Annotated in this window: 50 protein-coding genes (2 of these 50 running past the window's edge); 23 read left to right on the top strand and 27 right to left on the bottom strand. The window is 59.4% G+C overall.

Annotation, left to right across the window (positions count from 1 at the left end):
* Positions 1-1,173 carry the end of an HD domain-containing phosphohydrolase gene (locus tag F451_RS0105355; RefSeq protein ID WP_020680324.1) on the top strand. The gene continues 1,743 nt to the left of window position 1, outside the view, so the window shows 1,173 of its 2,916 coding nt (coding positions 1,744-2,916); the start codon falls outside the window, past its left edge; the stop codon is at positions 1,171-1,173.
* Between the two features lie 47 nt (positions 1,174-1,220).
* Here the strand turns inward: F451_RS0105355 and F451_RS0105350 are convergent, their stop codons facing one another.
* Positions 1,221-1,511, bottom strand: a complete 291-nt coding sequence (locus F451_RS0105350; RefSeq protein ID WP_020680323.1) for an acylphosphatase — start codon at positions 1,509-1,511, stop codon at positions 1,221-1,223.
* Positions 1,489-2,763, bottom strand: coding sequence for a YihY family inner membrane protein (locus tag F451_RS0105345; RefSeq protein WP_051103910.1), 1,275 nt, complete (start codon positions 2,761-2,763; stop codon positions 1,489-1,491). The genes F451_RS0105350 and F451_RS0105345 overlap by 23 nt, the downstream gene beginning before the upstream one ends.
* 189 nt (positions 2,764-2,952) lie before the next feature.
* Between F451_RS0105345 and arsC the strand changes: the two genes are divergently transcribed.
* From arsC to F451_RS0105285, 12 genes are all read left to right on the top strand, one after another.
* Positions 2,953-3,303, top strand: a complete 351-nt coding sequence (gene arsC / locus F451_RS0105340) for an arsenate reductase (glutaredoxin) (protein WP_020680321.1) — start codon at positions 2,953-2,955, stop codon at positions 3,301-3,303.
* A 1-nt stretch (position 3,304) separates the two neighbouring features.
* Entirely contained in the window at positions 3,305-3,925 is a 621-nt protein-coding gene (wrbA, locus tag F451_RS0105335) for an NAD(P)H:quinone oxidoreductase (RefSeq protein WP_020680320.1), read from the top strand.
* Positions 3,925-4,317, top strand: a complete 393-nt coding sequence (locus F451_RS0105330; protein WP_020680319.1) for a DUF2069 domain-containing protein — start codon at positions 3,925-3,927, stop codon at positions 4,315-4,317. Before wrbA ends, F451_RS0105330 begins: the two co-directional genes overlap by 1 nt.
* Positions 4,317-6,011, top strand: a complete 1,695-nt coding sequence (locus tag F451_RS0105325; RefSeq protein ID WP_020680318.1) for a SufS family cysteine desulfurase — start codon at positions 4,317-4,319, stop codon at positions 6,009-6,011. Before F451_RS0105330 ends, F451_RS0105325 begins: the two co-directional genes overlap by 1 nt.
* A 236-nt stretch (positions 6,012-6,247) precedes the next feature.
* Positions 6,248-7,174 carry a LysR family transcriptional regulator gene (locus F451_RS0105320; RefSeq protein ID WP_020680317.1) on the top strand — a complete coding sequence of 309 codons (927 nt, stop codon included), beginning with the start codon at positions 6,248-6,250 and terminating at the stop codon, positions 7,172-7,174.
* Positions 7,175-7,368: 194 nt separating this feature from the next.
* A complete protein-coding gene (locus F451_RS0105315; RefSeq protein WP_020680316.1) occupies positions 7,369-9,972 on the top strand; it encodes an ABC transporter transmembrane domain-containing protein in 2,604 nt (867 codons plus the stop codon).
* Positions 9,973-10,098: 126 nt separating this feature from the next.
* Positions 10,099-10,641 carry a hypothetical protein gene (locus F451_RS24890; RefSeq protein ID WP_020680315.1) on the top strand — a complete coding sequence of 181 codons (543 nt, stop codon included), beginning with the start codon at positions 10,099-10,101 and terminating at the stop codon, positions 10,639-10,641.
* A 31-nt stretch (positions 10,642-10,672) separates the two neighbouring features.
* Positions 10,673-11,401 carry a response regulator gene (locus tag F451_RS0105305; RefSeq protein WP_020680314.1) on the top strand — a complete coding sequence of 243 codons (729 nt, stop codon included), beginning with the start codon at positions 10,673-10,675 and terminating at the stop codon, positions 11,399-11,401.
* A 111-nt stretch (positions 11,402-11,512) separates the two neighbouring features.
* Positions 11,513-13,573 carry a hybrid sensor histidine kinase/response regulator gene (locus F451_RS0105300; RefSeq protein ID WP_169434453.1) on the top strand — a complete coding sequence of 687 codons (2,061 nt, stop codon included), beginning with the start codon at positions 11,513-11,515 and terminating at the stop codon, positions 13,571-13,573.
* Positions 13,574-13,703: 130 nt separating this feature from the next.
* Positions 13,704-14,651 carry a hypothetical protein gene (locus tag F451_RS0105295; RefSeq protein WP_020680312.1) on the top strand — a complete coding sequence of 316 codons (948 nt, stop codon included), beginning with the start codon at positions 13,704-13,706 and terminating at the stop codon, positions 14,649-14,651.
* A 174-nt stretch (positions 14,652-14,825) separates the two neighbouring features.
* Positions 14,826-15,002 carry a hypothetical protein gene (locus F451_RS27590; RefSeq protein WP_020680311.1) on the top strand — a complete coding sequence of 59 codons (177 nt, stop codon included), beginning with the start codon at positions 14,826-14,828 and terminating at the stop codon, positions 15,000-15,002.
* Between the two features lie 473 nt (positions 15,003-15,475).
* Complete coding sequence (locus F451_RS0105285) at positions 15,476-15,712, top strand: hypothetical protein (protein WP_156826380.1); 237 nt, start codon at positions 15,476-15,478, stop codon at positions 15,710-15,712.
* 190 nt (positions 15,713-15,902) lie between these two features.
* Here F451_RS0105285 and F451_RS0105280 read toward each other — a convergent pair whose 3' ends face one another.
* Both F451_RS0105280 and F451_RS0105275 read right to left on the bottom strand, forming a co-directional pair.
* Positions 15,903-16,667 (bottom strand): TSUP family transporter, encoded by a 765-nt coding sequence (locus F451_RS0105280; protein WP_020680309.1) that lies wholly within the window; start codon positions 16,665-16,667, stop codon positions 15,903-15,905.
* A 124-nt stretch (positions 16,668-16,791) separates the two neighbouring features.
* Complete coding sequence (locus F451_RS0105275; RefSeq protein ID WP_020680308.1) at positions 16,792-18,792, bottom strand: DNA topoisomerase III; 2,001 nt, start codon at positions 18,790-18,792, stop codon at positions 16,792-16,794.
* A gap of 288 nt (positions 18,793-19,080) precedes the next feature.
* Between F451_RS0105275 and F451_RS0105270 the strand changes: the two genes are divergently transcribed.
* The gene (locus tag F451_RS0105270; RefSeq protein WP_020680307.1) at positions 19,081-20,400 is read left to right on the top strand and encodes a Na+/H+ antiporter NhaC family protein; all 1,320 of its coding nucleotides are present in this window, start codon (positions 19,081-19,083) and stop codon (positions 20,398-20,400) included.
* A gap of 16 nt (positions 20,401-20,416) precedes the next feature.
* Here the strand turns inward: F451_RS0105270 and F451_RS0105265 are convergent, their stop codons facing one another.
* The 8 genes from F451_RS0105265 to F451_RS0105230 all read right to left on the bottom strand — a co-directional run bounded on the left by F451_RS0105265 (position 20,417) and on the right by F451_RS0105230 (position 28,237).
* A complete protein-coding gene (locus tag F451_RS0105265; protein WP_020680306.1) occupies positions 20,417-21,028 on the bottom strand; it encodes an acyl carrier protein phosphodiesterase in 612 nt (203 codons plus the stop codon).
* 6 nt (positions 21,029-21,034) lie between these two features.
* Complete coding sequence (locus tag F451_RS0105260; protein WP_020680305.1) at positions 21,035-21,508, bottom strand: hypothetical protein; 474 nt, start codon at positions 21,506-21,508, stop codon at positions 21,035-21,037.
* A 100-nt stretch (positions 21,509-21,608) separates the two neighbouring features.
* Positions 21,609-22,256: a flavin reductase family protein gene (locus tag F451_RS24885; protein WP_205623970.1), complete on the bottom strand. Its 648-nt coding sequence runs from the start codon at positions 22,254-22,256 to the stop codon at positions 21,609-21,611.
* Between the two features lie 175 nt (positions 22,257-22,431).
* Positions 22,432-23,475 (bottom strand): ABC transporter ATP-binding protein, encoded by a 1,044-nt coding sequence (locus tag F451_RS0105250; RefSeq protein WP_156826379.1) that lies wholly within the window; start codon positions 23,473-23,475, stop codon positions 22,432-22,434.
* A 2-nt stretch (positions 23,476-23,477) separates the two neighbouring features.
* The gene (locus F451_RS0105245; protein WP_020680302.1) at positions 23,478-24,599 is read right to left on the bottom strand and encodes an ABC transporter ATP-binding protein; all 1,122 of its coding nucleotides are present in this window, start codon (positions 24,597-24,599) and stop codon (positions 23,478-23,480) included.
* Between the two features lie 12 nt (positions 24,600-24,611).
* The gene (locus tag F451_RS0105240; RefSeq protein ID WP_205623969.1) at positions 24,612-25,544 is read right to left on the bottom strand and encodes an ABC transporter permease; all 933 of its coding nucleotides are present in this window, start codon (positions 25,542-25,544) and stop codon (positions 24,612-24,614) included.
* 60 nt (positions 25,545-25,604) lie between these two features.
* Positions 25,605-26,591, bottom strand: coding sequence for an ABC transporter permease (locus F451_RS0105235; RefSeq protein ID WP_020680300.1), 987 nt, complete (start codon positions 26,589-26,591; stop codon positions 25,605-25,607).
* 68 nt (positions 26,592-26,659) lie between these two features.
* Positions 26,660-28,237: an ABC transporter substrate-binding protein gene (locus F451_RS0105230; protein WP_026291521.1), complete on the bottom strand. Its 1,578-nt coding sequence runs from the start codon at positions 28,235-28,237 to the stop codon at positions 26,660-26,662.
* Positions 28,238-28,709: 472 nt separating this feature from the next.
* On the opposite strand from F451_RS0105230, the gene F451_RS0105225 reads away from it, so the two are divergent.
* The 3 genes from F451_RS0105225 (at position 28,710) to F451_RS0105215 (ending at position 32,214) form a co-directional block, all read left to right on the top strand.
* Positions 28,710-29,414 carry a GntR family transcriptional regulator gene (locus F451_RS0105225; protein ID WP_020680298.1) on the top strand — a complete coding sequence of 235 codons (705 nt, stop codon included), beginning with the start codon at positions 28,710-28,712 and terminating at the stop codon, positions 29,412-29,414.
* Positions 29,415-29,529: 115 nt separating this feature from the next.
* The gene (locus F451_RS0105220) at positions 29,530-30,720 is read left to right on the top strand and encodes an amidohydrolase family protein (protein ID WP_020680297.1); all 1,191 of its coding nucleotides are present in this window, start codon (positions 29,530-29,532) and stop codon (positions 30,718-30,720) included.
* Between the two features lie 15 nt (positions 30,721-30,735).
* Positions 30,736-32,214, top strand: coding sequence for an amidohydrolase family protein (locus tag F451_RS0105215; RefSeq protein WP_020680296.1), 1,479 nt, complete (start codon positions 30,736-30,738; stop codon positions 32,212-32,214).
* A gap of 63 nt (positions 32,215-32,277) precedes the next feature.
* Here F451_RS0105215 and F451_RS0105210 read toward each other — a convergent pair whose 3' ends face one another.
* On the bottom strand, positions 32,278-34,035 hold the full coding sequence (locus F451_RS0105210; protein ID WP_020680295.1) for a DEAD/DEAH box helicase family protein: 1,758 nt from the start codon (positions 34,033-34,035) through the stop codon (positions 32,278-32,280).
* Between the two features lie 203 nt (positions 34,036-34,238).
* A complete protein-coding gene (locus F451_RS0105205) occupies positions 34,239-34,544 on the bottom strand; it encodes a putative quinol monooxygenase (RefSeq protein ID WP_020680294.1) in 306 nt (101 codons plus the stop codon).
* A 126-nt stretch (positions 34,545-34,670) separates the two neighbouring features.
* On the opposite strand from F451_RS0105205, the gene F451_RS0105200 reads away from it, so the two are divergent.
* Positions 34,671-35,093 carry a VOC family protein gene (locus F451_RS0105200; protein ID WP_020680293.1) on the top strand — a complete coding sequence of 141 codons (423 nt, stop codon included), beginning with the start codon at positions 34,671-34,673 and terminating at the stop codon, positions 35,091-35,093.
* Positions 35,094-35,228: 135 nt separating this feature from the next.
* Here F451_RS0105200 and F451_RS0105195 read toward each other — a convergent pair whose 3' ends face one another.
* A complete protein-coding gene (locus F451_RS0105195) occupies positions 35,229-36,572 on the bottom strand; it encodes a DEAD/DEAH box helicase (RefSeq protein WP_020680292.1) in 1,344 nt (447 codons plus the stop codon).
* 235 nt (positions 36,573-36,807) lie between these two features.
* On the opposite strand from F451_RS0105195, the gene F451_RS0105190 reads away from it, so the two are divergent.
* A complete protein-coding gene (locus tag F451_RS0105190; protein WP_020680291.1) occupies positions 36,808-37,095 on the top strand; it encodes a helix-turn-helix domain-containing protein in 288 nt (95 codons plus the stop codon).
* An 81-nt stretch (positions 37,096-37,176) separates the two neighbouring features.
* Here the strand turns inward: F451_RS0105190 and F451_RS0105185 are convergent, their stop codons facing one another.
* The 5 genes from F451_RS0105185 to F451_RS24880 all read right to left on the bottom strand — a co-directional run bounded on the left by F451_RS0105185 (position 37,177) and on the right by F451_RS24880 (position 48,716).
* The gene (locus F451_RS0105185) at positions 37,177-40,875 is read right to left on the bottom strand and encodes an AAA family ATPase (RefSeq protein ID WP_020680290.1); all 3,699 of its coding nucleotides are present in this window, start codon (positions 40,873-40,875) and stop codon (positions 37,177-37,179) included.
* Complete coding sequence (gene sbcD / locus F451_RS0105180; protein ID WP_020680289.1) at positions 40,863-42,164, bottom strand: exonuclease subunit SbcD; 1,302 nt, start codon at positions 42,162-42,164, stop codon at positions 40,863-40,865. The genes F451_RS0105185 and sbcD overlap by 13 nt, the downstream gene beginning before the upstream one ends.
* A 170-nt stretch (positions 42,165-42,334) precedes the next feature.
* Entirely contained in the window at positions 42,335-43,048 is a 714-nt protein-coding gene (mtgA, locus tag F451_RS0105175; protein ID WP_020680288.1) for a monofunctional biosynthetic peptidoglycan transglycosylase, read from the bottom strand.
* 161 nt (positions 43,049-43,209) lie between these two features.
* The gene (locus F451_RS0105170; protein WP_020680287.1) at positions 43,210-48,048 is read right to left on the bottom strand and encodes an NAD-glutamate dehydrogenase; all 4,839 of its coding nucleotides are present in this window, start codon (positions 48,046-48,048) and stop codon (positions 43,210-43,212) included.
* 197 nt (positions 48,049-48,245) lie between these two features.
* On the bottom strand, positions 48,246-48,716 hold the full coding sequence (locus F451_RS24880) for a 3D domain-containing protein (RefSeq protein ID WP_240476439.1): 471 nt from the start codon (positions 48,714-48,716) through the stop codon (positions 48,246-48,248).
* 307 nt (positions 48,717-49,023) lie between these two features.
* Here F451_RS24880 and F451_RS0105160 point away from each other — a divergent pair, with 307 nt between their 5' ends.
* From F451_RS0105160 to F451_RS0105150, 3 genes are read left to right on the top strand one after another with little or no spacing between them, the layout of a single operon-like run.
* Positions 49,024-49,524 (top strand): paraquat-inducible protein A, encoded by a 501-nt coding sequence (locus F451_RS0105160; RefSeq protein WP_083928350.1) that lies wholly within the window; start codon positions 49,024-49,026, stop codon positions 49,522-49,524.
* A gap of 33 nt (positions 49,525-49,557) precedes the next feature.
* Positions 49,558-52,113, top strand: a complete 2,556-nt coding sequence (hrpB, locus tag F451_RS0105155) for an ATP-dependent helicase HrpB (RefSeq protein WP_020680284.1) — start codon at positions 49,558-49,560, stop codon at positions 52,111-52,113.
* Positions 52,110-52,592: a DUF6942 family protein gene (locus F451_RS0105150; RefSeq protein WP_020680283.1), complete on the top strand. Its 483-nt coding sequence runs from the start codon at positions 52,110-52,112 to the stop codon at positions 52,590-52,592. The genes hrpB and F451_RS0105150 overlap by 4 nt, the downstream gene beginning before the upstream one ends.
* A gap of 201 nt (positions 52,593-52,793) precedes the next feature.
* Here the strand turns inward: F451_RS0105150 and minE are convergent, their stop codons facing one another.
* The 4 genes from minE to F451_RS0105130 all read right to left on the bottom strand — a co-directional run bounded on the left by minE (position 52,794) and on the right by F451_RS0105130 (position 54,964).
* Positions 52,794-53,048 (bottom strand): cell division topological specificity factor MinE, encoded by a 255-nt coding sequence (gene minE / locus F451_RS0105145; protein WP_020680282.1) that lies wholly within the window; start codon positions 53,046-53,048, stop codon positions 52,794-52,796.
* Entirely contained in the window at positions 53,048-53,860 is an 813-nt protein-coding gene (minD, locus tag F451_RS0105140; protein WP_020680281.1) for a septum site-determining protein MinD, read from the bottom strand. Before minD ends, minE begins: the two co-directional genes overlap by 1 nt.
* Positions 53,861-53,907: 47 nt before the next feature.
* Positions 53,908-54,648 (bottom strand): septum site-determining protein MinC, encoded by a 741-nt coding sequence (gene minC, locus F451_RS0105135; RefSeq protein ID WP_020680280.1) that lies wholly within the window; start codon positions 54,646-54,648, stop codon positions 53,908-53,910.
* An 82-nt stretch (positions 54,649-54,730) separates the two neighbouring features.
* Positions 54,731-54,964, bottom strand: coding sequence for a hypothetical protein (locus tag F451_RS0105130; protein ID WP_020680279.1), 234 nt, complete (start codon positions 54,962-54,964; stop codon positions 54,731-54,733).
* Between the two features lie 247 nt (positions 54,965-55,211).
* Here F451_RS0105130 and F451_RS0105125 point away from each other — a divergent pair, with 247 nt between their 5' ends.
* Positions 55,212-56,141, top strand: coding sequence for a ChaN family lipoprotein (locus tag F451_RS0105125; protein ID WP_020680278.1), 930 nt, complete (start codon positions 55,212-55,214; stop codon positions 56,139-56,141).
* A gap of 217 nt (positions 56,142-56,358) precedes the next feature.
* Here F451_RS0105125 and F451_RS0105120 read toward each other — a convergent pair whose 3' ends face one another.
* From F451_RS0105120 to F451_RS0105110, 3 genes are all read right to left on the bottom strand, one after another.
* The gene (locus tag F451_RS0105120) at positions 56,359-56,640 is read right to left on the bottom strand and encodes a peptidylprolyl isomerase (RefSeq protein WP_020680277.1); all 282 of its coding nucleotides are present in this window, start codon (positions 56,638-56,640) and stop codon (positions 56,359-56,361) included.
* Positions 56,641-56,729: 89 nt separating this feature from the next.
* Positions 56,730-57,212: an FKBP-type peptidyl-prolyl cis-trans isomerase gene (locus tag F451_RS0105115; RefSeq protein ID WP_020680276.1), complete on the bottom strand. Its 483-nt coding sequence runs from the start codon at positions 57,210-57,212 to the stop codon at positions 56,730-56,732.
* A 103-nt stretch (positions 57,213-57,315) separates the two neighbouring features.
* Positions 57,316-57,671, bottom strand: the 3' end of a protein-coding gene (locus F451_RS0105110) for a DEAD/DEAH box helicase (RefSeq protein ID WP_020680275.1). Its footprint extends 997 nt past the window's final position; only the last 356 of its 1,353 coding nucleotides appear in the window; the start codon falls outside the window, past its right edge; it ends in the stop codon at positions 57,316-57,318.

Raw genomic sequence — 57,671 nt, 5'->3', positions numbered from 1 at the left:
GAAAAGGCCCTGCTTGAAGCCTTTATCGAGCTGATTGCCGGCGCTATCGATGCCAAATCCCCCCATACAGGCGGACACTGCGCCCGTGTACCCGCGCTCACTGAAATGCTGGCCCGGGCCGCCTGCGACAGCACCGACCCCGCCTTTCGGGATTTCAGCCTCAGTGCCGATCAATGGGAAGAACTGCATATCGCCAGCTGGCTGCACGACTGCGGCAAGGTCACCACACCGGAATATGTGGTTGAAAAGGCCACCAAGCTGGAAACCTTTTATGACCGTATCCATGAAATCCGCACCCGCTTCGAAGTACTCAAGCGCGACGCACAACTGCGTTTCTGGCAACAGCTGGACGCCGCCGGTGCCGGCACGCCATCGCGGACCGAGCTCGAGTCACAGCTAAAGACAGAACTTGCTCAGCTGGATGCCGACTTTTCCTTTGTCGCCCACTGCAACCTGGGCCGGGAACAGATGGCGGCGGCCGATCAGCAGCGCCTGCGTCAAATTGCCACCCGTGAGTGGCAACGCACGCTGGATGATCGCCTGGGCATTTCCTGGGAAGAGCGGCAGCGACGGCCCGACAACCCCGAAACCCTGCCGGTGCGCGAAACACTGCTGGCCGACAAGGATTTCCATATCATTCCGCGCACCGAGGCCGACCGCATCCCCGCCGACAACCCCTGGGGCTTTCGCCTGCAACAGCCGGAACATCTTTACAATCACGGGGAACTGTACAACCTGCTGATCACGGCGGGCACTCTGACAGCGGAAGAGCGTTACAAGATAAACGACCACATCGTGCAGACCATTATCATGCTGGAAAAACTGCCCTATCCGCGGCACCTGCGGGGCATACCGGAAATTGCCGGCGGTCACCACGAACGTATGAACGGTCAGGGCTATCCACGGGGGCTGACGGGAGACCAGATGTCACTGCCGGCCCGCATGATGGCGATTGCGGATATCTTTGAGGCACTCACCGCCGCGGACAGGCCGTACAAGCACCCCAAACGCCTGAGCGAAGCCTTAAGTATCATGGGCCAGATGCGCGACCGCGGGCATATAGACCCGCAGCTGTTCCGGCTGTTTCTGCACAGCGGCGTCTGTGAACAGTACGCTGCACGCTACCTGTCGACGGAGCAGAATGAGCAGATCGACATCGAAGACTACCTGTAGCGCTGCTCTGCACGCGCTCCAATAAAGCTCACTGAATCTCGAACGGCTCAGCGGCGTATTTCGAACCCCCGCAAGCCCGCATCCACGTCACAGGGCTCGACTTCCAGCCGGTCAACCCGGGCCAGGGCCGGCCCGTGCTGCAACCACTGCAACATGCGCTCCAGTGCCTGCGGCTCTCCCTGCAGCCAGCCTGTTACAGCGCCGTCGGGCTCATTCTGCACCCAGCCCTGCAAGCCCTCCCGGCGGGCCTGTTCACAGGTGAAATAGCGAAAGCTAACGCCCTGTACCCGCCCTGTCACACGCACCTGCCGGGCTTCAATCCTGGCTGCGGTTGGCATTATTCCCCCCCTGGCGCGCACTGCTCTCTTCGCCCTTCTGATCCGGCGCGAACAGGTCCAGCATCGCCACATCCAGCTGCTGGCTGCGCTGATGTGCCAGTGCCTGCAGACGCAGATTCAGACGCCGCTCCCACGGATTGATGGACTCATGGGCAAAGGGCGCCGGCATGGGCCAGGGCAAAACCTCCGTCAGTTCCTGCAGGCGATAATGGGACAGATCCCGACTCAGCAGATAGGCACCCTGCTCATTGCGCTGCAACACCCCGGCATCCATCAACAATACCTGGTATTCGTCCCAGCGCCCCTGATCCAGCCCCGCCACCTCCTGCAGCAACACCCGGTCAGGCAACGCCACGCCCTCCTGCTGCGCCTGCCACAGCCGGTACAGCACCGCCACGACGGTTTGCAGATGAGACGCCTCGACCTGGCGCCGAACCGGCTGATACACGGTCAGCGCCCGGGTCAGCTCGGCGCCGAGCAGGATAATCATCCAGGAAATATAGATCCACAGCAGAAACAGGGGCACCGCCGCGAAGGCGCCATAAATCAGCTGATAGGACGGTGACTGGGTAACGAAAAAAGCGAAGCCGCGCTTGGCCGTTTCAAACAGCACCGCCACCACCACGGCACCAATAAAGGCACTGCGCAGCGGCACGCGGCAATTGGGCACCGCGGCGTAGAGCAAAGTGAACGCCGCCGCAGACAGCACCATCGGTAACAGACTGAGCAAACGGGCACGCCCCACCAATGAAGCGGCATCACTGACGATCGACAGGCCCGCCACATAGGAACTCAGTACCAGGCCCAAACCGATAAGCACAGGGCCCAGACTCAGAATGGCCCAGTACAGCAGAAAGCTCGACATGCCACGCCGGGGCTTCGATACACGCCAGATACGGTTGAAGGCCGCTTCGATGCTTTTCATCATCATGATGGACGTCGCGGCCAGAAAGGCCACACCGATGGCCGTCAGGTTGCGCGCCTGTGAGGTAAAGCTCTTCAGATAATCCTGTACCACTTCACCGGTGGCCGGCACAAAGTTCTCGAACACCCAGCCTTGCACGCTTTCACCAACGCCGTGAAATGACGGTACCGCTGCCAGCATCGAGTAGGTCACCGTCATCAGCGGTACCACGGCAAACAGCGTCGTATAGGTGAGTGCGGCGGCATTAAGCACCCCCTGGTTGTCAACAAAATGGCTCAGCAGGTAGCGCACAAAGCGTACTCCGCGGGTGTCCAGCAAGGCATTCATGCAGGCAACCTCCCCCATTGCAGACAGGACGCTGCATTCAAACAGCCTCTGTTAGAGACGGGCTTAATAATACAGTCGTCAAATGACACGCCGCACGGGCGCAAGCTAACAGCACTCATGGTGAAGTCCTTTTGCGTTAAAGCTTTGGCAGTTACAATAGGCGCCGCCCAAATTCGATACGGAAGCGCCATGAGTCAAGTTACCCTCTATCATAACCCACGCTGCTCCAAGTCCCGAGAAACCTATCAGCTGCTGCGGGACAACGGCATCGAACCCCGGGTGCGTGAATACCTGAAGGATATACCCACCGCAGATGAACTGCGCGCGGTGCTGGCGGCCCTTGGCATTGGCGCGCGCGAACTGCTGCGCACCAAGGAAGCGGAATACAAGGAGCTGGGGCTGAGCGATACGAGCCTCGGCGACGAGCAGATCATTGCCGCCATGGTGCAATGCCCCAAACTGATCGAGCGCCCCATTGTCATTCGCGACGGCCAGGCCCGTATCGGCCGCCCGCCCGAGTCCGTGCTGGAGATTCTTTGAGGTGACGAACCCCGGCCAGGATCGCCCCTACGTACTGGTACTTTATTACAGCCGCCACGGCGCCACCCGTACGATGGCGCAACGAATCGCGCGGGGCATTGAACAGTCCGGCATTGAGGCACGCCTGCGCACCGTGGCCGAGGTATCCAGCGTCTGTGAAGCCACGGCGGACTCGATTCCGGCCGAGGGCGACCTGTTCTGCAGCGAGCAGGATCTGGCCGGCTGCGCGGGCCTGGCGCTTGGCAGCCCGACGCGTTTCGGCAACATGGCCGCCGCGCTGAAGCACTTTATCGACGGCACCAGTGCGCTCTGGCTCTCCGGAGCCCTGATCGGCAAGCCCGCTGCGGTATTCAGCGCATCATCCAGCTTGCATGGCGGCCAGGAAAGCACCCTGCTGAGCATGATGCTGCCACTGCTGCACCACGGCATGCTGATCACCGGCCTGCCCTACAGTGAGCAGGAACTGCTGACCACACAGACCGGCGGCACACCCTACGGGCCCACCCATGTGGCCGGTTCCAAGGCCGGGCGCACGGTCGATGCCACCGAACTCAAGCTGTGCCAGGCTCAGGGCAGACGCCTGGGTGAGCTGGCGGTAAAACTGTTTTCCCGGAGAGCCTGATGAAAACGACCCTCGACAAGAACCTCGATGCCAAGGTACGCGCCGCTCGCCTGCTGACGCTGGGCAGCTACGCCGCGTTGCTGGGCCTGCTCAGCGCCTGGTACCTGTGGCTGCAACCGGCGCCGGGCGGTCGCCCCTGGGTTGTCTGGCTCTGGCATCTGGTGCCGCTGCTGTGCTTTGCACCCTCGGTGCTGCAGGGCAAGCCTCGGGCTCACGCCTGGCTATGCTTCATGCTGCTGCTGTTCTTTATTGAAGCGGTGCTGGCCGCCACCCACCCAGCCACCTTTGGCCTGGGCCTGAGCTATGCCATAGTGGTGAGCGTGCTCTTTGGTGCTGCCATGTATTACGCCCGCTGGAAGAGTCAGCTGCTGCGCAGCGCTGACCCGCACTGATGCTCGATATAGCACACCTGCGCGCCGACTTCCCCATTCTGGGGGAGCAGGTGCATAACCAGCCGCTGATCTACTTCGATAACGCCGCCACCACCCAGAAGCCCCAGGTGGTGATCGACGCGCAGTCGCAGTACTACTGCCACAGCAATGCCAATGTGCATCGCGCCTCCCACAGTCTGAGCAGCCGGGCCACCCGGGCCTTTGAACGGGCCCGGGAGAACGTGGCACGCTTTATCGGTGCTGCCAGCCCGCGCGAAATCATCTGGACCCGCGGTGCGACCGAGGCCATCAACCTGGTGGCACACAGCTATGGACGCTCACAGCTGAGCGCCGGCGACCTGATTCTGGTCTCTGCGCTGGAGCACCATGCCAATATCGTCCCCTGGCAGCTGCTGGCCCAGCAGCTGGGCGCACGCCTCAAGGCCATACCATTGCTGGACGATGGCAGCCTGGATCAGGCCGCCTATCTGCGCCTGTTAGAAGAACGACCGCGCCTGGTGGCGCTCACCCATGCCTCCAATGCCCTGGGCACACTGAACCCGGTGGCTGAAATGACCCGGGCCGCCCAGGCCGCCGGGGCACGGGTGCTGATTGATGGCGCCCAGTCCACCCCGCACCTGCCCATTGATGTACAGGCAATAGGCTGCGACTTCTTTGTCTTTTCCGGCCACAAGCTGTTCGGACCCACCGGTATCGGCGCCCTTTGGGCGCGCGAGTCGCTGCTGGAGGCCATGCCGCCCTGGCAGGCCGGCGGAGAAATGATTGAGCATGTCAGTTTTGAGGCCACTCGCTTTGCCGGACTGCCTTTCAAGTTTGAAGCCGGTACGCCCAATATTGCCGGTGTTATCGGGCTGGACGCCGCCATCGGCTACCTGCAGCAGTTTGACCGCGAGGCACTGGAAGCCCACGAGATGCAGCTTCTCCACCGGGCACTTGAACTCTGTAGCGACATTCCGGGTTTTCGCCCCGTCGGTCAGGCCGCCCAGCGGGTCAGTGTCATGTCCTTCTGCGTCGATGGCCTGCACCAGCAGGATCTTGGCCTGATGCTGGACCAGTACGGCATCGCGGTACGTGCCGGCCACCACTGCGCCATGCCCCTGATGCAGCGCCTGGGCCTGCCTGGCACCCTGCGCGCCTCCTTTGCGTTTTACAACAGCCAGGCGGAAGTCGAGCGCTTTGCCTGCGTGCTCAGAGAGATCGTGCAGGAGCACAACCGGCAGCCTCCACAGGACAACAGCACACCCCTACAGAGTGAGACCCAGAGCACGCCACCTGTGGCTGCAGATACGCTCCTGCAACGACTCGAGAACTGCCGCGGCTGGCAGGCCCGCTATCGGGAAATCATGCTGCTGGGCAAGAACCTGCCAGCCATGAGCGCGGCACTGCGCACCGACAGCAACCGCCTGCATGGCTGCGAAAGCCATGTTTGGCTGTGTGTCGAACGCCGCGATGGCAAACTCTGGCTGCAGATGGACTCGGATGCCCGCGTTATTCGCGGCCTCATCGCCCTGCTGCTGGCGGCATTCAATGGCAAAACGGCCAACGATATCCTCAGCTTTGACCTGCAGGGACAGTTTGAACGCCTCAAGCTCATTCAGCACCTGAGCCCGTCCAGGGGCAATGGCCTGAAAGCCATCGTGGATGCAATCTATCAACACGCCAGGCAACAGCAGGACAACGATCAGGCCTGGTGAGCGCAGATTGCGATCAAAACAACACCTTACCTGAGCCCACACTGCCGACTCACCCAACGCCTCTCTGCACAAAAGAAAATACGTTCGGCCCTTCGGGCCTGCGCGTGATTTGCTTCCCGCATGCATCGCTGCGGCCGCGCCGTGGCGAGACGGTTGATGATGTACTCGCGCGCAGTGCTTGGCCATTGTTGCAAATAACATGATAATACTGCACCAATCGTTGCCTGGGCCCCCTCATGAATCTCGATAATCTGCGCTATTTCGTTCGCGTGGTGGAAGCCAACAGCTTTACCGCCGCTGCCGAGCGCCTGGGAACACAGAAATCCACCCTGAGCCGGCGCATTTCGCAGCTCGAGGACGAACTCGGTATTCGCCTGCTGCAACGCACGACCCGCAAGCTGCACCTCACCCCCGACGGTGAGGAACTGTTTGAGCGCTGTCGCCCACTGATTTGCAAACTGGAAGACGCTCGCCATGGCTTAAGTGTCAATCAGCCAGAGCCTCAGGGTCGCCTTAAGCTCACCATGCCCACGGAACTGGCACTGGCCATGCTCGATGACGCTCTGTCCAGCTTTATGCAGCAATACCCCAAGATCCAAATGGAGGTGGAACTGACCTCCAGGGTCATCGACATGGTGGAAGAAGGCGTCGACATCGCCATTCGGGTCGGGGCGCTGGAAGATTCAAGCCTTATCGCACAGCCCGTGGCTCAGGTTGCGCGCGGACTTTACGCCGCGCCCGACTACCTCAGCCAGCATCCAGCACTGGTCAGCCCGCACGACCTGCAACATCATCGCTATATCGGTCTGCTGCACCGTTCCGATCCGCTCCATTTTGGCAACTGGGACCAAAGCCATAGCCTGCAGATGGAAACCCCCCTTCGCACCAACAGCCTGACGTTCATGCGCTACATGGCCCAGCGCGGCTTTGGAATCGCCAGGCTGCCCTGTTTTTTCGCCCAGCCCCAGGTTGATGCGGGGAACCTGGTGCCGGTTCTGCAGCACTACCCTGTCCCCAGTATCGGACTCACTGCGCTTTACCCCAGCCGACAGCACCTTAATCCCAAAACACGCCTGTTCCTTGATCATTTGCACACCGAACTGCAGCAGCATCCCTGGGCCAGTCATGCCCTGATCCAATTGCCAGGCCAAGACGTAACCTGAACTTTGCACACGCAGGTTCGTTAAAAAATGTTCCGGCTGAGGACAGAATACTTTCCCTGCACGAGGCTACACTATTAAGATATGTTTGTTGCATAGCAGCAAAATTAACCTGCGCGCCGCTGCGTGTAGCTTTTCTGTACCGCTGGACGATGGGTCGTGCCAGGGGACATTTGTTCAGGCTCGGAGATCAACCTATGGACAAGTCCATTGTCCGATTTATTCTGCGCTACAGCCTGCCACAGCAGATCCGTCTGCTCTTGATGACTTTTTGTTCCTTTCCATTGCTTTACGTCTCGCTGGAACTGCCCAAAATCATCATCAACGATGCGATCGGTGATGCTGCCAACCTGAAGCAGTTCTTCGATATCACCCTTGAACCGATGTACTACCTGCTGGGCCTGTGCGCATTGCTGCTGACATTGATCCTGATCAACGGTCTGGTGAAAATGTATATCAACACCTACAAGGGCATTGTGGGTGAGCGCCTGGTGCGGCGCCTGCGCTACCAGCTGGTAGAGCGCATTCTGCGCTTTCAGCCACGGCGCTTCCAGATGGTCAGCCAGGGCGAACTGATCTCGACCGTAACAGCCGAAACCGAACCGCTGGCGGGTTTCATCGGCGACAGCATTGCACTGCCGGCCTTTCAGGGTGGCACCATGCTGACCATCCTGCTGTTCATGTTCATGCAGGACCCGATCCTGGGCTTCGCCTCCATCCTTCTGATTCCATTGCAGATCGTCATCATCCCGAGACTACAGCGCAAAATTAATCTGCTTAAAAAGGAACGGGTAAGGACGGTGCGTCATTTTTCCCAGCGCATTGGCGAAAGTGTCGACGGCATGATGGAGATACGCCTTCATGGCACCCGCCCCTATCATCTGGCCGAATTTTCCAAGATTCTGGGCGAACTGTTTCGCATACGGCTCGACATCTACAAGAAAAAGTTTTTCATGAAGTTCATCAATAACCTCATTAACCAACTGACCCCGTTGATGTTCTATTCCATCGGCGGTGTATTGGCCATTCGCGGCGACCTGACTATAGGGGCGCTGGTCGCCGCAGTTGCGGCTCACAAGGACCTTGCCGCTCCCTGGAAGGAACTGCTGGATTACTACCAGCAGTACCAGGATTCCCTGATCAAATACGAGCAGATTCTGGAGCAGTTCCAGTCCCAGGATCTCATGCCCATTGTGCCCACCAGTGACAACAGCCCGACCCATCTGGATAACAACATCCGCCTGGAAAAAGTGTCGGTGGGCAGCGATATTGGCAATCGCCTGGTACGCAACATCAACCTTCAGCTGCCTGCCGGCAGCAGCGTGGCCATACGCTGCCAGGACCCTTCCCGCCTGCGCGCACTGGCGCGGACCCTGATCCGGATCAATCCACCACTCACCGGCCATCTGATGTTTGGCAAAGTCGACTTGCAGGACCTGCCCTCCGATCTGCTGGCACGTGAGCTGACCTATGTCGGCCCCGACGCCTTCCTGTTTTCGGGCAACATGCTGCAGAACATCAACTACAGCATGCGGCTCAAGCCACCGATAGAGTCACCCGAGCAGATCGACAGCCAGCGGCGCTGGGAAATCTACGAAGCTAAGGCCTCAGGCAACAGTACCGACCGCTTCGACGGCATCTGGACCGACTTTGCCCTGGCCCACGCGGAAAACTGGGAAGACATGCGGCACTGGCTTTATGAAGGCCTGAAAGTCGTGGGAGCGGACGAACTCATCTACGACGTCGGCATGAACCAGAAATACAACCCCGCGGAACGCCCCAAGGAACTGTCGGACGGACTGCTCCGGGTTCGCCAACAGTTACTGCAACAGGTACCCGAATCCGGCCTCGAGCACCTTATCGAGCGATTTGATCCACAGCATTACAACTGCGGCCTGTCAGTCGCGCAGAACCTGGGCTTCGGCATCCCCCGCCCGCCCATCAGCGATCCGGCATCAATGGCTGCACACCCCCTGATGGAACCCCTGCTCGAACAGTTCGAACTGACCAGCCAGGCGCTGGAGTGCGGCCGTCGCATGGCCAACCGACTGGGTGAAGTGATGGTGGAGGCCGGCCCGCTTGATCCACTGCCGGACACCTTCAGCGAGTTCGACACAGCGGACTTTCGCCGCCGGATCAGTGAACTGGAGCGTGGGGATCCCGCGCGCAGTGCCGAGGACCGTGTCTTGCTACTGGAGCTGTTTCTGCGCATCGTGCCGCTTCAGCACGGCGCCGACTTGCTGGACGAGGCGCTGACCGAAAAGCTGCTCGCCGCACGACAGGTCGTCATGGCGCGGACCGACTGTCCGTTGTGCAGCAGTTTTGATCACTTTAGCGAGGATCGCATCAGTGCGGGCCTGACCGTGCGAGAAAATGTCCTGTTCGGCAAGGTGGTCGGCACTGATCCTGCTGAGCTGCACCAGCTGCAGCAGCTTATTGATACCGCCATGCAGGATCAAGACGCCGAGTCCATGGTTATGGTACTGGCAGGTTTCACCCAGGTCGGCATCCGAGGTGGCAGCTTGCCCCTGATCGCACGCCAGCGCATCCAGTTGCTGCGCGCTATCGTCAAACACCCAAGGGTACTGGTCATGCACGAAGCCCTCACCGCCATGAGCCTTGAAGAACGATCAACTGTACTCGGTCGCATTCAGGCACGCCTGCCGGAACTGACCCTTATCTACCTCGATCAGGAAATTCCGCCGGGCGGGCTTTTCGATGCCGAGTACGAAATTGTCCTGGACGAGTTACGCAATATCGAAAACGATACCGTGCCTAGCCTGACCAGCAGTAATCTGTAATTTTTCTACAGAACGCTATACTTGCCAAATTAAAGACACTGCAACAGGATTCATGGGGGCAGCGCTCATAGACAAACACCGTCTGCTACCCTGCATAAAAGAACACTACACTGAATGGAACACCGTATGCGCCAACTAATTTCTCTGCTGACCTTGTCACTGTTGTTCCTGGCAGGCCCGCTGTATGCCGAGGATCTGGAAATAGAGGCATTTTACGGTCATTACGCCGGTACTGCGGATGCTCAGGTCAGTGGCGAAGCCGACCTCAGACAGCTGACGGTCGGGATAGAACCCAAAGACGATAACTTCGAAGTGTCTTGGGGCACGCGGGTAAAACGGGACGACCTGACGCTCAAGGAACACACCTACCGCATCCTGTTTCGAAAGACGCGCCGTGGCGCCGTCTACGCCTCGGCCATGCGCATGAATGTTTTTGGCAAGCATATTCCCCTGGATCCACTGGCCGGGGATCCCTTCGTCTGGGCCCGCATTCACAACAAGACACTCACTGTATATGCCTTGATGATTACCAATGAGGGCTCTTACGACATGCAAACCTACGACCGCACACTGCGCGACGATGGCGATATGGATCTGGCCTACACACGAATACTGGATGGAAAGATCAGCAAGGAAGTCACCGCCCGGTTACATCGCCTACCCGAGTAAAGGCGTCGCAAGCATCTCTGGGGAGCTTTACATGATCACAGAGAGCGAACACTCGGTACTAGTGATCGACGATGATGCCGCGATTCGCGAAATGATCAGCGATTACCTCAAGCTGCAGGGGTACGGAATACTTGAGGCCGAGAATGCGGCCGCTGCTCGCACATTGCTGGCGCAACAGAAGCCCTCGGTAGTCCTGCTCGATATCAGCATGCCGGGAGAAGACGGGCTTTCGCTGGCCCGTTACATTCGCGAACACCTGGATATCGGCATCATCATCATTTCAGCCGCCGGCGAAGCCGTGGACCGTATCGTCGGCCTTGAAATCGGTGCCGACGACTACCTAGCCAAACCTTTTGATCCGCGCGAATTACTGGCCCGGGTTCGAAGCGTGGCGCGCCGCTATGAGAAACTTCCAGTCACGACCCCGAATACCGGCGCCGAGCCGTCACAGAGGGTCCGGGTGGGCCGCTGTACGCTGGACCTGTTGTCACAGCAGTTGTTCGGGCCGGGTGATGAGGAACTGGCACTGACACAGATGGAGTTCGAACTGCTCCAGATTCTGATCGACCGGCCCAATCGCGTTCTGAGCCGAGACCAGATTCTCAATCTCACCCAGAATCGCGACTGGGATCCGAACGATCGCAGCATCGACATTCGCATAGCCCGGTTACGGCGCAAGATAGAATCCGACCCGGAACGCCCCCGCTGCATTCGTACCGTGCGCGGCAGCGGCTACATGTTCATACCCACCACTGAATAAAGCCTTTGTTTCTATCTTGTATCAATTGTTGCAATCGGTCTCATAACGCCATCTCTCCGCCGACCGGCTGATACACTGCAGCCTATGGAAACGCCGAATGCGGATGCCGTCATGAAACACTCCATTGAAGAACAGCGCCTGCGCGAGGCTTTGTTTCAGGCGGCCGAAGCCGTCACCTGCCAGGCAGGCGGCGATATCTTCAAGCAACTGGTGCGACGCATGACGCTCGCACTCGGTGTGCAGCATGCCCTCATCGGCACCTTGCTGCCTGGCGATACCCGTCGTGTCCAGGTCATCGCTGCATACAGCCTTGGCCGGTTCGTCGACAGCTATGAGTATGACCTGGTCGGTACCCCCTGCGAACAAGTCATCGGCCTGCAATATCGCTACTTCCCCCGCAACATGCGCCAACTTTTTCCCGACCCCCACCTGGTCGAACTTGGCATCGAAAGCTATGCCGCCATTCCCCTGTTCGATTCACAGGGCAACACCCTCGGGCTAATGGCCGTCATGAATGACAGGCCACTGCAGGACGAGGATATGATTCAGCCGGTGTTGCGTATTTTCTCCACTCGCGCGGCACTGGAACTGGAACGCCAGCAGTACACCAGCGCGCACAAGCGGTCTGAAATTCGTTATCGAACCATATTCGAAGCCGCGCTCGACTCGATCATCAGCATGGACAGCAACGGTAACATTATCGATCTAAACCCTTCCGCAGAGGCCTGTTTTGGCTATAGGAAGAGCGCGGTGATTGGCAAGCCCCTGGCTGATATGCTGATCCCAGCACGCTTTCGGGACGGACACAAAGCCGGTTTGGCCCGCTTTCTTTCCTGCGGGAAAGGCGACTATCTCGGACGCCGGGTGGAGGTACCCGCACTTGCCGCCAACGGCGAGGAAATCCCTGTCGAACTCACCATAGAGGTCGCCCGTGACGAAGGCGACGAAACGATTTTTATCGGTTACCTGCGTGATATTCGGGACCGCGTACAGGCCGTTGCAACGGAAAAACGACTGCAGTCGCAGTTACGCCAGGCGCAAAAGATGCAGGCCATCGGCCAACTCACCGGCGGAATCGCCCATGATTTCAATAACATTCTCACCACCGTGATGGGCTATATCGTACTCGCCCAGGAACAGGCCGCGGGTTACAAGGATCCCGTCATGCTCCGCTACCTGGATCGAATCCATGCGGCCAATCAGCGGGCAAGTCACCAGATTCAGCAATTGCTCACCTTCAGCCGAGGACAGCAGGGACAACGACGCCCAATCCAGCTGTCCGACCCGGTTTATGACGGCCTGCGCATGATGGACGCCATTCTGCCGCCAGGCATTCAGCTCACCGAACAGCTGGGCGCGCGCCTGCCTGCCGTACTCGCGGACCCGATGCAGATCGAACAAATCCTGATGAACCTGTGTATCAACGCCCGTGATGCCCTTAACGGCTGCGGCGAAATCCATGTATCACTGGGCAGCCTGCAGGTTCAGGATCAGATCTGCGCTTCCTGCCATGCCACGCTGGCGGGTGACTATATTGAGCTGCAGGTCGCCGATACGGGCTCCGGAATGGATGCCCAAACCCTGGAGCGCATTTTTGAGCCCTTTTATTCAACCAAGACTGCAGGCCAGGGAAGTGGCATGGGATTGGCCATGATACATGGCATTGTGCACGAGCATCACGGCCACATACTGGTCAATACAGCCCCCCAGGCAGGCGCAAATTTCCATATTCTGCTGCCGCCCTGCCAGTACCGCCTGCCGGATGACACTGCCAATGTCGAAAAAGCGCAACAGAAAACCAAAATGCGCGGGCATGTGCTGCTGGTGGATGACGAAGCCACGGTGGCCGAATTCATGGCAGACCTGCTCAGCACCTGGGGTCTGCAGGTCAGTATCTGCTATAGCGGTCCGGACGCGCTGACGCTGATGAACAGCCGTGCCGAAGAGTTCGATATAGTCATTACAGACCAGACCATGCCGGACATGACGGGTATCGACCTGGCCCGTGAAATACGGGCCCTGCGGCCCGATCTGCCAATGATTCTCTATAGTGGATTCGCCAAAGATACCGATGATGCAGCCCTGCGCCAGGCCGGCATACACGCGTTCTTTCGCAAGCCGGTCGACACAGACCGCCTGCGCCAGACCCTGAGCGAGCTTTTAGCGCCCTGATCCACCAGAAACACTTCCATCCCCGCCACTACAAAACAGTTACAAAGATAAACACTACAGACATCGTCTGAATACCTCCGCCCGTTAGTCTGGATACCGTCAGTAAAACAACAAGACGAGGACCGCTAACATGAACACCCGTACCGAACAGTATGCCCGCTGCATTGATGCTTCGAAACGCATGCGCTGGGAGATCGAGCAGGATCTGATCCGGGGCCGCGTGCTCGATGCCGACCGCAAATTTCTGCCTGATGGCCTCTCCTGCATACAGGATCTGGACTTTCTGACTGATGACGATAAACGGCTGTTAAGTCAGATCCAGGGACGCACCTACGCCAACGTGTTCGGTCTGGTCGAGCGCTTCATCTGCGCCAAGGTCATCGAACTGAGCCACGACTACCTGCTGAATGACCAGGTTGCCCTCGAAGGCCTGGTTCGCTTTAGCGACGAAGAACTCAAGCACCAGGAACTCTTCCGCCGCATTGAGCAGATGGCCGCCGCTGCACTGCCTGCGGGCTACTGCTTCGCACCCGAACCCAACGCGGTTGCAGAGGCGGTACTCAGCAAATCAACCTGGGCTGTACTGGCATTGACCTGCCATATCGAGTTGTTCACCCAGCTGCATTACAAACAAAGCATCGCACCGGACATGCAGATGTCGCCACTTTTCAAGGACGTATTCCTATACCACTGGCGAGAGGAATCACAGCACGCGATCATGGATGAGATCGAATGGCGACGCGAAGACGCACGGCTTTGTGAAGCAGAGCGGGACCAGGCCGTCGATGACCTGATCGACCTGGTGGCCGCTGTCGACAATATTGTCTGTGCCCAGGCCGACAGCGATGCCGACTATTTCTGCCGCAATACCGCTCAAACCTGCAGCGCCACCGAACAGGCGTGCATTCGGGCAACCCTGCAAAAAGCCTACCGGTGGCAATTTATCGTTTCGGGTGTGCAGCATCCCCGCTTTTCCAGGGTACTTGCAGAGCTAACCTGCGACAGCCAGCTGAACAGAATCCAACAGGCCCTGAAACCCATTCTGGCCGCCTTTGACAGCGTCCAGCAGGCGGCCTAGGCACGGGCCAGACAAGGTGCCACCGGGTCCGTCGCCTTGAGCGAATGGATGAACTGCCTTAAGACGAGTGATGATTCTCAGTATCGCTCAACGACTCGACACTTCGCCCGGCATTGCAAGGGCAAGGATTAGCCCCGGACCCTGTATTACGCCCCAGCGCTGGAGGAACAACAGATGAGCATTATCAAGCAGCTGATCCGGAAAATGGGAGAACTGCAGCAACGCAAGACGCCTGCCGATCACCCAAGACTGCAACAGCTAGATCACCATACTCTGCGAGACATTGGCGTCAATCGAATGGCCGCTGAGTACCAGAATGATGAAAAATTGTGGCAGGAGCTGGCATCCTAGCTCCTGTCGGGTTAACCGCAGCGGGAGTATCAACACCACAACGTCGAGGTCAGGTCCGATAACCGGCCTCGGCGCTGTTGTCACTAACGGGTGCATTATGAGCCGCAACAGTCTGCGCTTTCTTCTCGCCTCTTCAGCACGACTGCGTACCCTCGGCGAACTGCCTAGCGGACTTTTATCAATGAAAATTGTTCGCCAGTCATATTTCTCAATCGTCTTATTTTCTTAACAAAGATACTTAATAAATCTTAAGTAACTGTTATTTAATAAGTTTTTCACTAAAACGAGAAAAGAGAATGACTACTCGGCCGACTTACAAAAACAATAGATGACTATATCTCATCATTTGACAAAAAAAGGATCATTTGTTGCACATGCGTAAAAACAGTAATCTACACCCAGTCAGATAGCGCTAACAGTCTGACAGGGAAACTCCCTTAAACAGCGCAAACCTTAACTTGGAGAACATCAACATGCACAACGATTTCACTTACTACAACTGGCACATGAACTCGCCCGTCAGCAACCCGAACAGCCGTCGCGAAACTGAAATCGAGTACATTTTCCGTATTGCCCGCGAAGAAGCTGCTGCTGAAAAGGCCGAAAAACGCAGGCTGCAGAAGGCACGTTTCATGGCCGCATTGCGTACAGTTTTTTCCCGTGTCGGGTTCAGCCGTACCGTCAATCAAAATTCACTTTTCGGGCACTAATTTTGCGCGCCCATAGCCGTCGCCGGGGCAAATTCCATTCCTGAGAATTGCCCCGGTGCCGCCGCTTTTCAAGCATCCCTGTTGTAATCACACCGCTTCATAACGCCCTGTGCGTCAGCCATTCAAACAAACGCAACGTCCTTTGCCCTGAAGGGCAACCTAGTCCGCACGGCTTCTCCTCATCCGCGCCTTACACAAGATTTTTCCACAGATAACTCGCCGCCATTAACAGGCACATGCCCACCACCAACGGACGAATGATCCGACTGCCGTGGCGAATCATGGTGTGACTGCCAATCAGTGCGCCCAGAATCTGCCCGCCTATCATGGCCGCACCCAGACTCCAGATCACCTTTCCACCCGCCACAAAAACCACCAGTGAAGCAATATTGCTGGCGCAATTCATGACCTTGGCCGCCCCGGTGGCACCCAGCAGATTACGCCCCCTGAACCAGATTTTGCTGAAAGCGAAAAAGGATCCTGTGCCCGGCCCCAGGAAGCCGTCGTAAAACCCGATCAACGGCGCCAGGGTAAAGCAGTATTTGCGCCGACTCATGCGGGCTGTGGTTTCTTCAAGGCCCGCCGTCGGCACCAGTGTAAAATACAGCGCGATCAGCACCAGAATGAGCGGAATCAACAGTACCAGAATGCCCGGGTCCACAAACTGCACGAGCACCGTCCCAAACACAGACCCGACCAGGCTTGAGAATACGAGACCGCGAATATCATCCACCTTGACGATTCCCCGGCGTAGCATCGTCAGTGCAGCGGTTAAACTGCCGAAAGAGCTTTGCAGCTTGTTGGTCGCCAACGCCGACACCGGCGGCACCTGGGCGAGTAACAGCGCCGGCAGTGTCAGCAGGCCGCCTCCACCGGCGATGGTATCGATAAACCCCGCCAGCAGCGCAACACCAAACAGTGCCGCCAGCAGTCCCGGTGACAAAACCAGATCCATGTGGTCATTCTCTCAGATTGATAAAACCCGGAATTGAAGGCCTTGGCGTGGAGCCGCTGCGCGGCAGCACAGGGTACACCCCGCCCGTGCGGCAAGACAGCCCGTCGAGGACTGTTTAACCCGTTCAGGTGGTGGATTTTGGCCTTGCGCGGCGCCGTGCTGGCGTCTTGCGGGCAGGTGCTGCAGATGATGCGTCGCCCGGCCTGGCTTTGGCCTTTCGGCCCGTTGCAGCGGTGCGCCGCTTGCTCCGTCCCGGCGTGCTGCTTCGAACACCCTGCAACCCCTGGGGCAAGGTATTGCTGGCGGTCTGAACCAGCTCGCCCAGCGCAGTCAGCAGCGCCTCCATAAACTGGGCATAGCTTCCCTCGCGCTGGCAGATCGCCTCAAGTCGTGCCTCCCACTGGGCCGTCATGTCCGGCAGCGTGGTTTGCCGTGGCAGGCTGTCGATCAGGCCGCATCCGGCGGGCGTGGCATGAATCGACTTGCCGCGGCGCTCCAGAAAACCACGCCGGAACAGTAATTCGATGATGCCGGCACGGGTCGCCTCGGTTCCCAATCCATCGGTATCCTTCAATATCTGGCGGATGGATCGATCTTCTACAAAGCGGGCAATGCCGGTCATGGCTGCCAGCAGCGTCGCATCGGTGAAGTGTTTTGGCGGCTGGGTCATTTTCTCCACCAGTTCACCGCGTTCGCACTGCAGCACCTGACCTACGCTGAGCGGGGGCAGCAACTGTGCCGCATCATCGTCCGCACGCTCCTGGCGCTGAAAAAACGGTTTCCAGCCAGGCACGATCACTTCCCGCGCCTGGGTCCGAAAGCGCCCGCCGGCAATGTCGATTTCGACCCGGGTTTCAAAGTATTCGAAATCTGGCAGAAACTGCCCCACATACTGGCGTGCAATCAGTTCGTACAGCTGCCGCTCCCGTGCCTGCAGAGCACTGCTGCCCTGCTTTTTCTCGGTGGGAATGATGGCATGGTGCGCGTCCACCTTCTTGTCGTTCCAGGCCTGACTTTTTCTGCGGCTGTCCGTTGCGGCCAGTGCGTCTTTCAGCGCCTCGCAATTGTGGCCGATGGCACCCAGCACCTGTGGTGCGCGGGCCAGATGCTCCAGCGGTAGATGGCGACTGTCGGAACGGGGATAGGTGATCAGCTTGTGCTTCTCGTACAGACTCTGACAAAGATCCAGGGTTTCCTTGGCGCTGAGCCCAAAGCGCTTGGCCGCATCGATCTGCAGGCTCGACAGGCTATAGGGCAGCGGTGCAGCCTGACGGCGACGTTTCTTCTCGACCTCGAGTACCGTACCGGGTTGTCCCGAAATGCGTCGTACCACGTTTTCGGCCAGGGGTTTGGACAGCACCCGCCCCTCTTCATCCTGGTAGGGTGCACAGGCATCGCTGGGTTGCCACTTGGCATGAAAGGCCTGCTGCGCATCCGTCAGTAAATGCGCCAGTACCTCGTAGAATGGTTTGGGTACAAAGGCGGCAATGGCCTGATCCCGGCGTACCACCAGCCCCAGCAATGGCGTTTGGACCCGCCCGACGGAGAGCACACCGTCGTAGCCCACCTTGCGCCCCTGGATGGTATAGGCACGCGTGAGGTTGAGCCCGTACAGCCAGTCGGCACGCGAACGGGCCAGCGCAGAGATCGACAACGGGACAAACTCGGGGTTTGGACGCAAACGTTGCAGCGCACGTCGCACGGCATCCGGATTCAGATCGCTGATCAGGCAACGCTGCACCGCCGCGCGCTTGGCATCCTTGACCCCCAGATACTCAATCACTTCATCGACCAGCAGCTGGCCTTCGCGATCCGGATCACCGGCATGCACCAGCTGATCCGCCTCCTTCACAAGCTTGCGCAACACCGTTAGCTGCTTGCGCGTCTTGGGCTTGGGCGTCAGCTGCCATTGCTGCGGCACAATCGGCAAATGCTCCAGACGCCATTGCTTGAAGGCCGGGTCGTAAGCGTCGGGCTCGGCCTGCTCCAGCAGATGACCGATGCACCAGCTCACCGTATCGCCGTTGCCAGCCCGAATGAAGCCATCGCCTTTTTGGTGTGGCCGCGGCAGGACATCGGCGATAGCCCGGCCGAGGCTCGGTTTTTCTGCGATATAAAGTATCATGCAATCGATAGCTGTATAAATAAACAGGTACTTTAGCCGTAAGTGACGCCCGGTGCCAGCGTTACGAATACAGCTGTGGTTATATAAAAACAATTATTAATAATTTAATAGAATATAGCCATACGGAAACAGTCTTTAGTCACGGCGTTCGCAATCCGTATAATGCCGCGCTAGCCGTCAGAATCATCACCGCAGCCACACTGCAGCGAACCCTGACCACAACGGCGAATTACCCAACGCCCTGTTTTTTCCGTCGCCTACAAGGCGGCCATACTCTTGGAGACTGCGATGCAACCCAGAGCGATCGCCCTGCTACCCCTGCTGCTGTTCCTGGCGCTGTTTATCGGCAGCGGCCTGTACTACCAGGCCCAGGACACGGACTTCGCCTTTTATCAGATCTCCGCACCGGTGGCGATTCTGCCCGCCATTGTACTGGCGCTGCTACTTGAACGCGGCGCGCTCAACAGCCGCATTGAGACGTTTATCAAGGGTGTGGGCGACAACACCATCATTACCATGTGCATCATCTACCTGCTGGCCGGCGCCTTTGCCAGTGTCGCAAAGGCCGTGGGCGGCGTTGACGCCACCGTGAACTTCGGTCTCAGCGTGGTGCCCGAGTCACTGGTACTGCCAGGCCTCTTTGTGATTACCGCCTTTGTCGCCACCTCCATGGGCACCTCCATGGGCACCATCGCCGCCATTGCGCCGGTGGCCGTTGGCCTGTCCGAGGCAACCGATCTGCCCCTGACGCTGACGGTCGGCACTGTGATTGGCGGTGCCATGTTCGGCGACAACCTGTCGATCATTTCTGACACCACCATCGCGGCCACCCGTTCCCAAGGCTGCGAGATGCGCGACAAGTTTCGGGTCAACTTCATGATTGCCGTTCCGGCAGCACTCCTGACCCTGGTGGTACTGTACCTGCAAAGCAGCGGCGGCAGCATCGTTGCACCCGGGGACTACGACCTGATCAAGGTACTGCCCTACGTTGCGGTGCTGGTACTGGCCATTTCGGGACTGAACGTGATGCTGGTGCTGTTTAGCGGCATTGTGCTGGCAGGCCTGGTGGGCCTGCTGCAGGTTGCCGACTACAGCCTGGCGAGCCTCTCGGCGGATATCTACGCCGGCTACACCAGCATGCAGGAAATCCTGATTCTGTCGCTACTGATCGGCGGCCTCGGTGCGCTGATGAAACATCAGGGCGGCCTGGAGTTTCTGGCCCGCATGATCGATCGCCTGGCCCGGGGCAGCAAGCGCCGCAGCGGCGAAATCAGCATTGCCGCCAGCGTCGTGCTGGCCAACCTCTGTACCGCCAACAACACCGTGGCCATCATTCTGAGCGGTTCGCTGGCGCGGGACATTGCCCTGCGCCACGACGTGGATCCCAGGCGCAGCGCCAGCCTGATGGACATATTCTCCTGTGTGATACAGGGCATGCTGCCCTATGGTGCCCAGGTGCTGCTGGCTGGCTCCATTGCCGCGCTGTCGCCACTGGAACTCATTGGCAGCATCTATTACTGCTGGCTGCTGGGACTGGCGGCCCTGATTGCCATCGTTGCAGGTTTCCCCCGCCTGCAGGCAATCACTGTGGCCCTGCGCCAGGCCTGAGGCCCGCATTGAACCACTAACCGCCGGGGCTCAGCCCTCGGCGGTCCTGCCCGGCATCGCGCTGCTGCACCCAGTGCAGCAGTTGCGGATAAAAACACAGAAACGACGCTTCCAGTGCGCCATAGTGGCGTTCAATGTCCTCTACCGCGCCAAAAAGCGCGGTACGCCGGCTCAGGCGGCCGGCGATGGCATCCAGCGCCCGATCAATCACCTCGATACGCTGATAGTTCAGCAACCAGTCATGGTCGCGCATACGCTCGAAACGCAGACGTGCAACGCTGGGCATCAGGGGCGCATTCTGCGCCAACTCTGCGTAAACGGTACGGCTAAATTGTGTCAGGGGGGTACGGTGAAAAGATGACCAGTGCAGGGCCAGGAAATGGTCGAACGCCATATCCAGAATAATACCGGCGAAACGACGCCGTGGCGGCTCAAAAAGGGCGAGAGTGCGCACGACATCGGGGTGGTGGTCGGTAAAGGCATCGATACTGCGGTGCAGGCGGATGCCCTCCTCTATCACCGCAGGCCAGGCTTCCAGGGCAGACCCCTTGACCGTATCGCCGAGATAATTACCGGTCAGCGAACTGCCCGCACAGGCGGCAAGGTGGAAGTGGGCCAGGTAGTTCATGCCGCTTCAGCGACTCTGGCGCCGTGCCAGCACGCGTGCGGCGGCATGCAGGACCACACCGGCAAAAAGGGCCGCAACCGCCGGTAACGCATAGGGCAGCTCAGGGCCGGCCGAGACGGGCTCGTCAAAGATCGCCAGCAGCAACAGCACGGGAGCGATCATCAACAGTATCGATCCCAGCCATTGCAGGCCCCGTGCGAAGCGCAAGTTCAGCACACTGAGGTAACACCCCAGCTGCACATTGAGCAGTACTGCGCACAATAGATAGATATGGTTGGCGCGGTTCATGATGTTGTGAACCTGAACGGTCTGGGTACGATCGGGCAGTTCGAGATACAGATAGAGTCCCGCCGCCAGAAATGCCAACAGGCCCAGCAAGCCGACGGCCAGGTGCAGGCACCTCAGCAGAATTTTGGTGCGATCCGCCTGCCCTGCCCGGGCGTACGGTTTGGTATCAATGGCAGATCGGGATACGGACATGATTTGAATGTAGCACGCATGGCCAGGTTACGGCAGCCCCCAGCGCGATCCCGCCCGTCCAGTGCTGCCTTACCTTTTTCATAAAGCCGGACCAGGCGTGTCAGACATGATCAAGCTTGAGCTCGCGGCTGGACAGCCACTCCTCGTAACTGACCCTGGGCAACTGGAACTGGTCTTGCGTCGAGGTATAGGTATCGGCGTGCATGCGCGAAATCGGGCAGTAGGCAGGCGAGCGCACACGCAGACATTCGGCATCAATATACTGGTCCTGCACGTGCATGTTCACCACCTCCCCAAAGATGATGGAACGGTTGGGGTACTCCACACTGCGCTCCAGACGGCATTCAAATGCCACCGGTGCCTCCAGAATGCGCCCCGGTATTACCTGGCTGCTATCGGCACAGGTCAGATCCGAGGCGTCCATTTCGTCCACCTCAGGCGGGAAGTCAATCGACGAGACAATCATCTGACGCGCGATACCCTCGTCCACCATGTTGACGACAAACTCCCCGGTGGCGCGGATGTTGCGCGTCGTATCCTTGGGCGTCCCGTCGGGTTTGTGCTGAATGCCGAGAATCAGTAGTGGCGGCTCGTCGCTGAACACATTGAAAAAGCTGATGGGCGCAGCATTGTTAATGCCATCAGGGCAGCGGCTGGTCACCAGCGCGATTGGACGCGGCACCACAAAGCTCACCAACAGCTTGTATTTTTCCTGTTTGCTCAGGCGGGTGAAATCAAATTCCATCATGGGTCTCCAGGCGGGAACAGGCCCGCTCGCTCAACATGACGGGCGCCCTGTCGAGGCAGCCCTCATGTACTCGATGTGATTAATACGGGCCAATAAAGGTCCCGCCCGTTCGAAGTGACCGGCGGGCCAATGAGACACCGAAGGCACAACCTTTTGAAAAACGTTACAGCAACCTTTAGATACGCCCCTCTTCCACGGCGTGGCAGGCCACCTGCCCGCCACCATCGGTGACGATGGTGGCGGGGCGTTGGACGGAACAGCGTGCATTGGCATGAGGGCAGCGCGGATGGAAGGTGCAGCCGCTGGGCGGTGAAATGGGGCTTGGCACCTCGCCACTGACCGGCGTGCGGGCCCGACCGCTCATATCGAGATCCGGAATCGCATCCAGCAGCATCCGCGTATAGGGATGGCGCGGATTACGCAGCAACTCGGCCGCAGGTGCCTGCTCCACCATGGCCCCCAGGTACATGACCCCGACGCGATCGGAGATATGAAACACCACCGCCAGATCATGGCTGATAAACAGAAATGTCAGACGGTACTGGCGCTGCAGGTCCCGCATCAGGTTGAGAATCTGCGCCTGTACTGACACATCCAGCGCCGAGGTCGGCTCATCGCAGACGATAAAGTCAGGATTGCTGGCCAGCGCCCGGGCAATGGAGATGCGCTGGCGCTGGCCGCCACTGAATTCGTGGGGATACTTGTCACCATCCGCGGGCATCAGGCCCACCTGGGTGAGCAGTTCGGCCACCCGGGCATCGACCTCTGCCGCGGTTTTCAGAAGCCCGAACACGCGGATGGGCTCAGCGATAATCTTGCTTACCCGCCAGCGCGGATTGAAGCTGGCATACGGGTCCTGGAAGATCATCTGCATGCGACTGCGCAGCGGCGCCATCTGTTTGCGGCTAAGGGGCCCGATATCCACCCCCTCGAATTCGATACTGCCGCTACTGGGCGCATAGAGACCCACCGCCAGGCGCGCCGCCGTCGATTTTCCACAACCGGACTCGCCCACCAGACCGAACGTTTCGCCCTTGCGAATTTCAAAGTCGATACCATCCACTGCCCGCAGGAACTGGCGCGGCCTGCGTTCCAGCACCCGGTTAAGCCAGGGTGGCGATACATCGAAGTGACGCTTAAGGCCACGTACCCGCAGGATTGGTGCTGCGGTTTCTTCGGCCCCTGCGACCATGGAGTCTTGAGCTACAATCGCGTTCATCATCACACCTCCTGCCCGCAGTTCTGCACGGACGTTTTTGGCGCCGGCCTGACTGCATTCATCTGTTTTTTGGCGCGCTGAGCCTGGCTGACCTCGGCAAACAGGGTGTCTGGATCGGTGGCAGGATTCACTCCGTCCCACAGCCAGCAGGCCACCTCGCCCTGACCGGCCTGGGCGAACTCAGGCTTTTCCTCCCGGCAGCGCGCTGTGGCATAGGGGCAGCGCGGATTAAAGGCACAGCCTTTGGGAATATGGCTCAGGCGCGGCATGGCGCCATCAATCTGCACCAAATGCTCCACCTCATCGCCGAGCTTGGGAATGGAGCCCATCAAGCCACGGGTATAGGGATGGCGGGCTTGCTTGACCACTTCCTGCACCGGGCCAACTTCCACCAGGCGACCGGCGTACATCACCGCCACCCGATCGCAGGTTTCAGCGATGACCCCCATGTCATGGGTCACCAGCATGACCGCCGAGCCGTGCTCACGACACAGTTGTTTAAGTAGCTCAATAATCTGGGCCTGCACCGAGACATCCAGCGCCGTGGTCGGCTCATCGGCTATCACCAGCTTTGGATTGACACAGAGCGCCAGCGCAATCACCACCCGCTGGCGCATGCCACCGGAGAACTGATGCGGATACTGGTCGATACGCTGCTCGGGCGCCGGTATGCCGACCTGGGTCAGCATCTCTATCGCCCGCGCCCGCGCCTGGCGCGGCGTAAGATCAGTGTGGGTGCGAATGGTCTCAATCAGCTGACGGCCCACGCTGTACAGCGGATTAAGACTGGTCAGCGGGTCCTGAAAGATGGATCCGATCTGTTTGCCCCTCAGCTTGCGCATGGCCTCGGCCGGCAGGTTGTCAATACGCTGGCCGTTAAAGTGAATCTCACCGCCGGCGATGCGCCCGGGACGTTCCAGCAGCCCCGTAATCGCTGTTCCGGTAAGAGACTTGCCAGCACCCGACTCCCCCACTACCCCAAGAATTTCGCCGGAATTCAGCCGCAGAGAAACACCGTCAATGGCCGTCAGGATGCCGCGACGAGTCGGAAACTCGATACGCAGGTCTTTAACATCGAGCAGGGCGCCGCTGTCTGTTCCACCGTCTGTCTTGTTGTTATTCATGCTTAGGTCCTCTCAGCGCAGTTTTGGGTTCAGCGCATCGCGCAGCCAGTCACCCAGCAGATTGACGGCCAGCACCAGCAGCGCCAGCGTCAGCGACGGAAAGATCACCACCCACCAGATCCCGGAAAACAAAAACTCGTTGCCGATTCGAATCAGGGTCCCCAGTGACGGTTCGGTCGGCGGCATGCCCACACCCAGGAACGACAGCATCGCCTCGGTCAGGATCGCCAGACCCAGGTTGATGGTGGCGATCACGAGCACAGGCCCGAGCACATTCGGCAGGACATGGCGGATCATGATCAGCAGCGGATGCAGCCCGATTACCTTGGCGGCCTGAACATACTCCTTGGACTTTTCCACCATGGTGGAGCCCCTTACCGTGCGGGCATACTGCACCCAACTGGTCATGGCAATGGCCAGTACCAGCACATAGATGGCGGAATCGTGCATCACTTCCTGGGGCAGAAAACTCAGCGCCACACCGTTGATAAGCAGCGCCACCAAAATGGCCGGAAAGCTCAGAATCATGTCGGCCACCCGCATGATGAAGGTATCCACCACACCACCGAGAAAGCCGCTTAAAAGGCCAAGGCTCACGCCAATAATCATGGCCACGAAGACACCGGCAAAACCCACCACCAGAGAGACCCGCAGACCGTACAGCATGGACGACAAGACATCGCGGCCCTGGCTGTCGGTGCCCAGCAGGAAGCGCGCGTCGCCACCCTCCAGCCACATGGGCGGCAGCTCGCTGTCCATCAGATCGAGCGTGGCGACATCAAAGGGGTTATGAGGCGCGATCCAGGGCGCGAACAGCGCCGCCAGAATCATCAGCACCGTCACCAGTGCGGCCACCACGGTAATCCGCGAGCCCTTGAAACTGTAGAAAAGGTCACTGTCCAGAAAGCGGTGCCAGTCATCCCGCATCGTCATTAAGCGTTGCATGGTATTTGCTCTCCCCACGGTGAAACAAAGCTATGGATACCCGTCATGCTCAAGCCCGTCCTAGTGCGAATTAGCTGTGCCACGATCGGCGCACAGGCGCGGATCCAGCAGGAAGTACAGCATGTCGACGATGATGTTGATCACCACGAAGATCAGCGACACCAGCAGCAGGTAAGCCGACATCACCGGGATATCGACGAAACTCACCGCCTGAATAAACAGGAAGCCCATTCCGGGCCACTGGAACACGGTTTCAGTGATGATGGCGAACGCAATCATGGCGCCCAGCTGCAGGCCGATAATGGTGATCACCGGCATCAGGGTATTTTTCAGCGCATGACCAAAGTTAACGGCACGATTGCTCAGACCCCGCGCCCGTGCAAAACGGATATAGTCGGTGCGCAGCACCTCCATCATCTCGGCACGTACCAGGCGCATGATCAGGGTCACCTGGAACAGACCCAGCATGATACCCGGCAAGATCAGCGACTTGAGGCCGCTGGCGGTCAGCAGGCCAGTACTCCACCAGCCAATATTCACCACCTCGCCACGGCCAAAGGATGGCAACCAGTTAAGGGTGACGGAAAAGGTCAGGATCAGCAGAATACCGGTGACAAAGGTCGGCAGGGATATGCCGACCAGGGACAGCGTCTGAAACACATGACTCAGCCAGCTGTGGGATTTGAGGGCCGAATAGACCCCCATGGGGACCCCGACCAGCAGCGAGATGATAAAGGCTACCGCAACCAGTTCCAGCGTGGCCGGCATGCGCTCGGCGATCAGTTCCGACACCGGACGCTGGTTACGATACGATATGCCGAAATCGCCCTGGGCGGCCTGCACGACAAAGGTGGAAAACTGCACGTAGAGCGGTTCGCTCAGACCGAGACTGTCGCGCAACTGTTCGCGCTCCTCGACTGACGCATCCTGGGACAGCATGTTGGTGACCGGATCACCGACGAAGCGGAACATGCTGAACGCCAGCAACGCCACGGCCAGCATCACCAGCATCGATTGCCCCAGCCGACGAATTAGAAAACTAAGCATGGGAATGACTCCTGCGGATAACGGTTAAGGATTACCAGGCGGCCGGCCCCAACGGCCGGCCGCACCTGTCAGTTAACCTTCGCGTACCACAGGCGTGGCTTGTCGTCCGGCGTCTGCGGTAACGTGATGCCCTCACGGATACCCCAGGACAACGGTTGCTGGTGCAGCGGAATCAGTGCGACCTCATCGCGGGCAATTTTTAGCGTTTCCGCCAGCATTGCGCGGCGCTTGGGCTCGTCCAGTTCGCTGGAAATCTGGCCGATGAGCTCATCTATGCGCGCATTGGAATAGCCACCCGGATTCCAGGTGCCCAGTTTCTCGGCCGGCGTTGCCAGAAAGCCCGTCAGTGCGCTGAACGTATCGAGCATGGGCAGGGTCGCCCAGCCGAACATGTAGATATCCGATCCGCCACTGAGCATTTTCTGGAAGTGATTACCCTTGCTCTGGGCCGTCAGATTGGCCTTTATGCCGACCCTGGCCCACATGGAGACGACCGCCTGGCAGATTTCCTCGTCATTCACGTAGCGATCGTTGGTGCAGTCCAGCCCCACCCGAAAACCATCGGGATAGCCTGCCTCGGCCAGCAACGCCTTTGCCGCGGCGGCGTCAAACGGAAAGCGCTCGTTGAGCGCCGCTTCGTAGCCCGGCACTTCCGGCGCCACCACCAGGGCGGAATTGCGGGAATTGCCGCGCATCACCTTTTTCTGGATCAGTTCCATATTAATGGCCTGGTACAAGGCCTTGCGCACCCGCGCGTCCTTGAGCGGATTCTTGCCCTTGATATCGGAATCGTGCAGCTGTTCGTCGCGCTGATTCATGCCGAACATGATGGTGCGCAGCGACGGTGCCTGCAGTACCTGGACACCCGCGGTGGAGTCAATACGCTTGATGTCCTGCAGCGGCGCCGGGTACATCAGATCGATCTCGCCCGACAGCAGGGCCGCCACACGGGTAGCATCAGACGAGATGGGGGTGAACTCGATGCGGGTCAGGTTATGTTGCACCTTGTCCCACCACTGCGGATTGACCTCCAGCACGGTTTTGGCATCGGGCTGACGGCTTTCCAGCTTGAAGGGGCCCGTACCGTTAGCATGGGTGGTGGCATAGTTCTCTTCGCCCTTGCGCAGGTCAATCGCCTGGAGAGCATTGTTCTCGGTCATCCACTCCTTGTCGAAGATATACACATTGGTGAGGTAGTTCAGCAGCAGCGGATCCGCCGTACTCAGCACGATATCGACGCTCATCTCGCCCACCTTGCGGGCATCCACCACTGTCGGCACATTGATGCGAATCGGCGCGTTGGGATCAATGGCCCGCTTGATCGAGGCCACTACGTCATCGGCGTTGAGTGTATTGCCATTATGGAAGGTGACACCCTCACGCAGCTCGAATCGCCAGACATTAGGCTCGACGACCTCCCAACGGGTCGCCAGCGCAGGCTCAAGCTTAAGCTCGGCGTTGTAGCGCACCAGGGGCTCGTAAATATGATGCAGAAAACCCAGAGTATTGCTCTCGGTCACCGAATAGGGATCCAGCGAAGCAATATCGGAAGCTTCCGAGATGCGCAGGGTATTGGCCAGCGAGGGCATCGCCGCGCCAAGTCCCAGAGTCAGGGTCATTGCTACACTAAGCAGTTTTTTTCGCATTATTATTCTCTCGTTATCGCTGCTCTTGCCATCTATGTTCTGCCGAAACTGACACCTGTATTACTGCGCCAGATTCGACCCCGACAGGTTAACGATAATTTATAAATCGTTAACAATCTTGCATTCAATAGATATCAGCCTGCGACGGGTGTCAAGCAAAAAATCCCTCCAAACCTGACCATAACGGCAACTATTTGGCATTTTTTATAGTACTTCAGCCACTTAAAGACACCAGCGCCCGCGGCCATAAGGCCCGATTTTATTTCACTTACGCTGATTTGACGGCAGGCACGGCAGGATGCGTGCCGAACCGGCATTATCGTTAACAATTACAGGTTGCATCGTTATCACAAGAACGCTAGCCTAGCTTCTGAATGTCCCCGCGCTCCCGTTTAGATGGACTTGCGGGGACCACACAGCACTCATCCGCTGCGCCTTACCAATAGATGCAGATACAAAGCGAGTACTTGCCATGGGCACTGCCAAGACGTCTGTAAACAGTCAGCTTGATGCCGCCTACCAGCGTGTCTGGGGGGCTATCGTTTCGCACAGGTTGCTGCCGGGAACACGGCTCAAGGAGGATGACCTGTGCGAATCCTTTGACCTCAGCCGGGGCAATGTCCGCAAGCTGCTGCAGCAACTGGCCCATCACCACCTGGTCACGCTGATTCCCAACAGCGGCGCCTTTGTCGCCAAACCTGGCCGTGAAGAAGCGCAGGAAGTCTTCAAGACCCGTCGCCTGGTGGAACTCGAAATGGTGCGCGAGCTGGCGCAAAAGTGCAGCCCAATGGACCGCCAGATCCTCGAAAAACACGTTGAGCGAGAACACCAGGCCCACAGCGACGGCGACAACAGCCTGCGCATCCGGCTATCGGGGGAGTTCCACCTCCTGATTGGCGCCTTGGCCAAGCGTCCTGTGCTGTATCAGTTTTTGCACGAAATCATTTCCCGCGCGTCACTTATCGTTGCGCTTTATCAGCGCTCGCACTCAGCCAATGGCCGCAGCGCGGGCGATCGCGCCTGTTGCGAACACCACGATCTGATCGACGCCATCGCCGCACACCGCATCGAACAGGCCGTTGAGATCATGGACGCTCATCTGACTGAACTCCAAAATCAGCTCGACCTGGACCCGCCACAGGAACAGCAGGTCGATCTAAAGAAAGTATTTGCCTGATCCGCACGTGCGGCTACGCCGCCCGTGACCACCTGACCTGCCCAACCCCGTGCTGCCGCAATGAGCCGCGCAGGGATGCTGTTCGCCTTTTTTCGAGATAGGAGCTTATAAAACAATGCATAACAACAGCCTGCTGATTCGAAATGTACGCCCGCTGGGCAGGAATGCCACCGACCTGCTGATACGCGACGGCCAGATAGCCGCCCTGGGCACAGATCTCGAAGCGCAAGAAGCAGACACCATCGAAGGCGCCGGGCAGTTGTTGCTGCCTGGCTTGGTCGACGCCCACACCCATATCGACAAAACGTTCTGGGGCCAGCGCTGGCAACGCCACCAGGCGGGCCCGCGCATCATCGACAAGATCGAGAACGAACGCCGCCTGCGCCGCGAGCTGAACCTGTCCGCCGAGGTGCAGTCCGCCAACCAGATCCGCCAGGCCATTCGCATGGGTACCACCCATATACGCACCCATGTGGATGTGGACACCGACATCGGTCTGTCCAGCATCGAAGCGGTACTGGCCAGCAAGGAAACCTTCCGCGACAGCATGACGCTGCAACTGGTTGCCTTTCCCCAGAGCGGCCTGATGATCCGCCCCGGCACCAGGGAGCTGCTGGAAGCCGCAATCGATTCCGGCGCCGATCTTGTCGGCGGCATCGACCCCGGCGCCATCGACCGAGACCCTGCCGGCCATCTGGATTGCATTTTTGACATTGCCGATCGCAAGGGCGTGGGTATCGACATTCACCTGCACGAAGCCGACCAGCTGGGCGCAACATCCATCGAGCTTATTCTGGAGCGCACCCGGGCACTGGGCATGCACGGCAAGGTGACCATCAGCCACGCCTTTTGCCTCGGAATGATCCCTGAAGCCCAGCTGGGCGAGCTGATCACGCAGTTTCAGGCGCTGGATATCACCATCATGACCCATGGTCCCGGGCATATCGCTTTCCCCCCTATCAAGCGGCTGTACGAGGCCGGTGTCAAAATCTGCGCAGGTTCGGACGGCATCCGTGATGCCTGGGGCCCTTACGGCAATGCCGACATGCTGGAACGCGCCATGCTGATGGGCTTTCGCAGCAACTTTCGCCACGACGACGAACTGGAAATGATTCTGGATATCTGCAGCTATGGCGGCGCCAGGACCATAGGCGTGACCGACTACGGTCTTGAGCCCGGCTGCAGTGCCGACTTCGTCCTGGTGGACGCAGAAACCCCCACCCACGCCATCGTCAGCCGCCCGCCGCGCAGCCTGGTCTGCAAGGCCGGACGCATTGTCGCCCGCAATGGCGAATGTCTGGTCTGATTGAGGAGAACTGGCATGAGCTGCACCCGCATTACCGGCCGCTATGTCATCGGCTTTGATGGTACCGGCCACCGCCTGCTCGAAAATGGCGAAGTGGTCTATCAGGATGACCGCATCATCTTCTGTGGCTATGGCTACAGCGGTCCGGTCGACCGGGAGATCGATGCCGGCAACGCCATCGTCGGGCCGGGCTTTATCGATCTTGATGCATTGGCGGACCTGGATTCCACGGTATTGGCGTTTGACAACGGTCCCGCCTGGCGCTGCGGCCGCGTCTGGGCCAGCAGTTACGTCGAACGGGGATCTCGGGAGGTCTACGACCGCAACGACGAAGACTTCATGAAGCGCTACGCCTATGCCCAGCTGCTGCATAACGGCATCACCACGGCATTGCCCATCACCTCCCTGCTGTACCGCGAATGGGCTGAAACCTACGACGAGTTTGCCCGCGCCGCTGACATCGCCGCCGAAATGGGCTTGCGGGTCTATCTGGGGCCGGCCTATCGCACCGGGCTCTCGATGATACGGCCTGATGGGCGTTTCGACATGCACTGGGACGAGGCCCGCGGCTTGCGGGGACTCGACGATGCCATTCGCTTTGCCCAAACCTACGAAAACAGTCACGGCGGCCTAGTGCGCGCCATGCTGGCCCCTGACCGCATTGAGGGCTGTACACAGGAACTGCTGGAACGCAGCATTGCCGCGAGTAACCTGTTGCAGTGCCCGATACGGCTGCACTGCTGCCAGTCGCAGCTGGAAGTGGAAACGATGCAACAGCGCTTTGGCACCTCATCCCTGAGGCTGCTGCAGGATATCGGCTTTCTGGGCCCACGTACCCTGCTGCCCCACGGCCTCTTTCTGGGCGGCGTCCAGGCCCGGCCCGAAAATATTGAACGGGAACTGGACAGCCTGCGCGATTCCGGTAGCACCCTGGTGCACTGCCCCATCGTATTCGGGCGCAGTGGCAAGGCACTGAACAGTTTCAGCCGATTGCGGGCCAGGGGCATCAACATTGGCCTTGGCACTGACACCTTCCCGGCAGACCTGATTCGCAACATGCACGCCGGCGTGATGCTCAACCGGGTTATGGAGGATGATGCCCTCGCAGCGAGTGCCGCCGACTTCTATAACGCCGCCACCCTGGATGGCGCCCGCGCACTCGGGCGCGACGACCTCGGTCGCCTGGCCGCTGGCGCCAAGGCCGATATCACGGTGTTCGACCTGTCGGGCTTTCATCTTGGCCAGCGCGTGGATCCCATCCAGACCATGATCATGAACGGCTGCGGCCGCGATTTTAAAACCGTGATCGTCGATGGTCGCTTCCGCGTGGAGGATTACCGCATCGAGGGGGTGCCCTACGACGAATGGCACCAGCGTGCCCAGGATCAATACGAACGCCTTCGCGCCAGCTATCCGGAGCGCACGCACCTGCACCCGCCAGTCGAACAGATATTTGTACCCAGCTTTGCCCCGCTGCTGCCCGGTGAGTCCTGACGCGCGCCAGGCAAGGCTGGCCGACTGGCAACGGCGCGCTGTCGGCGCGCTCGGCGGCTGGAATCAGGTGTTGTTTTCTGCCCGGAGCGGCCCGGCATCAAAGACCTCAATTTCCAGGTTCTCAATAACGGCCGGCGCCATTAACTGAATTATTTCGCGCATCTGGGGGTCTGACAGCTTTGCTGCCATTATTCGAGGACTGACCACTTCAAACACGCCTGAGCTCACCCTGAGGTAAGGTTCATTCGTTGCCTCGTCCAGAAAGTGGATCATGGGTATTCCGCCAAGGCATTTCATTAGAAATCCCATGTTGTTCTTGACGGAAAATGCGGCACTGTCCGGATACACCTCTTCGGGTGATTTGGCTTTTATATTGATTTTTTGATAACGCTCGATAGCGATAAACGCCAGCGGGTTGAGAATGACCATCTCTTGCTGATCACCAAAGGCAATGGTCTTCGGATACGTTCCCTTGGGCACACTGTTATCCAGGAATTCGTATTTGTAAATCGGTTTGCGGCACGCCAGCCATTTAAAGAACAGTTTCGGAATACCGACATAGGTTTCAACACTGTGGCCGAGAAAGTCTTCCACGGCTTTGTAACGACCGACTTTTAACCCTCTTTCCCAGCCCCGTTGCACCGTTTCTTCCGGCGGCGTGATCACAAAATACATGTGCATCGTATCGACATACCGGGCATAGGTACTATGCAGGATTCGCGATATGCTTTCGGTTGAAAAACTGTCGAAACGAAAGCGGTCAACCAGCAGATGAGGAATCGACTTATCTCGTTTGGCCTTGTCGCGAATATAGTAATCCAGTTTCCGATCGATAATCGCCACCTCCTTGCTGGTCAACCGTCCGGCATACTTGTACGCATCCCCCAGAGCATCATAATCCAGCAGAAGGCGCCGCCAGATATCAGGACTGATCGTTCCATAACCGTCCGATTGAATGCCGTATTCGCCCATAACCTTTTTGAGCATGGGCCGCAGGGAGCTTTTGCCCGCAGCGGATGCCCCCTTCAAGCTAATCAGTACCGGTTTTTCTGCCGAGACGGTTGGCGTCAACCCGATCTGCTGGATCACTTCATGTACCAGCGGCGCAATATGGTGACCAATGACCTGGCTTCCATAGCTGTTGCACACATGGTTAGTGACCAGCCCTGAAAGATAATCGATATCGGATCCGACAAGGCCGCTCGAGCTGGCGATGGAGCCAAGTACGCGATACAGACCTCTGTAGACTGCCTTGGCAACGGGAGCTTGCTCAACAAGCCCTTTCTCTTTGAATCCGGCAATGACGCGATACTGTTTTTCCTGAATGGATTCCTGAAACAGGGAAGCGGGTTTGGGTTTGGGCTTGCGAATTAACTGTAGAATAGAAAAGCGTCTTTTTGCCTGCGTCGTCTGAACAGGGGCCATTAATGAGCTTGTCAGCTCCTGCCGTACCCGGGTCTCAACTTGCTGGCGCAATTCGACATACGCCTGTGTAATAGAGTCCAGATTCGGATCGATATAATCACTGAGCAAATGCTTGGCAATCTCACGAAAGTGCACGCCAAGACCGAACTCGTCCTCCCCTTCTAACGCCACGATATCAGCGGTAACTCTAACCAGCAGTTCATGCAGCGCCAGGCGTTCCGGCCTGAATGCGACCAGCTCTTCCTGTGCGAGCCCGACCTGCCGGGCGATTTCTTCCACATCAGCAAGGCGGGTGAAGACATTTTCCGGCCGATGGATAGTTTCAAGGCACCGATATTCGACAGGAATATCTGATCCAAGACCGGGGTTCCACGCTGAATATTCGGTGCTTTTCATAGATACGCCTGGTCCAACATCGTCGAATGATTGCTACCACTGCATATTACAACAGCGGCGTGGCAGCCGTCGCTTTCGCCCCTGGCATTCACTGCGATGAAAAAACCATTCTTACTGTACGTCAGAATACAGCTTGCGAAGCTGCACAAAAAACCGCCAGGCTCAGAAGGTTCGCAGCAAGGTGAGTATGCGCGGACGACCTCCTACCCCCGGGGCGGAAAGAGCCCGGCCACATCGGCCCGCACGACCTGCTGGCGCTCGATCAGTGCATTGATCTGTTCGCGATCACGCAGGTAATGCGGGCTTTCCTTGTGTGCCTGCAGTGCTTGCGGGCTCTCGTACACCTCATACAGATAGACCCGATCGGCGTGCTCGAGATCAAGCAGCACATCAAAGGTATGGCAGCCTGGCTCCTGGGCAACCGACGCCTGGGCATTGGCAGCAATGAGCGCCAGGTAGCGGTCTTTGGCACCGGGTTTGAGGTCTATGCTGAGAAAAATGCAGTACATGGGCAGCTCCGATTGTAAATGCGATCAATATTAATTACTTTATGTATACAATTAATCGTGACTTTAAATACAAATATAGGTCAAGACAAGCCTTGGCGCTCGTTTTGACAGCACCGGAGACACTGCATGAGCACCCGCCCCAATGCCCTGAACGGCATGCGCCATATCGCCTTTACGGTACTCAACCTGGAAGCAGTGGAACGATTTTACGTCGATCTGCTGGGCATGCAGGTGCTGCACCGCCCGCACCGCAACCTGGTGTACCTCACCCTGGGCAACGACAACCTGTCCCTGAGTCGCGCCAAGGCAGAGGACCGCGCGAGCGGCCCCCAACGACTGGATCATTTTGGATTTATCTGCGATGAACCCGCCGACGTGGATGCCTGGGCCGCCTATCTGGCTGAACAGGGCGTCGAAATTCTGAGTCGTCCCCACGACCACAGTAATGACCCTGGCGTACGCAGCTTTTACTGCCTTGATCCCGCAGGCAATACCGTGCAGCCGATCTACCACCCGGCAGTATCGGGCCAGCGCCTGGCAAAGCCCTGAGGGCCTATTCAGAGAAGCAGCTTGGATTGCGTGCCAGAAACGGCACTGCCGGCCCGCCATCATCTTGTTCTATGCAAGATAATGACGGGCCGGCAGTGGGGTGGCACCAAAGCGCCCGCAAAGCGCTGTCGCTATTTAGCGTACAGCAGGCGTGGCACGACGCGGGCGACGCCGACGCGGCTTGTTAGCCGGTGCCTCGTTGCCGCTCGCCCGACGCGGCTGCTCGGAACTAGCGCTTTTTGAGCGACCCTGGCCGCCACGACGCTGACCCGCGCCGCTTTTGGCGGGCCTTGGCGCCGCAGCCGGCTGTTCGCTCGGTACATAGGTGGCGGCACTGGCCTGCAACATATCCAGATCCACCACAGGGGCGGGTTGCACATCAAACTTCTGTCGCAACAGGCGCTCGATCGCACGGAATTCCTTGTCTTCATCACGGCTGATCAGGGACACCGCTTCGCCACTGGCGCCAGCGCGGCCGGTACGACCAATCCGGTGCACATAATCCGCCGGGACATTGGGCAGTTCGTAGTTCACTACATGGGGCAGATGGTCGATATCCAGGCCACGGGCCGCAATATCGGTTGCCACCAGCACCCGCACATGGCCGCCCTTGAAATCGGACAGTGCGCGAGTACGGGCATTCTGGCTCTTGTTGCCGTGAATGGCCGACGCAGAGATACCGTTGCGTTCGAGCTGCTGGCTCAGGCGGTTGGCACCGTGCTTGGTGCGCGAGAACACCAGCACCTGCGACCAGTTGCCGGCCAGGATCATGTGTGCCAGCACGGTCGCTTTTTCGGTTTTTTCCACCGCATGAAAACGCTGCTCGATCTTGTGCGCCGTTACGTTGCGCGACACTTCGATGCTGGTGGGGTTATGCAGGATATCGCCGGTCAGGCGGCGAATTTCCGGCGAGAAGGTGGCCGAGAACATCAGGTTCTGACGCTTCTTGGGCAGCAACTTCAGAATCCGCTTGATGTCATGAATAAAGCCCATGTCCAGCATGCGGTCAGCTTCGTCCAGCACCAGCATCTGGATGTGTGACAGATCCACGCAACCCTGACCGTGCAGGTCAAGCAGACGACCCGGTGTCGCCACCAGGATATCGACGCCGCGGCGCAGCAGGTCTTTTTGCGGGTTAATGCTGACACCGCCAAACACGATGGCCGAGCGCAACGGCAGATGACGGCCGTAAGTGCTGACACTCTCACCGACCTGGGCGGCGAGTTCACGTGTGGGGGTCAGTACCAGTGCACGCAGCAGGTGACCGTCCGGTGGACGGTGCTCCGAGAGCAGATGCAGCATGGGCAGGGTAAAACCGGCCGTTTTACCGGTGCCGGTCTGGGCCGCTGCCAGCAGGTCACGGCCTTCCAGTACGACCGGAATCGCCTGGGCTTGAATTGGGGATGGGGTTTCGTACCCCTGCTCTTGCACGGCACGCAGCAGTGCGTCGGAAAGTCCGAGAGAGGAAAAAGCAGTCATGAATGTCCGTAATGTGGAATCGGTCGGCAGGCCCTGACGTGTTGTACATACGGCACCGGCCCAGGATACAGCTAAGCGGCGCAGCTTACCGTAAAGCCCCCCCGGGTGCGAGTACTATTCAACACCGCGGTTAATGTGCCACGCATCAGGCTGCAAGCCTTGCCGCGTCTGAAAATGGTCAGACTGCGCCCGTTGGACTAGGCTGATTGGAGTTACGTACGAGAGGAACCGGCACATGACCCGCAGATCTCAGCGCGCCTTCTTTCGCAAAATCTATCTGGCCTGGCTGATAGATAATGGCCGGCACAACCTGCGCACCCTGCAGGAAAAGACCGGCATGCCAAGACGCACCCTGCAGGACAGCCTCAAGGACCTCGAAGATATCGGCATAAGCTGTATCTTTGAGCAGAGCGACGGCGAGCGCAATAACTGCGGTCTCTACAGGGTCAAGGACTGGGGCCCCATCAGACGAAGCTGGGTACGCAGCAATTTACCGCTGCTCAAAGAGGAGCTGCAACAATGAGCGCCCCCAGGCCTCTATATCCTGCAGGCCGGAACACACCCTTATGGCCGCCGGGTCGGGCGCCCGACTGAGGCTCCGCCGTTATACAGGCGCAGGCTCATATGCAAAGCGCGCATCCAGCCGGCTGCATCCCAGACCATTGCCCTTTCGCACTCGCACCTGCACCGGTATGCGCTCCTTGAGCGCCTCCACATGGGAAATCACACCAATCATCTTGCCGCTGGCATTCAGGCTGTCCAGCGCGTCCAGCGCGGTATCCAGCGTGTCCGCATCCAGCGTGCCGAAGCCCTCGTCCAGAAACAGCGAATCGATACTCGTCCGGTGACTGACCAGATCCGACAGGGCGAGCGCCAGCGCCAGGCTGACCAGAAAACTTTCCCCTCCTGACAGCGTGCGTGTATCGCGCAGGGCATCGGCCTGCCAGCTGTCGATAACCTCCAGTTCAAGCTCATCACCGTGCTTGCGCTGCAGCCGGTAGCGACCATCGAGGCGCTCCAGCTGACGGTTGGCCAGGTGGATCAGGTGATCCAGCGTCAGTCCCTGGGCAAAACGGCGAAAGCGATCACCCTTCTGGGAGCCAATCAGGCTTGAGAGCTGCGTCCATGTATCGGAGTTCGCCTGCTGCGTCTCGATCATCTGCAGGAGTGCCTGCTGTGCCTGACGCAGACGCGCATCCTGCTCAAGCTGTTGCATCAGCGCACCGCGGCGCTGCCCGATAGCCTGCAGCTGCTCGGTAACCGCTGCCCGGGCAGCACGCACCGCCTCGGGCTCCAGCGTAGCAAACGGCTGCTGTTCGAGATCGATCTTTCGCGCACGCGCTTGCTGCACCAGGGTCTGGGCCCGCGCCAGCTCCGCATCCAGTGTCTGACGCAGCGCCTGCAACTCGCGGCGCAACTCCGGTTCGAGCAGCGCCGCACGGTAACCGTCCTCATCGGTAAAGGGACTGGCTGCAAGTGCCTGCTGCCAGGCCGGCGCTGAGCGCCCGAGCTGCTGCTCTATCTCTGCCTGACGCACCACCAGGGTGTCGAGACTGCCTCGCAGTGCGTCAACCGATTTTTGTACTGTCGCCAGCTGTGCCGCGGCCTGCTGCCAGCGGCTTTCAGCCTGTTGCAGTACCTGCTGCGCCTGTGCGCGAATCTGCGCGACCGTCCGGCCTGCAAACAGGCCGGCACGCTCGCGGGCGAGTTCCTCGCTCTGCAGGCCCCAGACGCGCTGCTGCTCAACGTTCACCGCCTGCTGCTGTTGCAGCAGTGTCAACTCGCGCCCCAGCACGTCGAGCTTCGCGCCAATGTGTTCGCAGTTGCGCACATCTTCGTCATGACGTGCCTGCATCCGCTGATAGTCAGCCCACGCCTTTGACGTGTCCGCCAGCCAGCGCTCCTGCGCATCAGCCTGCGGCAATCGCGTCTCGCCCAGCACCTCCTGCAGTGCTTGCTGCAAAGACGCCTCAAGCACGCTCAGCGCTGCCTGCTGCGCCCGGATTTCGTCTTCACACTGCGCCTGCTGCTGAGCCAGCACCTGAATTTCCCGCGCCTGCAACTCGAGCCCATGGGCCTGACGGGCCAGCAGGCTGTCAAGCTGCGTCGCATCCTCGCGCAGTTGTTGCGTCACCTGATCCAGCTCGCGCAACTGCAGGCTCAGTGCCTCATGTGCCGCCAGCTGTTGCCCATATTGCTGTGTATAGCGGGCGCAACCTGCCTCATCCGTCAGTTGCAAGGCTTTGCCTGCCTCATCTGGCAGGGCCTCGAGTAGCGGCAGGGCCTCGTCCTGCAAGCGCACCTGCTCCGCCCTGTCCTGGGCATTTTGCTCCTGTAACTGATCGAGCCGGGCCTGTAGTGTCGCCGCCGCCGCGGCGACCTTCTGCCCCTCCTGCTGCAACCGTTCGAGCTGCTGCTTTTTGGCATCGTAGCGCTGGCGCGTCTCGGACAGGTCCGGCTGCCGATAGTCAGTCACATAGGGATGCTGGTGCGAGCCACACAGCGGGCAAGCCTCGTCCGGCTGTAACTGGTCACGGTATTGCGTCAGGTCGCTGATGCGCTGCTCCTGTGCCAGTAACCGTTCCAGATCATCGCGGTGCTGCTTGCAGTCACTGTATTGCTGGCGTGCGGCGCTGAGCAACGCCTGTTGCGCGACCAGGTCCGCGCCACATTGCTCAATCTGCCCGCTACGCTGCCTGACGGCGGCTTCAAGGGTCCGCCAGCGCTGCCCCAGGCCCTCGAGCCGGTCCAGCGTGCGCACAGCGCCCTGAACGGTTTTGAGGGCCTGTTCAAGCTGCGCCACTGTACGGGATTGCAGCAGCGCATCCCGTTGCGACTGAGTTTCTCGAGCTTGTGCTTGAAGCTGTTGCTGCCGTTTTTGGCTCTCGGCCTGCCCGGCCTGCAACGCGGGCACTTCCTGCGCCAGGGTAGCCTGGCGCAGCGACAGATCCTGCTGGCGCCGCTGCATCTCGTCCAGTTGCAGCAACAGGCGTTCCCGTTGAGCGAATCGGTCCTGCCACAATGGCAACTGATCGCCCAAACGGGCCGCACTCTGGTGTTGCTGCAGATAATCCTGCGCCTGGTTGCGCTGTGTCGTTGCCTGCTGCAACTGGGTCGCGAGCCAATCGCGCTCTGTAGTCCGTTCCGCAAGCCCCCGCGCCTGTTCCGCCAGCGTTTGCGCAAGTTCGCGCTGACGCTCGGCCAGCTGTGCCTGGCGGTTGTCCAGCGGCATGACTTCCTCCAGCAGGCGGGTTTCAGTTGTCTCGCGGCTGCGCCTGGCGGCGTCAAGATGCTGCTGTTCCTGCTGTTCCCGTACCTGTTGCGCGCCAAGCTGCTGCTGCGCCTCACTGAGCAATGACGCATCCCGTGCACGGGCCTTTGCAAGTGCATTTGCCTGTGTCAGGTCCGACTGCCACTGCTGGTGCAATGGGCGCATATCCAGCGCCGGCAGGCACGCATCAAGTTTTGCCAGCTGGGCAGCTTCACTCTCAAACCGCTGCTGCACCCGCATCTGTTCACTCTGGGCCTGCTGCTGCGCCGTCCGCGCCTCACTCAGGGCCTCAAGCCCCTGAATCTCCTGTTGCAGCCGGGCATCCTCTGCCTGCAGCTTTGCATGCTGCACCGCGAGTTCTGCCTGTTCGGCCTCGAGCGCAGCCAGGCTTGATACATCCAGCAGTTCAACCGCACCGGCACGGGCCGCCAATACGCGCAGGGCTTCTTCTTCGTTTCGCTTGCGCTCAAAGGCAAGACGCGATATCTCGCCGTAGATCTCGGTGCCGGTGAGCTCTTCCAGCAGCTCGGCGCGCTCGTTGGGACTGGCATTCAGAAAGGCCGCAAAGCCACCCTGGGCCAGCATCATCGACTTGGTGAAGCGTGCGAAATCAAGCCCGGTCAGTTCGCTCACCAGCGTCAGCTTTTCACCGATGCGGGTACTGAGCAGCTGGCCATCTCCCCGGGCCAGCTCAACCTGTGGGGCCTGCAGCTTACCCTCTGGCTGATTGCGAGCGCGGCGCTGCGACCAGAAGGCGCGGTACTCTTCGCCCCGTACCTCGAATTCCACCTCGGCCAGACAGTCAGCAGTATGACGGGTCATCAGCTCGTTACTGCCCGCGGATACACTGAGGCGTGGCGTGGCGTGATAAAGCGCCAGACAAATGGCATCAAGCAGCGTCGTCTTGCCCGCACCCGTGGGACCGGTAATGGCAAAGAGGCCGTTATCCCTGAATTCCGGGGCGCGGAAGTCCAGTTTCCACTCGCCCTTGAGCGAGTTGATATTTTTTAACCGCAGGCTCAGGATTCGCATGTGTTCTGATCCCCGTCCTGTATCTGTTGCAGCAGTGAATCAAAGGCGCCGACGAGGCGCTCCCGTGTGATCTCATCCATGTTTTCTTCCAGCGCCAGGCGACGTTCAAATACGTCGTGCACGGATAACTCCTGCAGGGTTTCACGGCTATCGCGCTCAAGCGCGATATTGCTGGCACTGCGCTGACGCCGAATACGCAGCACCTCGACAGGCATCCCCTCCACCAGCTGCTGTACCCGTGGCTGCAGGTCACTGAGGTAATCATCCCCACGCACTTCAATTTCGAGCCAGGTGAGCGGTCCGGCCGCAGCCTCATCGCCACCATCACCGAAATGGGCCTGCAGCTGGGCTTCCAGCTCTGTCAGGTTGCCACTCAGACTGTGCATGGGCTGCCACACCGGCACCGCCAGCGGCGTGATTTCGTCAAGCTTGCCGGCAGCGAAATCCACCAGCAGTACCTGCTTGCTACCCCTGCTCTCGTCAAAACTCAGTGCGATGGGTGAGCCGCTGTAACGGATATGGGACTCTCCGCCCACGGCCTGGGCGCGATGCAAGTGCCCCAGTGCGATATAGTCCGCCGGTGGAAAGGCACCCGCCGGATAGGCTTCCAGGGTACCGATATAAAGTTCGCGCACAGACTCGGACAATTGACCACCGACACAGGTCAAATGCCCCGTGGCGATAATTGGCAACGGGACAGAGGCCGCAGAATCCGCCCCGAGTACCGCGCCGCTTGCCTGCTGAGCGCTTTGCAGATCATCCCGGACCTGGCGGGCCATATCATAGATAACGGTATAATGATGACCAATGGCCTCGCTCAGCGCCTGGCGCTTTTGCAGCGTACTTTCGCCGGCATGACTCTCGATCAGGTCACGTGGGCGCAGGTAGGGAATGGCACAGAGCACCGCACCGGGCGTACCGTCGCGCTGCTGCAGCACGATAACCTGGTCTCTGGGGTCGGTCGTGACGCCCCCAATCACCCGTGTGCCCAGGCAGGCAAGCAGTTCGCGGGACTCGTGCAGGGTCGATACCGAATCATGGTTGCCACCCAGTATCACCAGCTGACACCCGGTAAGGCGCAAGTCTGCAATGAACTGGTTGTAGAGCCTGCGGGCATAGCTCGGTGGAGTACCGGTATCAAAAAGATCGCCAGCGACAATCAGCGCATCCACCTGATGCGCCTGTACCTGCTCGATGAGCCAGGCCAGAAAGGCACGGTGCTCGGTCTCGCGGCTTTTACCCATGAAATGCTGCCCAAGATGCCAGTCCGAGCTGTGAAGTATTCGCATTGATAGTCCTGATCAGGGCGTTTTTATTAACCTTGCGGTCAAACAGACAACCACACACCCGGTCACCTGCCAACAGGTGCCGGCCTCCTCTGAGGGGTAATGCGCCTGCTACGGCCGGCCGCCTATGCTACCCGCAAAGGGAATCCGTATTGCCAAAGCCGGGCACCGGTTTAGCCATCGACCGCCTGAAGCGTGACTGTGCCGAGCTGGCGCATTTGTCGCAAAATCCACTGACTGCGACGCTGTACGTAAGGACTCGGCGGCTGCGCACGGTAGCGGTACGGGTTGGGCAGAACCGCCGCCAGGCGCGCGGCCTGCAGGTTCGACAAGGATTTCGCCGGTGTACCGAAATAGTAGCGCCCGGCCGCCTCGACACCATAGATGCCGGGGCCAAACTCGACGATATTCAGATACACTTCAAGAATGCGACTCTTGTCCCAGAGTAGTTCGAGCAGCAGTGCAAACCAGGCCTCCAGACCCTTGCGTACCCAGCTGCGCCCCGACCACAGAAACAGATTCTTCGCGGTCTGCTGGGTCAGGGTACTTGCACCGCGCACATTACCGCCATCCAGGTTGTGATCCAGTGCCCGCTTGATGGCTTTGAAATCAAAGCCACTGTGCTCGGCAAAACGCTGGTCTTCCGCGGCAATCACCGACAGCCGCATGGCTGGCGCAATTCGATCCGTCGCCACCCACTGATGCGCATACTCATCCGGATAACCCGCCGGCGGAAAGATCTCGCGCTGGATCAGCCATGACCATACCGGGGGGTTCACCACTTTGAGCAGCAACACAAGCAAGACACTAAAGCCAATCCAGCCGGCGACAAGCCAGAGTATCGCCTTGAGCAGGGGGCGCAGCAGGTAAGATTTGATCAGGGGCACAGCAAATCCGGAGCAGTCTTTAAAGGGCTCTATTGTGCACAGGGTCCAGGCCGAGGTCGATGCATGGAGGCATATTAAATGGCAGCAAGACGGCTACAGGGAAATGACAGGAAACGGGGAAGGAAACCGGCAGGCAGAATACCTGCCGGTTTGACGCTCTATCAGCCGCCGGCCTGGGCCAGGTCGAACAGTTCGCGCATGGCCACCGTAAAGATGGCGCTGTCGTGACCACTGCTGGCGCGCAGCTCAGTGAGCATCTGCTGCCAACGGCCCAGCAACGGCGCCTGGCGCTCCAGCCAGCTGTCTACCAACGCCGTGGTATCGGCGTTATCAGCGCCCTCTTCCAGCACGTTGATCGTCAGTAGCCGCATCTGGATGTTGAGATCCTCGCGCAAGCCGTCACGGGCCATGGACTGCCAATGATTGCCAACCTCGATGGCGCGTACCTGCTGGTCGAACCAGTGCAGCTCAAGCCGCTGCGCCAGATCGAAGTAAACCGCCGCAACACGCTCCAGCGACTGGCCGGTCTGCATCGCCGCCTCTATCACGCCAAGCAGTGCATAGAGGCTGTCAGCCGAGGCCACCATCGCTGCCAGGCTGTCAGGTACACCGGCATCCACCAGACTGCTGCTGCGCTGCTGCCAGTGCTGCAAGGGTTCGCCCTGCAGGCGCTGCGCAATCGTCGGGCTAAGCTCGCGAATACCCGGCTGGTATCGCTCAACCGTGGCCGCCACTTCCAGGCTGCCGCGCTGCTTGAGCAGGAACCAGTAACTGGCCCGGCGCACCAGGCGCATAAGATCCAGCATCATTTCCTGCTGCAACTGCGCCGGCACCTGGTTGTCCAGGGCTTCGATTTCGTGCCACAGCGGTTCGATGTCGTACAGCTCGCGCGCTATCACATACGCAGCCGCAATGGCCGCCTGGTCGCGACCACTGGCCTGCTGCAGGTGCTGCATGAAGGTGATGCCCATGTGGTTCACCAGCGAATTGGCAATCTGGGTCGCTATGATCTCCGAGCGCAGGCGATGGTTTTGCACCTGTTCGGGGAAACGTTCGACCAGCTGTTGCGGGAACGCTGTGACTATGGCCTTGGACAAAAACGCATCCTCGGTAATCCATGAACCGGTCAGCTTCTCTTTCAGCTCAGCCTTGGTGTAGGAAATAAGTACCGACAGCTCCGGCCGGGTGAGGCCCAGCTTCTGCGCCTTGCGCTCCTGCAGCACCTCGTCGGATGGAATGAATTCCAGCGACCGCACCAGCCGGCCCGACGATTCAAGCCGGTGGATGAGGCGGATATAGTCGTCCATCGAATGGCACGAATGCGCTTTGGCCATACTGATGGCCAGCGCCTGACTGTAGTTGTTTTTCAGTACCAGGCGAGCTATCTCGTCGGTCATCTCGCGCAGCATGGCATTGCGCTGCTTGACGGTCATATCGCCGTTGGCCACCACTTCGTTCAGCAGGATCTTGATGTTGACTTCATGGTCGGAGCAGTCGACGCCGCCGGCGTTGTCAATAAAGTCGGTGTTGGACGCGCCACCATGCAGGCAGTATTCGATACGCCCCTGCTGCGTGAAGCCGAGGTTGCCGCCTTCCCCCAGCACCCGGCAGCGCAATTGCTTGCCATCGATACGCAATGCATCGTTGGCCTTGTCGCCCACATCGGCATGACTCTCGTGGCTCGCCTTGACGTAAGTACCGATCCCCCCGTTCCAGATCAGATCTACCTGGGCGCGCAGCAATGTCGACAGCAGGTCGTTAGGCGCCAGGCGATCCGCCGTGATGCCAAAGCGCTGCTTCATTTCAGGGCTGATGTCGATCCACTTGGCACTGCGCAGGAAGATGCCGCCACCGGCGGAAATCAGGCTGCGATCATAGTCATCCCAGCTCGAGCGGGGCATCGCGAAGAGACGCTCGCGCTCGGCATAGCTGCTGGCAGGGTCAGGCTGCGGGTCGATAAAGATATGCTGATGGTTAAATGCCGCGACCAGGCGAATATGGCGTGACATCAGCATACCATTACCAAACACGTCCCCCGCCATGTCCCCGATGGCCACCACCGTAAACTCCTGGGTCTGGGTGTCGAGCCCCAGTTCGCGGAAATGCAGCTTCACCGACTCCCAGGCGCCGCGCGCCGTGATGCCCATCTTCTTGTGGTCGTAGCCCTGGCTGCCGCCGGACGCAAAAGCGTCTCCGAGCCAGAAACCGTATTCTTCGGCGATTTCGTTGGCAATATCGGAGAAAGTCGCGGTGCCCTTGTCAGCCGCCACGACCAGATAGGGATCATCCTCGTCGTGACGCACCAGCCCCTTGGGCGGGACCAGATCAGCCCCCACCAGGTTATCGGTGATATCCAGCAGGGCACGAATAAATATCTGGTAACAGGCGATACCCTCGGCATGGATCTCGTCGCGACTGCCATTCACCGGCAGCATCTTGGGCACAAAGCCACCCTTGGCCCCGACCGGCACGATGACGGCGTTTTTAACCTGCTGCGCCTTGACGAGCCCCAGCACCTCGGTACGGTAATCCTCGCGCCGGTCCGACCAGCGCAAACCACCACGGGCGACCTTGCCGCCGCGCAGATGCACACCTTCGACCCGGGCCGAATAGACAAAGACCTCGAACATGGGCCTGGGCAGCGGAATATCTGCAATGCCGTGGGGATTGAGCTTGAAGGCGAAGTAGTCTTTCAACTCGCCCTGTTCGTCAGGCTGGTAGTAGTTGGTGCGCAGGGTGGCCTGAATCAGCTCCAGAAAGCGCCGCAGTATCTTGTCGTCGTTGAGATTGTCGACCTTGTCGAGGCCCTCGATAATGCTGGCCGCAATACGCTCTGTCAGCGCCTGCACCTTGCTGCTGCTCTGGCGACCCGGCTCAAAGCGCGCCTTGAACAGCGCGACCAGCAGACGGGTCAGGTAGAGATGACGCCCCAGCGCCTCGGCAATGTAGGGCTGACTGAAACCAAAACGGATCTGCTGGTTGTATCGGGCATAGGCCCGCAGCATGGCGACATCACGCCAGGAAAGATTGGCGCCGATGACCAGACGGTTGAACTCGTCGTTCTCGGCCCGCCCCGCCCAGACGGTGGAAAAGGCATCCTGAAAGTTCTGCTTCACATCTTCCAGCTCCACCGGCTCCGAACTGTCGTAGCGCAGGGTGAAGTCATGAATCCAGAAGCGGGCGCCATCGCGGCGTTTAACCTTGTACGGATGCTCGCCCACCACCCGCATGCCGAGCTTCTCAAGCACCGGGATGACGTCGGACAGGATCAACGGCTGCTGAGGGTGGAACAGCTTGAATCGCAACACTTCGCGACTCTGCTCCAGTACCCGGTAAAAGCTCAGGTTGATGGTCAGGTTCTCGCCCAGCTGCTCGATGCGCTGTATGTCATAGACCGCACTGCTTGGGCTGAAATCTTCCCGGTAGGCCGACGGAAAGGCATGGCGATAATGATTGGCCAGATGGTTGCCCCGCTCTTCACCGGCACTCTCGACCAGCGCGGCGTGCAGGTCTTCGCTCCACGCCTTGGAGATCTCGATCACCTCCGCTTCGATGGCCTGGGCGTTGAACTCCAGCGGGACGGCGGGATTCACCTTCAGCACCAGATACACCCGCGCCAGCAGCGATTCACTGAAACGGGTGGTGAACTCGCAGTCAGTGGCATTGAAGTGTTCACTCAGGTGCTGCTGCACCTGCTGGCGCAGCGCCGTGGTGTAAAGATCACGCGGCACAAAGTACAGGCAGCTGACAAACTTGGAGCAGCTGTCGCGGCGAATCAGCAGCTTGACCTTGCGGCGCTCCTGCAGTGTGAAAATGCCCATGGCCATGTCGAACAATTCTTCATCATTGGCCAGGAAAAGTTCATCCCGCGGCAGTTCGGCAATGATCTGCACCAGCGACTTGCCACTGTGGCCCTGGGGATCAAACCCGGCCCTCGCCAGCGTCTTTTCAGTACGCCTGCGCAATACAGGCACCCGCAAGGGTGGCTCAACATACACCGGCGAGGTCCAGAGACCGTAAAAACGGTGTTCGCCGCACACCTTGCCCTTGGCGTCGTAGCGCTTGATCACCACCATATCCTGATGTGCCGGACGGTGTACCCGGGCGCGCACCGCATCCTTGGCGAACATCAGCGGATCGGCGCAGAGCATGAAGTCCCGCTCCTCCGCACGCAGATCGTCGCCCGTGCGACGGCGACCGTTCTGCACGTGCAGCTTCAGCGTACCCAGTTCACTGCCGGCAACCCTCGTCACGCTGAAGTTATCGCCCTCGCCGCTAAACGCCAATTCATCGTAGCCAAGGAACGTAAAGCGATCACTGAGCATCCAGTCGCAGAATGCTGCGGCTTCGCTCAAGCTTTCGCGGGAGGCGCCCGTTTCACGCGTGTTCAATTCATCACGCAGATTCTCAAGGCGGGCGCGCATGGCCGGGAAATCACCCACCGACGCCCTTACTTCGCCCAGCACCTCGCTCAGCTGAGCGCGCAGTGTTTTAAGCTCATCGGCCGCACTGTGGCGATCAACTTCCAGGTAGATCAGCGCTTCACGCAAGGCGCCATCGGCGCCGGCGTCCACCAGTCCGGTCACGTGTCCCTCAGCGTCGCGGGAAAGATTCAGTACTGCGCTGTGTACGACATGAATAGCCATCTCACGGCGATTCAACTCCATGCGAAGCGAATCCACCAGGAACGGCATGTTGGGGTGCAGGATTTGAATAACGGTGTGATTACAGTGCCAGCCGTGCTGTTCGAGGTCCGGGTTGAACACCCGCAGCCGTGGCTCATGCGCTTCGCTTTCCTGCAGAAACTGAAAACAGGACAGGGTTGCGCCATAGAGGTTTTCCAGCCGTCGCTCGGCCAGTTCATCGTAAGGTGAAACCCGATAGTAGGCGGCAGTGAAAGCGCCGACCTGAGCCGCTGCGTCAGATGCGAGCCTGCTTTCGAACAGTTCGCCCAGTTGTGTCAGCAATCGTGTCTTGTTATCACTTCGTTGTTCGGACATCGAATCCTTTAGCCCCTTTTTTGCTCAGACAGTGCCGAAATCGACCGGGGTGCCCAGAACGCGTGGCGCGTGCATCCCCAGCCCAGCTGATGGAAATCAGATGTTCTACACTCTAGGCAAAAAAATGGGAAAAAGATTGTCAAAGAATGGGTTTTCTTTGCGAAAACGTACGCTGTACACCAATGGCACGGGCGCGATCAGGAATCCTGGTTTTCCCAGCGAATGACCACGGGTCTTTTACCCCAGGCCAGTGCGGCATCATGGTCGACACCCATGTAGATATCGATTTTTCGGGCCCAACGGCTGTGCATTTTATCCAGCACCCGGTAGCGCCCAGGCAGGCCTTCAATTTCAACTTCGGTGCCCGGCTCGAGCCCCATCCCAAGCAAATCACGGGATACGGCAATAGCCTTGATACCGGGTTTCAGCCGGTGCCCCCAGGCACCAATGTTGGCATTGCCCTGGGTTTGATCCGGCAGCGAATTGTAGGCGGTCGCGGTAACTTTGAGCCGGACTTTCGAACTGGCGACGCCGGCGCCCTGCATCCTGTCGAGTGCCAGGGGACGGGTTTTGGCAGTACTCTTGGCTACAATTTCAGTCGAGGACGCGGAGGAATCCTTCTCAGCGGCCCAGCCGGCGTCGGCGCCAAGCAGCAATATCACTGGCATGGAGACCAGCAAGACTGCCAGCGGGCGTTTTAAACGCTGTCTAAGATCGCTCAAAATCATAAAAAAATGCATTGAATTACAGGCAAGATCCCCAGTGTGCCAGATAACACCAGCGCAGCCTAGCCTATATTCACGCCTATTAACAACGCTCACTCAGACCCCGCTGGCCGCCAAATCCGACAACACATATCCGCCACCCAGTCCCAGCTAATACGCTTATCAATCACACTGGCAATGACAGGACAGCTAAAGGCCTGTCCGGTATCATGCCAAGACTCAAACTTCGACAGGAAGAATCAACGCGCCAATGTCGACATCAACCCGCCCCGCTCTCACCCCACGCAGGGCCTGGCACCTACGGCTGCTACTGGGCCTTACCGCTGTTTTGCTGCTTGTGGGGCTCTGTGCCCCAATGCTGACCATCGAGCAATTTCTGTTTATCCAAAGCAACTTTTCGGTCCTTTCCGGTACCTGGCAACTGCTGCTGCAGGGTCAGTACCTGCTGTTCCTGCTGATTAGCGGCTTCAGCATTCTGCTGCCCATACTCAAGCTCCTGGTGCTGCTGCGTCTCACCGGGGCTGCGATACACCATGACAGTCGCCTGCCCCGATACCTGAAACTGATGCATGACTATGGGCGCTGGTCGATGCTCGATGTCTTCGTGGTCGCGGTTCTGGTCGTCACGGTGAAACTCGGCGCCATCGCCCAGGTACAGATTCATTACGGCCTCTATGCTTTTTGCGCCGCCATATTGCTGACCCTGTTTATCACTGCACGCATCAGCCGTCTCCAGCCCGAAAACAGCTGAGGCCAAGATGCAGTACCTGGCTTGCTTCATACCATGACATCATTGCCGATTGACCAGATCCTGCCTGCACTGCAGCAGGCCTTGACCCAACGCACCGAAGCCGTACTGGAAGCTCCGCCCGGTGCCGGCAAGACCACGCGGGTACCCCTGGCGCTGCTGGACGCGCCCTGGCTTGCGGGCCAGAAAATTCTCATGCTGGAACCCCGACGCCTGGCGGCCAGGGCCGCCGCCGAGCGTATGGCCCAGACACTGGGCGAAAAAGTTGGGCAGACCCTGGGGTATCGCATTCGGTTTGATACTCGCGTTGGCCCCCAAACCCGCATCGAAGTGGTCACCGAAGGCATCCTGACCCGCATGCTGCAGTCCGATCCCTCACTTGAGGGTGTCGGCCTGGTGATTTTCGATGAGTTCCATGAACGCAGCCTGGATGCGGACCTCGGCCTCGCCCTCACACTGCAGGGACGCGCACTGCTGCGCGAGGACAACCCGCTGCGCATTCTGCTGATGTCCGCCACGCTCAATGGCGACGCCAGCGCTCGCCTGCTGGACAATGCGCCACTGATTCGCAGTGAAGGTCGCAGCTGGCCGGTCGATATTCGCTACGGCGCCAGCGCCCAGCCGGGGGAACGTATCGAGGCGCGTGTTGCCACGACCGTCATGCAGGCGCTGAATGAAGAACGTGGCAGTGTGCTGGTGTTTCTGCCCGGGCAGCGGGAGATACGCGAAACCCACCGCCTGCTGCGCGAGCAGCTGCAAAGCCTGAACAATGTGGCCAATGATGTCATCCTCAGCCCGCTCTACGGAGACCTGAGTCTGGACGCCCAGCGCAGCGCCATCGCACCCGCGGGCCCCGGCCAGCGCAAGGTGGTACTCGCAACCGCCATCGCCGAAACCAGCCTGACCATTGAAGGTGTACGGGTGGTCATCGACAGCGGCCTGAGTCGTCAGGCCATCTTCGATGCAGGCACCGGCATGTCACGCCTGCAAACCCGCCGCCTTTCACGCGCCTCCAGTGTGCAGCGCACCGGCCGCGCCGGCCGCACCGAGGCGGGCCTGTGCTATCGCCTCTGGTCCGAAAGCCAGCAACAGGCACTCAGCCCCCACAGTGAACCGGAAATACGCCAGGCGGACCTGGCACCACTGGCCCTGCAGCTGCTGCAATGGGGCATCACCGACCCAAACGAGCTGGCCTGGCTCGATGCCCCTGCTGCCGGCCCCTACCAGCAGGCACTGGAACTGCTGCAACGCCTTGGCGCGGCGCGGCAAGATCACGCAGGCTGGAGGCTCACGCCCCACGGCGAGCGAATGGCGCAACTGCCTGCCCATCCGCGCCTGGCGCATATGCTGCTCGAAGGCTGTCGTCTCGACCTGCTGGAGGCGGCCTGCGAGCTTGCCGCCCTGCTGTCGGATCGCGATCCACTGGGACGCTCCCAGGCCGACATCAGCCTGCGCCTGGCCTGGTTGCGCGGTGATATCCGCTTGCAAGCCCACGAACGAGGCCAGTGGCAGCGTCTGCGCCAGCAGGTTGATCAGTTCCGCACCCTGTGCCGCTCGCTCGCCGTCCCCGTACAGAGTTCGTCGGCACTTGCAGGCGATACTGCCCAGGCCGTGCTGATTGCCTGCGCCTACCCCGACCGCATTGCTGCGCGGCGCCAGTCCCAGGGGCTGGACTACAAGCTCAGCAATGGCCGTTCGGCACGGATCAACCCCGAAGACCCACTGCGCAATGCGCCCTGGCTGGCAACGGCGCAGCTGAGCGGACGCAGCGGGGACGCCGTGGACAGAATCCAGTTGGCCACCGCTCTGGATCCTGCGCTGTTTGACGACGTTCTGGCTCCACTGGTACAAACCCGCGAACACGTGCAGTGGCAGGACAGCGAAAACCGCCTGATCGCCGAACGCCAGCGCAGGGTCGGCAGCCTGATTCTAAGTCGTGAATCTCTGCACAGCATTGAGCCACAGGCCCGTGCCCATGCGCTTTGCGCCCTGGTCCGAAAACGCGGCTTGGGGTTGCTGCCCTGGACCCAGAACCTGCAGCGCTGGCGTACCCGGGTAGCCTTTGTACGCCACCAGGACCTGCTGCAGAAAATGGGTAGCAGTACTGAGACCGAGTGGCCCGACCTGTCGGATACTGCCCTGCTGGATACCCTGGAGACCTGGCTGCTGCCCTGGCTCGACAGGGTCAGTCACATCAATCATTTTGCCGCACTGGACCTGAGCGCCATCCTGCACAGCCTGCTGCCCTGGCCCCTGCCCCAGCAGCTTAATGAACTGGCGCCGGAACAGTATCAGCTCCCCTCCGGCCATCGCGCACGCATCGACTACGAACAGGACCCGCCGGTACTTGCCGTCAAACTGCAGGAACTGTTCGGCTGCTCGCAAACGCCCCGCATCGGCACGCTTGCCCTCAAGCTGCACCTGCTGTCACCGGCTCAGCGTCCACTGCAGGTGACCCAGGATCTGGCGAGTTTCTGGAGCAACAGTTATCGCGAGGTGCAAAAGGACATGAAAGGCCGTTACCCCAAACACCACTGGCCCGACAATCCACTGACTGCGCCCCCCGGCGCGGGAGTAAAGCGGCGCAAATGACACCATCAACCACCATGACACAGGACTGTGCGCTGCTAGGCGCTCCTGACGCCCGCGTCGCACTGTACCTGCCCAACCGCCCTCTCTGGCCGCAGGCCGATGTTTGCCCACAGGCGCCCGATGTACCGGCGCTGATCCGTCACAACGGCAATCACTGGCGCAAGATTTTCAGCATACTGGCCAAACTGTGCAGTCCAGCCAGCATGCGCTGGCAGGATTACCGGGATCAAGCAGTACTGCACGAGGACGAGGTGATCTGTTTCGCCGACAGCCTGCTACTCGACGCCCGCTGGCACCTGATCGCCGGCAAGGCCAGCTGGCAGCGCCTGGGACTGGATACCGCCAATTTCATGCCACTGGATACCGAAGGGCGGGTATGGGTACGAGATAACATTTTGCTCACGCCCTACCCCGATTACCGCCAGTTCCCCAACCGAACAGTAGACCGGGTGCGCGCACTGCTGAAAGGTGAAAGGTGAAAGGTGAAAAACCATCGGTCTGAACGACCGTTCAGAGCAAAGACAATGTCCTAACCGTACGGGAAAGGCCTGCAGAAAAAGGGACACCGGAGGCCTGTGGTTATCAGGCCACCACTGCATCTGCGACGGCTTGCGGGGGAACGCTGGCGGTGGCCTGAGCCCCAGGACGGGATCTCAAACCACCGGCGTACTGGCACAAACTTATCGGTCCGGCAGGGTCACGTTCAGCTCGAGCACCGAGCAGTGATCGTTGTTTTCCAGCTGAATGTTGACACTTTCCTGGTCGATCGCTACGTACTTGCGGATTACATCAAGGATTTCCTGTTGCATCTGCGGCAGGTAATCCGGCTGCTGACGCTGCCCGCGTTCGTGAGCGACGATGATTTGCAGCCGCTCCTTGGCAACTGACGCAGACGCGTTCTTTGTTTTGCTGCGAAAGTAATCGAAAATGCTCACTACTTACCTCCCAGCAGGCGCTTGAAAAAGCCCTTTTTCTGTACTTCCAGAAAGCGATGCTCAACTTGATCGCCCAGCAGGCGCGCCACGGCATCGCTGTAGGCCTGGCCGGCCTCGGTTTCCTGATCAAGAATAACCGGCATACCCTGGTTGGACGCCTTGAGGACGGCTTCGGATTCAGGAATGACCCCGATCAGCGGAATCGCCAGAATGTCCTCCACATCCTGCACACTGAGCATCTCGCCGGCCTGTACACGGGCCGGGCTGTAACGGGTCAGCAGCAGATGCTCTTCCACCGGATCTTCACCGGCCTCCACACGACGCGTCTTGCTCTGCAGAATACCCAGAATGCGGTCGGAATCACGTACCGACGAGACCTCTGGGTTGGTTACCACCACCGCGATGTCGGCGTAATAAAGCGCCATCTGCGCGCCTTTTTCGATGCCGGCCGGGGAATCGCAGACGATGTAATCGAAATCGCGGGACAGCTCATTCAGCACAGCCTGTACGCCTTCCTGCGTCAGGGCATCCTTGTCGCGGGTCTGGGAGGCCGGCAGTATGAACAGATTCGGCGTGCGCTTGTCCTTGATCAGCGCCTGATTCAGGGTTGCTTCCTTGTTGAGGACATTGACAAAGTCGTACACCACGCGCCGCTCACAGCCCATGATCAGATCGAGGTTACGCAGGCCAACATCAAAATCGATAATGGCGGTTTTAAAGCCCCGCAACGCCAGCCCTGTGCCGATAGCAGCGCTACTGGTCGTTTTACCTACACCTCCCTTGCCGGAGGTCACCACGATAATTTTAGCCAACACCCTCTCCTCAATTCTGCCTGCTACACCCGGTTCGCGAGTATTCATCAAAGCGCAGCCACATGCAACGTGTCGTCTTGCAGGTACACCTGGGCCGGCGCTTTCCAGGCGAGCTCCTGCAGACTGTCGCTCAATTTAAAATTACCGGCCACAGAAACCAGCTCAGCTTCCAGGCTCTGACAGAAGATGCGTGCCTGAACATCCCCGCGCACGCCCGCCAGCGCCCGGCCCCGCAAGGCACCGTAAACATGAATATGGCCGTCAGCCAGAATCTCCGCGCCTTCGCTTACCGGCGCCATCACGATCAGGTCGCAGCCCTCGGCATACACCTGCTGGCCAGAACGGATAGGACGGGTAATGATCTTGCTGGGGCGGTGGACCAGTTTTTCCTCCACCACCGTGCGCACCACGACTTCGGGCTCCGACGCTGCAGCAACCGGAGCCGCGGGTGGCTCAGGCATGGCGGCCCGCCCGGCCTGCCCTGCGGGAATCAGCACCAGCCCGGTCGCCTCAAGGGCATCACCGAGTTCAGGCGGCGCGCCCTTGAACGCCATCGGGCGCAAACCGAATTCACGGCACAGGCTGATCAACTCGACAAAATCGATGGGTAGCGCATCGGACTCAAGCTTTTCAAGACTGATGACCACCGGCGTCTGATGAAAAAACATCGGCGCCTGGCGCACCTTGGCGCCAAGATCTTCGCCGAATTGGGCGCGGGAATAGCGGTACAGTTCGAGTACGATCGCGGTTACAACACTTCCCTTTAGCTGGAAGCTGAGTTGATTCATGCACCTGGTCCTTCTGCTGCGGCACTGCGCCGGCCCTAAAGCCGATTATTCTACTGAACTTGTGTCGCCAAGGGGTAGCGACTTACAGCTGATGCTGGTGAATGAATTCATTGAGGCTATCGTAGGTCCAGGCGGAGCCGTCGGGACAGAGGTGGCCGTGCTCGTTAAGCTTGTCGCACATAACCTTGAGATTGTCGCCTTTCTTGCGCAGGCCGCGAACAAAGCCGATGGCCTCATCGATACGTTGCTGGCGCGCCGGATCTGGCGCCTCGTGATCCTTTTTACGGGTAACGACCACCTTGATTGACTTGCTCATGCTGCGATCCTGCGCTGATGGTGATACACCACATAATGCCGTTTTCGGCAGCCTCGGTGCAACCCGGACCCTCGACAAAAAGCCGCAGGGATGCGAAAGACAGAGCCAGACGAAAGACCCTGTACGGGTACCACGAAAATTAAGGTGGCAATCAGCCAGAATTGTTTATGGTGTTGTCATTGCGCTGTGGCCGATGTCATTTCATCATGGCGCCCAACGCCGGCGTTACACAACAGGAGCCCGAACGATGCCAGTAACCCGAACAGCCCTCGCCGCCACGCTGTGCCTTTACCTCGGCTTGACCGGCACTGCGCTGTCGCAAACGACCGATACTGCCGAGCCCCGGCGCCACCCCGGCGAAATACTCGATCTGAGCAGCATGCAAACGCTGTCCCCCGACGATCTCTATCTCAAACTCGCGCGCAAGAAAGTGATTCTGATCGGCGAACAGCACGACAACCCCGAGCATCACGCTGTCGAGACACTGCTGCTCGAAGAACTGGTCACGCCCGGCACCCGCGTGGTGTTCGAGATGCTGGAATCGGATCTTGCGCTGGACGAACTGGGCATCAGCACGTCAAAGGGCGAACTTAAAGCGGCACTGGAGCCGGTCACGCCGGGCTGGGACTGGGCTACCTATGGCCGCCTGTACCGAAACGTGTTGCAACTGGGTGGCCACCTGGTCGGCGGCAACCTGAACCAGGCGCAGATAAAGGCAATTTACCAGGGGCAAACCGACGCACTGCCGGAGCGGGAACAAAAAACCCGCAGCGGCGTGGCGACAACCGTTCGCGAGCACATTGCCAACGAGATCAGCGCGCAGCACTGCGAGCCGGTGCCGGCCAAGCGGCTCGAGTCCATGGTCGAGATCCAGCTGGCCCGGGACGCGCGCATGGCCGCGCAGCTCGATCAGCATGCCACAAACAAGACGGCAGTGCTGGTCGCCGGAGGATATCATGTGCGCAAGGATCTGGGCGTACCCCGCCATCTGGAGCGGGACGATATTAGCGTGATTCTACTGGCACCCGTGGGCGATGACGGTGAAGTGGTCGGCGGCGACGAGCTGGTATCGAACCAGGTCGCGGACTACCTCTGGTTCACCTCGGCGATCGGGGAAAAAGACTATTGCGGCGACACCGCCATAGACGCCAGCCAGGCCACGCCATCGTCCAACTGAACGCAAGACGGCAGCCCACAGGCTGCCGTCTTTTGCGCATCGCCTAACAACCTGTCGGACTTAACACTGATCTACTGCGGAAAAGCCGACCTTGGTCACTTTTTGCTCTATTTTTCGTTAAATAGAACCACTATTTGCCTCAAAAGAGTGCAAAAACTAACTCAAATCGGCCTTTCCCTCGCTACGACCGGCCAAGCCCGACAGGCTGTCTAGACCTTTAGTCTTTGCGAGCGGTGACTTCCAGCAGGTGGTAACCAAACTGAGTCTTGACCGGTCCCTGAACCTGGTTCAGCGGCGCGCTGAATACGACCTGGTCGAACTCAGGCACCATCTGGCCGCGGCCAAAGTTGCCAAGATCGCCACCACGGGCGCCGGAGGGGCATTCAGAGAATTCGCGTGCCGCCTGGGCGAAATCGGCACCGGCTTCAATGCTGGCCTTCAGTTCCAGACATTTGGCTTCGCTTTTAACCAGGATGTGACGTGCACTTGCAGTTGCCATGTTCTCTCCACTCGTTCTGTTGCGGTTGTGAGGTCGGTCAGCTTGGCCGATCAGGGCGCCGCTGACAACCTTTGGATCAGAAAATCCGCTTAATGGTGATGACCGCCCACGCCATGGGCGTGGCCGTGGGAAATCTCTTCGGCACTGGCCGCACGTACGTCGGTCACTTCAACATCAAAGGTGAGGGTCTTGCCCGCCAGCGGATGGTTGGTATCCACGGTGACCATGAATTTCCCGACCTTCAGAATCTGCACCTGACGCACACCCTGATCGGTCTGCACGGAAGCAACCATGCCCGGACGCCATTTTTTCGAACCCTGCAGGTGCTTAACCGGAATACGCTGCTCGGCGTCGTCCTTGCGCGAGCCGTAGGCGTCTTCCGGCGCCAGGGTCACACTGAATACGTCACCGGCGCTGTGCCCTTCCATGGCCTTTTCCAGACCGGCCATCATGTTCTGATGCCCATGCAGGTATGCCATCGGATCGCCCTTGCGGCTGTTTTCCAGCTCGCTGCCATCGGCATCGCGCAGGTTGTAATGGAACTGCACCACACAATCTTTGGTGATCTCCATCGAGTCACTCCCACCAGTTTTCAAAGCGCGCCAGTATCGTGCAAACACCTCCAGCGGGCAAGCCCCGGCGGCGGTGTTTGCAAAGGCGCGAGAATGTAATTGATTATTCGTCGTCTGTATCGGGCACAGCCGGCTTTTTACTGCGCAGCATGGGGGCGAAACCATCGTCCGACACCACCTTGCTCTTGGCGCGTCCCGGTCTTGGCCGCTGTGGCGCCTCCTTGCGCTTGTTGCGCGCCTTGCGCCCCATAGGCGCGGCGGCGGCCTGCACCGGTACCTTGGGCGGTTTGACCGGCGCTGGCACCAGCCCCTTGAACTTGCCGACTAGGCCAGCGATCTCGGAAAACTCGATATCCTGCTGCAGCATTCGGCGAATGCGCGTCAGGCTGTCCCAGTCCTTGGGACCCACCAGGGAAACGGCATCCCCCTTGGCGCCGGCACGGCCTGTGCGACCGATCC

Origin of the sequence: Marinobacterium rhizophilum DSM 18822 (assembly GCF_000378045.1) — a bacterium.
GTDB classification, from domain to species: Bacteria; Pseudomonadota; Gammaproteobacteria; order Pseudomonadales; family Balneatricaceae; genus Marinobacterium_A; species Marinobacterium_A rhizophilum.
This window is presented reverse-complemented; position numbering and strand designations above follow the sequence as displayed.

Bases quoted from the DNA above. Each gene is read 5' to 3' on its own strand.
- F451_RS0105320 (WP_020680317.1), top strand. From the start codon at position 6,248: ATGAATCTCGATAATCTGCGCTATTTCGTTCGCGTGGTGGAAGCCAAC.
- F451_RS0105195 (WP_020680292.1), bottom strand. From the start codon at position 36,572: ATGACTGCTTTTTCCTCTCTCGGACTTTCCGACGCACTGCTGCGTGCC.
- F451_RS0105220 (WP_020680297.1), top strand. From the start codon at position 29,530: ATGCATAACAACAGCCTGCTGATTCGAAATGTACGCCCGCTGGGCAGG.
- F451_RS27590 (WP_020680311.1), top strand. From the start codon at position 14,826: ATGAGCATTATCAAGCAGCTGATCCGGAAAATGGGAGAACTGCAGCAA.
- F451_RS0105250 (WP_156826379.1), bottom strand. From the start codon at position 23,475: ATGAACGCGATTGTAGCTCAAGACTCCATGGTCGCAGGGGCCGAAGAA.
- F451_RS0105345 (WP_051103910.1), bottom strand. From the start codon at position 2,763: ATGAATGCCTTGCTGGACACCCGCGGAGTACGCTTTGTGCGCTACCTG.
- F451_RS0105230 (WP_026291521.1), bottom strand. From the start codon at position 28,237: ATGCGAAAAAAACTGCTTAGTGTAGCAATGACCCTGACTCTGGGACTT.
- F451_RS0105305 (WP_020680314.1), top strand. From the start codon at position 10,673: ATGATCACAGAGAGCGAACACTCGGTACTAGTGATCGACGATGATGCC.
- F451_RS24890 (WP_020680315.1), top strand. From the start codon at position 10,099: ATGCGCCAACTAATTTCTCTGCTGACCTTGTCACTGTTGTTCCTGGCA.
- F451_RS0105280 (WP_020680309.1), bottom strand. From the start codon at position 16,667: ATGGATCTGGTTTTGTCACCGGGACTGCTGGCGGCACTGTTTGGTGTT.
- F451_RS0105160 (WP_083928350.1), top strand. From the start codon at position 49,024: ATGTCGACATCAACCCGCCCCGCTCTCACCCCACGCAGGGCCTGGCAC.
- arsC (WP_020680321.1), top strand. From the start codon at position 2,953: ATGAGTCAAGTTACCCTCTATCATAACCCACGCTGCTCCAAGTCCCGA.
- F451_RS0105130 (WP_020680279.1), bottom strand. From the start codon at position 54,964: ATGAGCAAGTCAATCAAGGTGGTCGTTACCCGTAAAAAGGATCACGAG.
- F451_RS0105150 (WP_020680283.1), top strand. From the start codon at position 52,110: ATGACACCATCAACCACCATGACACAGGACTGTGCGCTGCTAGGCGCT.
- F451_RS0105225 (WP_020680298.1), top strand. From the start codon at position 28,710: ATGGGCACTGCCAAGACGTCTGTAAACAGTCAGCTTGATGCCGCCTAC.
- F451_RS0105330 (WP_020680319.1), top strand. From the start codon at position 3,925: ATGAAAACGACCCTCGACAAGAACCTCGATGCCAAGGTACGCGCCGCT.
- F451_RS0105260 (WP_020680305.1), bottom strand. From the start codon at position 21,508: ATGTCCGTATCCCGATCTGCCATTGATACCAAACCGTACGCCCGGGCA.
- F451_RS0105300 (WP_169434453.1), top strand. From the start codon at position 11,513: ATGAAACACTCCATTGAAGAACAGCGCCTGCGCGAGGCTTTGTTTCAG.
- F451_RS24880 (WP_240476439.1), bottom strand. From the start codon at position 48,716: ATGCCAGTGATATTGCTGCTTGGCGCCGACGCCGGCTGGGCCGCTGAG.
- F451_RS0105325 (WP_020680318.1), top strand. From the start codon at position 4,317: ATGCTCGATATAGCACACCTGCGCGCCGACTTCCCCATTCTGGGGGAG.
- F451_RS0105120 (WP_020680277.1), bottom strand. From the start codon at position 56,640: ATGGCAACTGCAAGTGCACGTCACATCCTGGTTAAAAGCGAAGCCAAA.
- F451_RS0105270 (WP_020680307.1), top strand. From the start codon at position 19,081: ATGCAACCCAGAGCGATCGCCCTGCTACCCCTGCTGCTGTTCCTGGCG.
- F451_RS0105115 (WP_020680276.1), bottom strand. From the start codon at position 57,212: ATGGAGATCACCAAAGATTGTGTGGTGCAGTTCCATTACAACCTGCGC.
- F451_RS0105210 (WP_020680295.1), bottom strand. From the start codon at position 34,035: ATGAAAAGCACCGAATATTCAGCGTGGAACCCCGGTCTTGGATCAGAT.
- F451_RS0105190 (WP_020680291.1), top strand. From the start codon at position 36,808: ATGACCCGCAGATCTCAGCGCGCCTTCTTTCGCAAAATCTATCTGGCC.
- sbcD (WP_020680289.1), bottom strand. From the start codon at position 42,164: ATGCGAATACTTCACAGCTCGGACTGGCATCTTGGGCAGCATTTCATG.
- F451_RS0105125 (WP_020680278.1), top strand. From the start codon at position 55,212: ATGCCAGTAACCCGAACAGCCCTCGCCGCCACGCTGTGCCTTTACCTC.
- F451_RS0105265 (WP_020680306.1), bottom strand. From the start codon at position 21,028: ATGAACTACCTGGCCCACTTCCACCTTGCCGCCTGTGCGGGCAGTTCG.
- F451_RS0105185 (WP_020680290.1), bottom strand. From the start codon at position 40,875: ATGCGAATCCTGAGCCTGCGGTTAAAAAATATCAACTCGCTCAAGGGC.
- F451_RS0105275 (WP_020680308.1), bottom strand. From the start codon at position 18,792: ATGATACTTTATATCGCAGAAAAACCGAGCCTCGGCCGGGCTATCGCC.
- F451_RS0105215 (WP_020680296.1), top strand. From the start codon at position 30,736: ATGAGCTGCACCCGCATTACCGGCCGCTATGTCATCGGCTTTGATGGT.
- F451_RS0105245 (WP_020680302.1), bottom strand. From the start codon at position 24,599: ATGAATAACAACAAGACAGACGGTGGAACAGACAGCGGCGCCCTGCTC.
- F451_RS0105200 (WP_020680293.1), top strand. From the start codon at position 34,671: ATGAGCACCCGCCCCAATGCCCTGAACGGCATGCGCCATATCGCCTTT.
- F451_RS0105350 (WP_020680323.1), bottom strand. From the start codon at position 1,511: ATGCCAACCGCAGCCAGGATTGAAGCCCGGCAGGTGCGTGTGACAGGG.
- F451_RS0105315 (WP_020680316.1), top strand. From the start codon at position 7,369: ATGGACAAGTCCATTGTCCGATTTATTCTGCGCTACAGCCTGCCACAG.
- F451_RS0105235 (WP_020680300.1), bottom strand. From the start codon at position 26,591: ATGCTTAGTTTTCTAATTCGTCGGCTGGGGCAATCGATGCTGGTGATG.
- F451_RS0105240 (WP_205623969.1), bottom strand. From the start codon at position 25,544: ATGCAACGCTTAATGACGATGCGGGATGACTGGCACCGCTTTCTGGAC.
- hrpB (WP_020680284.1), top strand. From the start codon at position 49,558: ATGACATCATTGCCGATTGACCAGATCCTGCCTGCACTGCAGCAGGCC.
- F451_RS24885 (WP_205623970.1), bottom strand. From the start codon at position 22,256: ATGATGGAATTTGATTTCACCCGCCTGAGCAAACAGGAAAAATACAAG.
- F451_RS0105285 (WP_156826380.1), top strand. From the start codon at position 15,476: ATGCACAACGATTTCACTTACTACAACTGGCACATGAACTCGCCCGTC.
- minC (WP_020680280.1), bottom strand. From the start codon at position 54,648: ATGAATCAACTCAGCTTCCAGCTAAAGGGAAGTGTTGTAACCGCGATC.
- F451_RS0105170 (WP_020680287.1), bottom strand. From the start codon at position 48,048: ATGTCCGAACAACGAAGTGATAACAAGACACGATTGCTGACACAACTG.
- F451_RS0105205 (WP_020680294.1), bottom strand. From the start codon at position 34,544: ATGTACTGCATTTTTCTCAGCATAGACCTCAAACCCGGTGCCAAAGAC.
- F451_RS0105295 (WP_020680312.1), top strand. From the start codon at position 13,704: ATGAACACCCGTACCGAACAGTATGCCCGCTGCATTGATGCTTCGAAA.